Here is a 57,228-nt window from a genome sequence, read left to right on the forward strand (position 1 = left end):
CCCCCCACCGCGCACGCCGCGCGACTCTCCCACTACGAAAACCCCACCGGCGCCGGGGGATACGCGCCGCAGGCGGCCCGGGTCGGGGATGTCGCCGTGCAGCGGCGCGGCCCCCGGGCGGTCGAGGGTGGCCGCCGCGGCCTCCGAGCGTGCCAGGCCGACGACCTGATGACCGGCGGTGAGCAATTCCGAGACGACGGCCGAGCCGATCCCTCCGCTAGCGCCGGTGACGAAACGCGCACGTGCAGCTCCTTCATGTGATGAGACTTTTATCCCATCGTCCTACACCAGTGACGGGACCAAAGTCTCATCACTATCGTGGGCGTCATGGCCCGTTGGGAACCCGACGCGCGCGAACGCCTGGTCGCCGCGGCACTCGACCTGTTCAACGAACGGGGTTATGACGAGACGACCGTGACGCAGATCGCCGAGCGCGCCGGCCTGACCAAGAGCACCTTCTTCCGGCATTTCCCCGACAAACGCGACGTGCTCGCGGCCGGCCAGGACGCCATCGCGCAACTACTGTGGGAGGGCATCGCCGCGGCACCCGCCGACGCGACACCGCTCACCGCGGTGTACTACGGCCTGAAGGCGGCGGCGTTCACGTCGTTCAACCGCGAGCTCGCGCCCCGGCTCAAGGCCGCGATCGCCGCCAGCATCGAACTGCAAGAGCGCAACGCGCTCAAGCAAATCGGGCTCGCGCTGGCCATGGCGGAAGCACTGCAGGCCCGCAGAGTGCCCGAGCCGACGGCTGTGCTGGCCGCCGAACTCGGGGCGCTGGCGTTCAAGAAGGCCTACGCCCGCTGGGGCGAACCGGACGAAAGCGGGGACCTGGGCGCCATGGTGTGCCGGGAGTTGCGTGAAATACACGCCGCCGCAGCAGATCTCGGCTAGCGAGGCAGGCCCAGCAACCGCTCGGCCGCCACCGTGAGCAGAATCTGCTTCGTGCCGCCCGCGATCGTCAGGCAGCGGGTGCTGGGGAAATCGAACACCGCGCGGTTGTGGACCAGGCCGACACCCTCGGCGACATCCATGGTGAATTCGGCCAGCGCCTGCCGATAGCGGACACCGATCAGCTTGCGCGCGCTGGACTGCACGCCCGGGTCCTGGCCGCCCACCGCAAGCTGGGCTATGCGCTGGTCGAGCAGGGCACCGGTCTGAGCCAACACAATGAGGCGCGCCAGCCGGTCTTGTTCGGCAACGTCGAGATCCCGTGCAGCCAAAAACTTTAACAGGTTTTCCATCGGGTTGCCGAGCGCCGTCCCGTTGGACATCACAACCCGTTCGTTCGCCAGGGTGGTGCGGGCCAGCCGTGCACCCGTCGTTGACCGCGCCGACCACCATCTCGTCGGGCACGAAGACGTTGTCCAGGAACACCTCGTTGAACAGCGAGTCGCCAGTGATCTCCCGCAACGGCCGGATTTCGATGCCTGGCGAGGTCATGTCGATCAAAAACCTAGGTGATGCCCTTGTGTTTCGGGGCGTCGGGATCGGTGCGCCAGGCACACGCCCCAGCGCGCCTTGTGCGCCGCGGATGTCCACACCTTCTGCCCAGTCAGCAGCCAGCCACTATCGTCGTTGGAGCGCACCGCCTTGGCGCGCAGCGACGCTCAGATCGGAGCCCGCGCCCGGCTCGGAAAACAGTTGGCACCAAAGGAATTCGCCGCGCAGCGTGGCCGGCACAAAGCGCTGCACCTGCTCGGGCGTGCCGTGCTCTAGGATGGTCGGTGCCGCCCACCAACCGATCACCAGATCCGGCCGCTCGACGCCGGCCGCCGCCAGCTCCTGGTCGATCAGCAGCTGCTCGGCCGGCGAGGCGGCATGCCCGTAGGGCTTGGGCCGGTGCGGCGCCTGCAAGCCCATCTCGGCCAGCGCCACCTGGCGCTTTTCGCCGGGCAGCGCCGCGATCTCGGCGACCGTCGCGGCGATCTCGGCGCGCTGGTTCTCGACCCCGGAGAGATCGATGCTCAGGCGGCGACGCATCCCGTTCTGGGTCAGAGCGGTGATTCGGCACAGCCACCGCTCCGGGCCGCCGTGCGATCCGCCCAGGACGCGGCCGATGGCATGCGCCCGCCGCAGAGTAGATGCGCGTCGTGCTCCCAGGTGCAGCCGATGCCGCCGGGCACCTGAATGCAGTCCTTGACGTTGGCCTTGGCCGCCGAGATGCCGATGCTCGCGGCCAGGGCCGCGGCGATGGCGAACTGGTCGGCATCCCGGGCATCCGCCGCACGCGCCGCATCGGCGGCCGCCACCTCCGCCTGTTCGGCCCGGCACAGCATCTCCGCGCACAGGTGCTTGATGGCCTGGAAGCTGCTGATCGGCTTGCCGAACTGCTCGCGCATTGTAGCGTAGGCGACGGCGGTGTCAAGCGACCAGCGGATCAGGCCGGCCGCCTCCGCCGCCAGGTTCTCGATGCGCTCGCGGGATTCGACGATCGGGTGTGGCCGGCGCCGACGACAGCACCACCCGCGCCAGCGGCCGGGATAAGTCGGTGGCCCTTAGCGACTCCACCGCGACGCCGTCGATCAGCACCCACTGCTCGCCGGCGGGCAGCAACAGCACCCCGCCGGTGGCGGCACCGAGCACGAAATCGACGGTGCCCGACGCCGAGGCCGTCGACCGCACGTCGTCTTCCAGGGCAAGCCCGGCGAAGCGTGCCCTGGAAGCGAGCTCGGACAGCAGCCGGGGATCGGTGATAACGAGCGTTGCCAGCGCGGTGGTCGCGATCGGCCCGGGCACCAGCGCCCTGGCTGCCTTCTCGACCATCGCACAGGTCCTCGACGCTGCCACCAGCCCCGCCAGCATCCTCGGACACCGCCACCCCGAACAGTCCGAGGTTGGCCAGCCGGGCAAACACCGGCCGCCACGCGTCACTGTCGCCCTGTTCGATCGCGCGGATCGCCGCGGTCCCACCCGGACCCGATGTCGTGTTACGGGCGCCCAGTCCCGAACCAACTCGCGCGCCGCAAACTGTTCGTCGGTGACGGTCGCTACCACGTGAGGGCCCTCCGTGTGCTCGATTCAACGTGACCGTTAGGGGCACTACTGCAGAATAGAACGTGTTCTAATAGTGCTCAGCGAACGACCCTCAAGTCGAACGCCATCACAGCAGGACAGCTCGCTACCCCGACGAGGACGGAGGTGGGAAATTCACAAGCGGCTTGCGTATCGTTTGCGAACGAACCGCCCGGAAGAGGAGCAGGCCGTCAGATGTCGCCAACGAACGTCAACGAGGGCCACGTCTCTGACTCGCAGCCACGCGAGGTCATGAACGTGGCAGTTCTGGCCGAGTCCGAACTCGGCTCGGAGGCACAACGGGAGCGCCGCAAACGCATCCTGGACGCGACCATGGCCATCGCGTCGAAGGGTGGCTACGAGGCCGTCCAGATGCGGGCGGTGGCCGACCGGGCGGACGTGGCCGTCGGGACGCTGTACCGCTACTTCCCGTCGAAGGTGCACCTACTGGTTTCGGCCCTGGGTCGCGAGTTCAGCCGCATCGATGCGAAGACCGACCGGTCCTCGATGGCCGGCGGCACTCCGTTCCAGCGGCTGAATTTCATGGTCGGCAAACTCAACCGGGCGATGCAGCGCAACCCGCTGCTGACCGAGGCGATGACGCGCGCCTACGTCTTCGCCGACGCGTCGGCGGCCAGCGAGGTCGACCAGGTGGAGAAGCTCATCGACAGCATGTTCGCCCGCGCGATGAGCGACGGCGAACCGACCGAGGACCAGTACCACATCGCGCGGGTGATCTCCGACGTGTGGTTGTCCAACCTGCTGGCCTGGCTGACCCGGCGCGCCTCGGCGACCGACGTCAGCAAGCGGCTGGACCTGGCCGTGCGACTGCTGATCGGCGACACCGACTCCCCGTAGCCGCTACACTAGCGGGCCGGCGGTTCGGCCCCGGATCAGCTCGGTGTCGAGCAACTCGACCACCGGCAACCCCGACCGCGGCGGGTTGAGCAACAGCTCTCCGGCGCGGTGCCCCTTCTGCAGGCTGGGCTGCGCCACCGTGGTCAGCCCCCGGCTGATGGCGTCGGGCACCACGTCGAACCCGGTGACACTGATCTGCCCGGGCACGTAAATGCCGTGGGCGCGAAGGTAATCCATCGCCGACAGCGCCAAAACGCCTGCGGTGCACATCAACGCGGTGATCCGCGGATTGGCCTCCAACGCCACCTTGGCCTCCTCGCCGCCCGACGTCGGGAGGTGCTCGTAGCTCTCCACCACGGTCAGCGCGTCCGAGTTCAGCCCGGCAGCCTGCATGGCGTCCCAGACGCCGGCGATGCGGTCGCGCTGCACGCTGAAGGTCAACGACTGCGCTCGGCCATCAGCAAACCAACCGCGTCGGTCCGGCGGGTGCGCAACGATCGCGCCACCGGGTCGGGGCCGGCATAGCTGAGTCGTTTGGCCGTGGCCAGCACGCGTTCACGAAGATCGGGCGAGAGTTGATCCGGCCGGTTGAAGGCGTTCGAAATGGTGGTTCGCGACACCTTCAGCTCGGCCGCCAACGACGCCAACGTCGCACGCCGCCGTGATGTCGGGCTCACATTCGGTGACGCTACCGCTCATCACCTTCGCCGCGCCCGCGCCGCCACGATCTGCTAATTTCTGCTGCAAACCATTTTCAAATCGGATGCGTCTGCTGGCAGGGGGTAGCGAGCAGGATCCCGCACCCGTACGTGCTGATGGGACGGGGATGAGTCGAGTCGAAGGGCGACGCCGGCGGGTGCGCTCGAGACCTGCCCGCCGCGCTTTCGCGGCGGTGTGTATGGTGGGCGCGGCGACGACCACGGCCTGCGGGGCCGGCGGCTCGAGGCGGCTTCAGGACGCCGCCGTCGTGGCTTCCACCGACGTCTGGGGCAGCGTCGCCCACGCGGTCGCCGGCCGTCATGTCGGCATCAAGTCGATCCTGCACGGCGCCAACGTCGACCCCCACACATACCAGCCCACCGTGGCAGACGCCGCGGCCGTCACCGACGCCCGCTTGGTGATCTGCAACGGCGGCGGTTACGACCCCTGGCTCACCCAGGTGCTGGGCCAGCATCCGGACATCAAGTCGGTGACCGCCTACTCGTTCGCCCCCAAGCCGGCCGACGGATCACCGCCCAACGAACACGTCTTCTACGACCTCGACGTGGCCAAGTCCGTCGCCACCACCATCGCCGACAGGCTCGCGGCCGACGACGCGACCGACGCCGCCGACTACCGAGCCAACGCCGCCACATTCGGCCGCGACGCCGACGCCATCGCCGCGGCCGAACGCTCAACCGCCCGCACGTATCCCGACACCTCCGTCGTCGCCACTGAGCCGGCGGCCCACTACCTCGTCCAGGCCACCGGCCTGGTAAATCGCACTCCCCCCGCCTTCGCCAAGGCGAACGAGAACGGGAGCGATCCCGCCCCGGCCGACATGGCGTTCGTCCTCGATCTGGTCAACCGCCATCAAGTGGCGGCGGTGCTGCTCAACCCGCAAACGGAGACACCCGCAATCACCGGCCTGCAGAACGCGGCCCAACGCGCGGGCGTTCCGGTGGTCCTGGTGACCGAGAGCCTGCCCGACGGCACCGAGTATCTGAGTTGGCAGCGCGACACAGTCAACCAGTTGCAGGCCGCACTGCGGTCGGGGCGGACCGATGCCGGTCATTGACGAAGCGATCGGAACTGCCGACTCACGGCCGCCCGCGGTCGCGCTGTCCGGCGCCCGGCTGGCATTCGGTGATCGTGTCCTTTGGGACAACCTTGACCTGACGGTGTCGCCGGGTGAGTTCATCGCGGTCCTCGGTCCCAACGGCACCGGCAAAACCTCGCTGCTAAGGGTGCTCCTCGGACAGCTGCCGCTGACCGCGGGCGCCGTCCTGGTCGGCGGCAAGGAGGTCACCGCGGGCAGCGGAGACATAGGCTACGTCCCGCAACACCGCCCGATGGACCGGGACGTGATGCTGGTGGGGCACGACCTGGTCGGCCTTGGTGTCGACGGTCACCGTTGGGGCACCGCGCCGCTGCGGTTCGCCGAACGGGCCCGCCGCCGCGAGGTCGTCGACCGGGCGCTGGCACAGGTCAACGGCGAGGAGCTGGCCGGCGTTCGCGTCGGGCTGATGTCGGGCGGGGAGTTACAGCGCATGCGCATCGCGCAAGCCTTGGCCAGCGACCCGATGCTGCTGCTGTGCGACGAACCGCTGCTGACGCTGGACCCGGCCAACGCCAAGCTGGTCGCGGCGCTGATCGACCGCCGCCGTCGCGAGGCCGGGACCACGGTCATGGTGGTCACCCACGAGATCAACACGATCTTGCCCTACGTCGACCGGGTGCTCTATTTCGTCGACGGCAGGTTCCGTATCGGCACCGTCGAGCAGGTGATGAACACCGAGACGCTCTCGACGCTCTACCGGGCCGACATTCAGGTGGTGAAGATCAACGACCGGTACGTGGTGATCGGCGAAGACGGCGGGCACGCGCTATGACCGACCAGCTCTCCGGGGTGCTGGGCAACCTGTTTTCCTTCGACATCACCGCACGGCTGCTCGGCCACGACTTCGTTCAGCAGGCCGTGCTGGCGGCCGCGCTGCTGGGGCTGGTGGCCGGGCTGATCGGCCCGTTCATTGTGATGCGCCAGATGTCGTTCGCCGTGCACGGGTCCAGCGAACTGTCGCTGACCGGCGCCGCGTTCGCGTTGCTGGTCGGGTTACAGATCGGCCTGGGTGCGCTGATCGGCAGCGCCGTGGCGGCCGCGCTGTTCGGCCTGCTCGGCGTACGGAACCGGGAGCGCGATTCGGTGACCGGGGTGGTGCTGGCGTTCGGGCTGGGCCTGGCGGTGCTGTTCATCTACCTCTACCCGGGGCGCACGACGACGAGCTTCGCGCTGCTGACCGGACAGATCGTCGGGGTCGGCCACACCGGGCTGGCCATGCTGGCGGTGGTGTGCCTGCTGGTCATCGCCGTGCTGGCGGCATGCTACCGGCCGCTGCTGTTCGCCACCGCCGATCCGGACGTCGCGGCCGGGCGCGGCGTACCGGTCCGGGCGCTGGGCATCGTGTTCGCCGCGCTGGTCGGCGTGGTGGCCGCCCAGGCCGTGCAGATCGTCGGCGCGCTGCTGGTGATGTCGCTGCTGATCACACCGGCGGCCGCGGCCGCCCGAGTGGTAGCCTCGCCAACGGCGGCCATCGTGGCCTCGGTGATCTTCGCCGAGACGGCCGCCGTGGGAGGGATCGTGCTGTCGCTGGCGCCCGGCATCCCGGTGTCCGTCTTCGTTGCAACGATCTCGTTTCTGATCTATCTCCTGTGCTGGCTGCGGGGACGGCGCCAGGAGTCCGCCGCCTAAGCTTGGTCGCACGCAGTGGCCCTGCTGGTTGGGACGCGGGTGGGGGAGGGGGAGACAACGGTGCGCCGGCAGTTCGCGGTCGTGATGCTCACCGCGGCGGCCACCATGATCGGTGGTTGCAGCAGCGCCGTCGCCGGCCGCCCGACCCCGGCGGACAGATCTGAGGGCCCGACTCGCGAGCCGGTGGCGGTGTCGGCGCTGGAGGGGTTGTTGCTCGGGTTCGCCGAGATCGACAGCGCCGTGGGCGCCACCTCGATGAAGGTGTGGGTGACCAACAAGGGCATGTGGAACTGGAGTTCGGGCGTCAGCGACAAGAACTGTCTCGCGATCGACGGACCCGCGCAGGAGAAGGTCTACTCCGGCACCGGCTGGACCGCCGTGCGCGGCCGGTGGCTCGACGACAGCGTCGAGAACCGCCGTTTCTCCGACGTCGTGCCGGGCCAGCCGGACACGGTGTGGACGGTCGCCGGCGTCGCCGACGACAACGGCATGCTCAGCGCCTCCGAGGTCCAGGAGGGCGGCGACGGGTGGAGCTGTCAGCGGGCGCTGACCGTGCGCAACAACGTCGCCGTCGACGTCGTCACGTGCGCCTACAGCCAGGCCGGCACACCGGCAACCGACATCGCCGGCCGGATCGCCGAGGAAGGTGGCGCGGCAGTAAGCAATGCACAGTTACTTCCTGACCCACGACCTGCGGGCCGGTGATTCCCGCATCGCGCCGTCGATGTGTCAGGAGGAAGACACGCGATGAGGCTGCTCGCACGCGATGGCCGTCCAGGGGGCCGTCATGGTCGAGGCCCGGGTCTGCCTGCTCAACAAGGACACCCACGCGGCGGTCAACGACCTGCTCAATCAAATCGTCGCCAAGGTTCCCCAATAGCTAGGCGGATGCCCGCTATCGACCTCAACGCCGACTTGGGCGAGGGCTTCGGCGTCTGGCGGCTCGGCGACGACGACGCCATGCTGCAGATCGTCACCAGCGCCAACGTTGCCTGCGGTTTCCACGCCGGTGATCCGGCCGGCCTGCTGCGGGTCTGTCGCGGCGCCGCCGCGCGCGGAGTGCGGATCGGCGCGCAGGTGAGCTATCGCGACCTGGCCGGGTTCGACAGGCGCTTCATCGACGTCGACCCCGCGGACCTGACGGCCGACGTGATGTATCAGATCGGCGCGTTGCAGGCGCTCGTGCGCGCGGCCGGGTCGACCGTCAGCTACGTCAAACCCCATGGCGCGCTGTACAACACGATCGTGACCAACCGCGAGCAGGCCGCCGCGGTCGCCGAGGCGGTCCGATCGGTGGATGACACGCTGCCGGTGCTGGGCATGCCGGGTTCGGCGTTCCTCGCCGAGGCCGAGCAACGGAATCTGCCCACCGTCGCCGAGGCGTTCGCGGACCGCGCCTACAGGCCGGACGGACAGCTGGTCTCTCGTCGCGAACCGGGCGCGATACTGTATGACCTGGCGGCGGTCGCCGAGCGGGTGCTGACCATGGTGTCGGACGGGCGGGTCACCGCGATCGACGGCAGCCCGGTCGATGTCCGGGTGGAATCTGTTTGCGTGCACGGTGATTCGCCGGGTGCGGTGCAGATCGCCGCCGCGGTCGCCGACCGGCTGCGGGCCGCGGGCATCGACATCAGAGCGTTCTGCTGACGCGGCTGCGGCTCGGTCGGCCCGATATCGCGCGGTATTCCGGCCGATTCGACGTATCCGCCGCAGGTTCCGACGCCGGACCTCTCGGTGACTCGGCTGGGTGTGGCGACGCTGCTCATCGACGACGGGTCGTCCGCGCTGCTGACCGACGGCTACTTTTCCCGCCCCGGCCTGGCCCGGGTCGGGGCCGGCAAGGTCGCGCCGTCACCGGCCCGGGTGGACGGCTGCCTGGCCCGGGCCAAGGTGTCGCGGCTGGAGGCCGTCATCCTGGTGCATACCCACGTCGACCATGTGCTGGATTCCGCGCTGGTCGCCGACCACACCGGCGCACTCTTGGTCGGCGGCGCATCCGCGGCCAATGTCGGGCGTGGCTACGGCCTGCCCGAGGACCGGCTGGTGGTGGCGGCGTCGGGCAAGCCGATTCGGTTGGGCGCCTACGACGTAACCCTGGTGGAGTCACATCACTGTCCGCCGGACCACTTCCCGGGGGTGATCGCCGAACCACTGGTGCCGCCGGTGAAGGCGGGCGCCTATCGGTACGGAGAGGCGTGGTCGGCGCTGATCCACCACCTGCCGTCGGACAAGCGGTTGTTGGTCCAAGGCAGTGCCGGTTTCGTCGCCGGCGTGCTGGCCGGCCGGCGGGCCGACGCGGTTTATCTGTCGTCGGCCAGTTGGGCCTACAGCCGCAGGTCTTACCTGCTCGACTACTGGCAGAAACCGTGCAAGCGGTCGGCGCACGCCGGGTGATTGCCATCCACTGGGACTATTTCTTTCGCCCGATGTCAAATCCGTTGCGGTCCTTGCCCTATGCAGGCGACAACTTGGACGTGTCTATGAGTATCCTCGATGATCTGGCCGCACGCGACGGTGTCGCGCTGCACCTTCCGACGGTGTGGCAGTGCGAAAACACTTGGCAGTGAATCGGTCCAGACGTTGGCACTGACCGTCGCGCTGTTGTTGCTCGCTATGGTGATCGGGTTTGCGGTGGCGCGCCCGCGCGGGTGGCCGGAGGCGGTCGCGGCGGTGCCGGCCGCCGTCATCGTGATTGCCGTCGGCGCGGTCTCAGTCGATCAGGCGGCCCGGCAAATCACCGGTTTGTCGGGCGTGGTGGCGTTATTGGGCGCGGTGCTGGTGTTCGCCAAGCTGTGCGCCGACGAGGGCTTCTTCGAGGTCGCGGGTGCGGCGATCGCGCGGACCCCCGCGGCTCACACAGGCTGCTGCGCCACGTGTTCGTCATCGCCGCCTCCATCACCGCCGTCCTGAGCCTGGACGCCACCGTGGTGTTGCTGACACCGGTGGTGCTGGCGGCGGTGCGCGATCTCGCTATTGGACAGCCCGGCCGCCACGAGTTCGACGGCGTCGCGTTGGCGCCCGGACAGTTTCAGACCCGTCGGGGTTGACCGCACTGGTCGATCCGCCGGCCCGGCTGCTGCGTCCGGCGATGCTCCGCCGCGCGGCCGGTACCAGGCGCCAACGGAACCGCCGCATCGTCGATGTGCGCACGCCGCTGGGCCGGTTGGCCTACAGCAGGGTCCGCTAGGCGCGCCGATAGGCGGGCGGCAGAGGCATGCCGAGGTTGGCAAGCACGCCACGCAGGGTGGTCGGGTAGTCGGTGATGATGCCGTCGACGCCAACGCTGATCTGCTCGCGCATGGCCTCGGCGTCGTTGACTGTCCACGGAATTACATTGAGCCCCAACGCATGTGCGTGATCGACATACGATCTGCCGGTGACCAGTCGGTATTCGGGTGCAACGATGTTCTCGCCGGCCAACAGCGCCCCGACGACGGGATCGCCGACGGCCGCAGCGTCAATGCCGGCCAGCCACGGCGAGCCCGGCATCCAGGTCGTGTCGTCGTATAGGGCTACCAACGGGATGGCCGCCTCGGCCCGGTTGCACCAGGGGCAGGGTGCGCCAGTCGAAGCTCTCAATCTCGACGCGGTCGAGGGTGCCCGCCGCCCGCACCGCGGCCAGAATCACGTCGACGAATCGCTGCAGCCCGGCCGACGCACCCGGCTCGTTGGCCTCGACCTTGGTTTCGATGTTGTACTGCACACCGGTGCCGTTCGGGGTCCGATACGACTCGGCGAGGGCGAAGACTTCCGGCAGGGTTGCTATCTTGTTGCCGCGCACCACCGTTGTGCAGGGATATTCGGGCAGGGGGCGGCCGCAGTCCAGGGTGCGGATCTGCGTGAGGGTGAGGTCGTGCACCAGTTTTCCGACGTAGGGGTATTGCGGGTCGCCGCCGACAGCGTGTGCGGTGTCGGCGTCGATCGCCGCGTCGTGCCACACCAGGGGCTGGTCGTCCTTGGTGATGACGATGTCGAGTTCCAGTGTGCTGACCCCGAGTTCGAGCGAGGTCGCGAAGGCTCGCAGCGACTCCTCAGTCGTTTCCCCGCGTCCGCCGCGGTGCGCCTGCAGGTCGAACTCCGATGGTTGGGCGGCGGCAACGAGCAACCCCGGCAGCAGCACCAGTGCGAGCCAGGGTGGCGCCCAGGCGTGTGGACCGGCCGGGCAGGGTCGTCAGCTCCGGCGTTGGCGGGCTATTTCGGCGAGTACCACCCCGGCGGCCACCGAGGCGTTCAGAGACTCGGTCCGGCCGGCCATCGGGATCGACACCACCTCGTCGCAGGTCTGGCGCACCAGCCGGGACAAGCCCTTGCCCTCCGACCCGACGACCACGACGATCGGGTCGGTGCCGTCCAGGTCGTCGACCGTGGTGTCGCCGTCGGCGTCCAGCCCGATCACCCGGACCCCACGGTCGGCCCAATCCTTCAGCGTTCTGGTGAGATTGGTGGCACGTGCCACCGGAATCCGGACGGCGGCGCCAGCGCTGGTACGCCAAGCCACCGCGGTCACCGAGGCCGAACGGCGTTGCGGTATCAGGACACCGTGGCCGCCGAAGGCCGCGACCGAGCGGACGATCGCGCCCAGATTGCGGGGATCGGAGATGTTGTCCAGGGCCACCAGCAACGCCGGCGGCGATTGCAGCGCGGTCCCGAGCAGGTCGTCGGGGTGGGCGTAGTTGTACGGCGGAACCTGCAAGGCGATGCCCTGGTGCAGATGGTTGGTGGTCATCTTGTCCAGGTCCGTACGCGGCACCTCCAAGATGGCGATGCCCAAATCTGCTGCCCGAGAGACGGATTCGGTGACACGCTCATCAGCGTCGATGCCCAGTGCGACGTAGAGCGCGGTCGCGGGAACATCGGCGCGCAGGCACTCCAGCACCGGGTTGCGGCCGAGCACAGTTTCGGTCTCGTCGGTGCGCTTGGCCGGACGGCGAGGTTGGCTCTTGGCGGCACGCTTCGCCGCGGGATGGTTGGAACGCAGGTGCGCGGGCGGCGTGGGCCCCCGGCCCTCCAAGGCGCGGCGCCGCTGACCGCCCGACCCGACGGTCGGCCCCTTCTTACTGCTGGTCTTGCGCACCGCCCCCTGGCGCCGATAGTTACCGGCCATCTACTCGGCCACTACTTGTCGTCACTGGAGAGCAGCTCCCATTGCGGCCCGTCGGCGGTGTCGGTGACCTCGATGCCCGCTTGCTTCAGCCGGTCCCGAATCTCGTCTGCGAGTGCCCAATTGCGCTCCTCGCGGGCGCGTTGACGCCGCTCCAGCTCGGCCTGAACCAGCACGTCGACCGCCGCGAGGGCGGCCGACGTCTCGTCTCGGGTTTCCCAGCGCTCGTCGAGCGGATCACAGCCCAGGATGCCCATCATGACACGGATGGCACGGGCATAGTGCAAGGCGGTTTCGTGGTCACCGGCATCGAGGGCCCGGTTCCCCTCCGCGCGCGCGTGATGGATCTCGGACAGCGCGATCGGGACCGCGAGGTCGTCGTCGAGCGCGTTGGCGAAGCGCGTCGTCCACTGCCCCGGCACCACCCCGCCGACGCGGGCCCGCGCCCGGTGCAGGAATTCCTCAACTCCCACATAGGCTTTCACCGCGTCCTGCAGTGCGGTCTCGGAGAACTCGAGCATCGAACGGTAGTGCGCGCTGCTCAAGTAGTAGCGCAACTCGGGTGGGCGAACACGCTGCAGCATCGCCGGGATAGACAACACGTTGCCCAACGACTTGCTCATCTTCTCCCCACCCATCGTCACCCAGCCGTTGTGCAGCCAGTAGCGGGCGAACCGATCGCCGGCGGCACGACTCTGCGCGATCTCGTTCTCATGGTGCGGGAACACTAAATCCATTCCGCCACAATGGATATCGAATTCCGATCCGAGATATGTGCGCGTCATCGCCGAGCATTCCAGGTGCCAGCCCGGCCGGCCGCGACCCCAGGGTGTGGGCCAGGACGGTTCACCGGGCTTGGCGGCCTTCCACATGGTGAAGTCGCGCTGGTCGCGCTTACCGGTGGCCACACCTTCGCCCTGGTGAACGTCGTCGATCCGGTGGCCGGACAACTGCCCGTACTCGGGGAAGCTGAGCACGTCGAAGTAGACATCGCCGTTACTGGCGTACGCGTGACCATTTTCGATCAGGCGTTCCATTAACTCGACCATCTGGGTGACGTGCCCGGTCGCGCGGGGCTCCGCCGACGGCGGCAACACGTCCAGCGCGTCGTATGCCGCGGTGAAGGCGCGTTCGAAAGTCGCCGCCCACTCCCACCACGGCCGGCATGCGACGGCGGCCTTGGCGAGGATCTTGTCGTCGATGTCGGTGACGTTACGGACGAACGCGACGTCGTACCCGCGCGCTATCAGCCAGCGGCGCAGGATGTCGAACGCGACGCCGCTGCGGACGTGCCCGATGTGCGGCTGCCCCTGGACGGTGGCGCCACACAGGTAAACGGAGACGTGTCCCTCGCGCAGCGGAACGAAATCGCGCACGGCACCGGCTGCCGTGTCGTGGAGCCGCAGACGGGGGCGATCGGTCACGACGTGCCAGCTTACCTGGTACTTCGGCCGGGCCGGCCGTAGCTGGCAGCGCTATTCGTGGGCAACGATGAGCGCAGTGGCGATCGCGGCCAAACCTTCGCCCCGCCCGGTCAGACCCAGCCCGTCGGTGGTGGTCGCTGAGACCGATACCGGCGCCCGCAGCAGCTCCGACAAGACCCGCTGCGCCTCGGCGCGGCGCGACCCGATTTTCGGCCGGTTACCGATCACCTGGACGGCGGCGTTTCCGACCCGATAACCCTGCGCCTCGATCAAGTCGGCGACGTGGCGCAGCATCTGGGCGCCGCTGACGTCTCGCCAGCGCGGGTCGTCGACCCCGAACACGGCACCGATGTCGCCCAGCCCGGAGGCGGATAACACCGCGTCACACAGGGCATGCGCGGCAACGTCCCCGTCGGAGTGCCCGGCGCAGCCGTCGGCGCCGTCGAACAACAACCCCATCAGCCAGCAGGGCCGTCCGGGTTCGATCGGGTGCACGTCGGTGCCCAGACCGACGCGGGGCAGGGCGGTCACGGGCGCACGATCGCTTGGGCCAGCAGCAGATCCAGCTGGGTGGTGATCTTGAACGCCAGCGGGTCGCCGTCGACCACCCGGACCTGGCCGCCGATTTGCTCGACCAACGATGCGTCGTCGGTAGCGATGGCGTCAGCGGTGTCGGCGGCGCGTTGATAGGCGCGCAGCAGCACCTCGATCGCAAACCCCTGCGGGGTCTGCGCCGCGCGCAGCCCGGCGCGTTCCGGCGTCCCCAGCACCACGCCGTTGGCATCCACGGCCTTGATGGTGTCATGCAGCGGCAGCGCCGGCACCACGGCGCCGTGCCCGGCCCGCAACTCCTGGACAACCCGCGCGATCAGCGGCGGTGGGGTCAGCGCCCGGGACGCGTCGTGGACGAGGACAAACTCCGGGCTGCGGGCAACGGCGGACAGCGCGAGCCGGACCGACTCGGTGCGCCCGGCCCCGCCGGCGACGACGGTGATCTGCGCGCCGGGCTGGTCAGCGAGAAGGCGTTTGGCCTGGTCGATGCGGTCGGCGGGCACCGCTGCCACAACCTGGTCGACGAACCCCGACTGCAGCAAGCCGGCAACGGCCCGTTCGAGCAGCGTGTGCCCGTCGAGCTCACAGAATGCTTTTGGAATACCGGCGCGTAGCCGTTCCCCCGACCCCGCGGCGGGGACTACTGCGACAACTGTGCCCCCGGCCACCGGAGCTCACGCCTTCAGGAAGCGGCGGCTAGAACCTCGTCGAGGATGGTCTCCGCTTTGGCGTCGTCGGTGCTCTCCGCGAGCGCCAATTCGCCGACCAGAATCTGGCGAGCCTTCGCCAGCATGCGCTTTTCACCTGCGGACAGGCCGCGTTCCTGATCGCGACGCCACAGGTCACGGACAACTTCGGCGACCTTGTTGACGTCGCCGGAGGCAAGCTTTTCCAGGTTGGCCTTGTAGCGGCGCGACCAGTTGGTGGGCTCTTCCGTGTGGGGAGCGCGCAGTACCTGGAAGACCTTGTCCAGACCTTCTTGTCCGACGACGTCGCGGACACCGACGTACTCGGCGTTCTCCGCGGGAACTCGAACGGTCAGATCACCCTGCGCGACTTTCAAGACGAGATACTCTTTTTGCTCCCCTTTGATGGTCCGGGTTTCGATCGCCTCCACTAACGCAGCACCGTGGTGTGGGTAAACAACGGTGTCGCCGACCTTGAAGATCATCTGATTCGAGCCCCTTTCGTTACTTCATTCTAACACGCCGGTCCAAGTCGCGCGAAGCAACAGTGCAGGTCAAGGGGCACAACGCGCGCCGATTAGGGGTTGACAGAAGGACGAAGACGTGCAATACCACACACTATCAACGATCCGAATTGCCTGGCACGGACCCCCGCGATCGGCGCTGCGGTGCTGGTCTGTACACGGTGCTACCGCCGGAATGACCTTCCTACTACTGTGCATAGTTGCGCGGTTGACCCCGCTGTCGCGCCGTGCCCCGTCACTTCAGATCAGCCAGACCGAGCCCAGGAGGCACTGAGTGAACCGCTTCAAGACCGGCCGCGCGGTCCGCTTCCCCGCCCGAATCGTCCTTGCCGACCTGGCCGTGGTCGCCGCCGCCATGCTGACCGCGTGCGGTGCCGGGCAGATCTCGCAGATGGCCACCCAGGAGCCGGCTGTCAACGGCAACCGGGCCTCGGTCAACCACGTCGCGCTGCGCGACATCCGCATCCAGGCTGCGCAGACCGGCGATTTCCTGGAGCCGGGCAAGACGGTGGACCTGGTGCTGGTGGCGGTAAACCAGTCCCCTAACGTCGCGGACCGGCTGGTGAGCATCACCAGTGACATCGGGACGGTTACGGTGTCCGGCGACCCGCGCCTGCCCGCCAGCGGGATGCTGTTCATCGGCACGCCGGATAGCCAGAAGGTAGCTCCGGGGCCGATGAACCCCAACACCGCGGCGAAGGCGACCGTCAGGCTGGCGAAGCCTATCACCAACGGCCTCACCTATCCCTTCACCTTCACCCTCGAAAAGGCCGGGCAGACCAGCGTGCAGGTGCCGATTTCCGCCGGGCCGGCGGGACCGGCGGCCTAAACCGGCCGCCAGTCCCTTCCCAGGCCCGTTCCGGCCCTGTCACGCTGTGTCTGAAGGGGACTTGTCGCCCCCTGCCGATACCGTCATGACGTGGCAAACGCGCGCTCGCAATACCGCTGCTCGGAGTGCCGGCACCTCACCGCGAAATGGGTGGGCCGCTGCGGAGAGTGCGGCGCCTGGGGCACCGTCGAAGAGGTGCCCCTGCTCAGCCCGGTCGGCGGCCGCCGGCCCCTAGCCGCGTCGTCGCGGGCGGTTCCGATCAGCTCCGTGGAGGCGGGCGTCAGCCGGCACCGTGCGACCGGGATCGACGAGCTCGACCGGGTGCTCGGCGGTGGCGTGGTGCCCGGCTCGGTGACGCTGCTGGCCGGCGATCCAGGCGTCGGCAAGTCGACGTTGCTGCTCAAGGTCGCTCATATGTGGGCGCAGTCCGGCCTGCGCGTACTCTACATCTCCGGTGAGGAGTCGGTGGGCCAGATCAGGTTGCGCGCCGACCGGATCGGCTGCGGCTCGGGCGATGTGTACCTGGCGACCGAATCCGACATGCACACCGTGCTCGAGCACATCGCGACGGTCAAGCCGGCGCTTGTGATCATCGACTCGGTGCAGACCATGTCCACCACCGAGTCCGACGGCGTCGCCGGTGGGGTCACGCAGGTGCGCGCCGTCACCGCGGCGCTGACCGCCGCGGCCAAGACGAACGAGGTGGCACTGATCCTGATCGGCCATGTCACCAAGGACGGCGCCATCGCCGGACCCTGCTCGCTGGAACACCTCGTCGACGTCGTCCTGCATTTCGAAGGCGACCGTAACAGCTCGCTCCGCATGGTCCGCGGCCTGAAGAACCGGTTTGGCGGTGCCGACGATGTCGGCTGTTTCATGTTGCACGACAACGGAATTGAAGGCGTCGCGGACCCTTCGAACCTATTCCTCGATCAGCGGCCCAACCCCGTGCCCGGCACCGCGATCACGGTCGCGCTGGATGGCAAACGTCCGCTGATCGGCGAGGTGCAGGCGCTGCTGGCCACACCCAACGCCGGCTCACCGCGCCGCACCGTCAGCGGGATCGACCACTCCCGCGCCGCGATGATCACCGCGGTGCTGGAAAAACACGCCAGGCTGCCGCTGGCCGCCAACGACATCTACCTGTCCACCGTCGGCGGTATGCGGCTGACCGATCCGTCGTCGGACCTCGCAGTGGCCATCGCACTGGCCTCGGCGTTGGCCGACCTGCCGGTGCCCACCACCGCGGTGATGGTCGGCGAGGTCGGGCTGGCGGGCGATCTGCGCCGGGTCGGCGGGATGGATCGGCGGCTGGTCGAAGCCGCCCGGCAGGGATTCACCACCGCGCTGATACCGCCGAGATGCGACGCCGTGCCGCGCGGCATGCGCGCGCTGACCGCGCCGACCATCGGGGCCGCACTCGAGCACACGATCGAAATCGCCGGGCACCGCAGCATGCCGTCGAAGCTCGAACGGCGAAACCCTCCCACACTGCACGCGCTGACGTAGCAGAATTACACGGTGTGACCCGTCCGACGCTGCGTGAGACGATCGCCCGGCTGGGAGCCGCCTGGGGGGCCGGGCACCGGGGGCTCCGCGATGGCCTGGAGCGCATCCTGCGCGGCCGCACGGGCGCCCTGATCGTGTTGGAGAACGACGAGAGAGTCGAAGCCATCTGCGACGGCGGTTTCGCCCTGGATGTCCGGTACGCCCCGACCCGGCTGCGCGAACTGGCAAAGATGGACGGTGCCGTGGTGCTGTCCACGGACGGCAGCCGGATCGTGCGAGCCAACGTGCAACTGGTGCCCGATCCGTCGATTCCCACCGACGAGTCCGGCACCCGGCACCGCTCTGCCGAACGGGCCGCGATCCAGACCGGTTACCCGGTGATCTCGGTCAGCCACTCGATGAACATCGTTACCGTCTACGTGGGCGGCGAACCCCAAGTGCTGGCCGACACCGCGACCATCCTGTCGCGCGCCAACCAGGCCATCGCCACCCTGGAGCGCTACAAGACCCGCCTGTACGAGGTCAGCAGGCTGTTGTGTCGCGGGTCGAGATCGAAGACTTCGTCACGCTGCGCCACGTGATGACGGTAGTGCAGCGACTCGAGCTAGTCCGGCGGATCGGCCTGGTGATCAATTACGACGTCGTCGAACTGGGTACCGACGGGCGCCAGCTGTGGCTGCAGCTCGAGGAGCTGCTGGGCGGCAACACACCGATCGCGAGCTGATCGTGCGCGACTACCACGCCAGCCCCGAGCCGCTGTCCGACACGCAAATGACCGCCACCCTCAACGAGCTGGACTCGCTGTCGGACACGAGCTACTCGAAATCACGTCTCTAGCAAAAGTTTTCGGCTATCCCACTACAACCGAGGCGCGGGATTCAGCACTGAGCCCGCGGGGCTATCGCGCGATGGCTGGTATCCCGCTGCTGCAGTTCGCGCACGTGGGACCTGTTGGTGCGCAGCTTCGGCACGCTGCAGGGGCTGTTGGCCGCGAGCGCCAACGATCTGCAATCAGTTGATGACATCGGCTCGATGTGGGCCCGGCACGTGCGCGAGGGGTTGTCGCAGCTGGCCGAGTCCACGATCGCCGACCCGCTCAGCTGACTCCGCTCAGCCCGCGGGCGGGGGACCGGGCGCGCCGGGGGGCGCCTCGGGCTGCGGCACCGCGGGCTGGCCCGGTACCGGCCCCGGCGGGGGCAGCGGCTGGTTCAGGATGAACGGAACGGGGAGCGAACGCAAGTTGCCCAGCTGTACGACGAGATTGTAGGTGCCCGGCCCGATCGCCGGCCGGGGCAACGGGCAGTGCGGCGCCGACCCCATGCCGGTCCAGGTCACCGCCGTCGTGACCTGCCCGCCCGGGGCGAACGTCTTCACCAGGGTCTCGTTGGACGGCGCGCAGTCCAGGTTCGACCACAGTCGCTTGTTGTCGAGCGAATAGACGTAGGCGGCCAAGACGGCCGCCCCCACATCACGCTTGCAAGCGACCAGCCCGATGTTGGTCACGACCATCGTGAATTTCGGCTGGTCTCCGATGAAGTACTGCGGGGCGGTGGTCAGTCCCTTGACAGCCAGCGTGGAGTCGGGGCAATCGTCGCCCTCCTTGAGCACCGGCGGCGGCCGCACCGCGGCCGTGGGAGTCACCGACTCGGGGTTTTGTCCCTGCGGCGTGGACAGCTGGGTGGTGCCTTCCTGCCCGGGAGGGGGTGGCGCCTGCGGTGGGGCCGCGGCCGGATTGTTCTGCGCCGATCCCGGCTTGCTGACGCTGGCGGGCTTGGCGCCCGCGTTGTTACCCATGAACGCGATGATGGTGACGACCGCGATGCCGATCACGATGCCCGCGATCCCCAGGGCCAACCCCCTGCGCCGCCAATAAATCTCCGTGGGTAGCGGACCACGCGGTTCCAGATCCAGCACGATTCCACCGTAAGTCCAGGTCACGTCGATTTGTCCGATCCAGCCCGGCGTGTCGCGATGTTAGCCAGCCGACACCCGTGTTAGGGCGGCGCGCCACGGGACGACTTCCGCTGCTATTCGCCCTTGTAACCGTGCGCTACCCTTCGCCAATATCGCCGATGTGGTCGACCAGCGCCGCCCGCCCGTCGGCCAGGTGGTAGGTGACCCCTGTGAGCGCCACCGTGCCGGCCGCCACCCGCTCGGCGATGGCCGTGGATCGGGACGTGAGCTGCGCCAACGTCTCGCAAACATGCCGCGCCTCGAACTCGTCGACCCGGGTCAGCCCGTCGCGGCGACCGATCAGGATCGACGGCGCGACGCGCTCCACCACGTCACGCACAAAGCCGGCCGGTATCGCGCCGTCGTCGACCGCGCCGATCGCGGCCTTGACGGCGCCGCAGTTGTCGTGGCCGAGCACGACGATCAGCGGCACGTCGAGGACCGTCACCGCGTACTCGATCGAGCCCAGCACTGCGGTGTCGATGGCCTGGCCGGCGGTGCGCACCACGCACATGTCGCCCAGACCCTGGTCGAAGATCAGCTCGGCCGCCACCCGGCTGTCCGCACACCCGAAGATGACCGCGATCGGTTTCTGACCCGAAGCAAGGCTGGCGCGATGGTCGATACTCTGGCCGGGGTGCGCCGGCCGACCTTCGACGAACCGCTCGTTACCCTCTTTGAGTGCTTTCCACGCGGTTACCGGGTTGGTATTGGGCATAGCCAATATCATGCCGCAGGCACCGATGATTAGCAGGCGATACATATCGGTCACCAATCTTTTGGACTGGTACGACCGCTCGCGCCGCGATCTGCCCTGGCGGGAACCGGGCGTGGACGCGTGGCAGATCCTGGTCAGCGAATTCATGCTGCAGCAAACACCGGTGGCCCGGGTGCTGCCGATCTGGGCCGACTGGGTTCGGCGTTGGCCCACACCATCGGCGACGGCGACGGCCAGCACGGCTGACGTGCTGCGAGCGTGGGGCAAGCTCGGCTACCCGCGACGAGCCAAACGGCTGCACGAGTGCGCCGTCGTCATCGCCCGCGATCACGGCGACGTCGTGCCCGATGACGTCGACACCCTGTTGGGTCTTCCCGGTGTCGGCAGCTACACCGCCCGGGCCGTCGCGTGCTTTGCCTATCGGCAGCGGGTTCCGGTGGTGGACACCAACGTGCGCCGGGTGGTCGCCCGCGCCGTGCACGGCCTGGCCGACGCGGGCGCCCCGTCGGCAACGCGCGACCACGCCGACGTCGCGGCACTGCTGCCCAAAGACGATACAACACCATTGTTTTCGGTGGCGCTGATGGAACTGGGCGCCACGGTGTGCACCGCGCGGACGCCGCGCTGCGGGCTGTGCCCGCTCGACGAGTGCGCCTGGCGCCGTGCCGGCTATCCCCCCGCGCAAGGCCCGGCCCGCCGGGTTCAGAGTTACGCCGGTACCGATCGCCAGGTACGTGGCCGGTTACTGGATGTGTTGCGCGCCAACGATTCCCCGGTCACCCGAGCCGAACTGGACGTCGCCTGGCTGGCCGACACCGCGCAGCGGGATCGGGCGTTGTACTCGCTGCTCACCGACGGCCTGGTGACCCAGACCGGTGACGGCCGGTTTGGGCTAGCCGGCGAGGAATGACTCGACCGCTTGCCGGTACACCTGCGGCGCCTCGTCGTGAATCAGGTGGCCCGCCTCAGGAACTGCCAAATATTTTGTCGGCAAATATTTTTCGCTCATCTGAAGCATCTGGCCCGGCGGTGTGACCGAATTGCCGGCCTCCAGCAACAGCGCCGGCACCCGGACCGACGACCACTGCGACCAGTAATCCCGAGTGCCCCACTCGGCGGCGATCTCGATCCACCGCGAGGTGTGCCCGTGTAATCGCCAGCCGGTCTCGGTGCGGTCGAACGCTTCCAGGAAGTACCGGCCGGCGACCGGCCCGAACTCGTTGAATACCTGTTCGGCCGTGTCAAATTCGACCGGAAGCGCATGCAGCCACGGCTCCCACGGACCGGTGGTGCGACCGCGGAAATCCGGTGCCATGTCCTCGATTACCAATGCGGAAACCAATTCCGGCGCCTCGGCGGCCAGACACCAGGAATGCAGCGCACCCATCGAATGCCCCACCAACCTGACCGGCACCCCCAACGGGGCCGTCGCGTCGCCGAGATCGGCGACGAAACGCTCGGTGCTGATCGGGTGCGGATCGGCGACGTCGCGGCCACGGTGCCAGGGTGCGTCGTAGGTGTACACGGTGCCCAGCCGGGTCAGCCAGGGCAGCTGGCGCGACCACGTGGTGCCCCGGCCCATCAGCCCGTGCACCAGGATCAACGGCTCACCCTGCCCGCCGTGCGGAGTCAACAGGTCGGTGGGCATGGCACCATCTTGCGTGCCCCGCCCTCGAGCAGGACGAGGCAGGGTGCGGGGTAGCCTGGCGGGCATGCCGCCAGTGGTGAAGATCAACGCAGTCGAAGTTCCCGCCGACGCCGGCCCCGAGCTGGAGAAGCGGTTCGCCCTCCGAGCACACGCGGTGGACAACCAGCCCGGCTTCCTCGGCTTCCAGTTGCTGCGCCCGGTCAAGGGAGAGAACCGCTACTTCGTCGTGACACACTGGGAGTCCGATGAAGCGTTCCAGGCCTGGGCGAGTGGGCCCGCCGTCGAAGCTCATGCCGGTCAGCGTGCCAACCCGGTGGCGACCGGCGCGTCGCTGCTGGAGTTCGAAGTCGTCATGGACGTCGCCGGAGGCAAGTCGACTGCGTAAGCCCGATAAATTGGGTCCCGCGCAGCGAGTGCTGGCCGTCACTGCGGCAGCAGCACTAGTCGCGACCCTGGCGCCGGGCTGTTCGCCGTCGCCGCCGCCGCAGGCGAACGCGGCCAACGCCGGCCGGAGCATCGACACCCGCACACCTCCCGGGCTGCGGGCCCAGCAGACGATGGACATGCTGAACTCGGACTGGCCGATCGGCCCGGTCGGGGTTCGCACGCTGACCGCCCCGGGCCAGGTGGATGCGGTCGAGACCACGATGGAAGAGCTGTGGTGGGATCGTCCCTTCACCCTGGACGGCGTCGACATCAGCGCCAGTGTTGCCACGCTGCATCTCACCTCGTCGTACGGCGCACGGCAGGACATCCGGATGCACACCGACGACATGGGGCACGTCGATCGCTTCGACGTCGACACCGAGGCGCCGACGATCACCTCCTGGCATGACATCGACGCCACGCTGAGCAAGACCGGCGCTAAGTACTCGTATCAGGTCGCCAAGGTCAACGGGGGCCCGCCGGGGCACTGCGACCCCGTCACGGGCACCAACACCGGCGACTCCTTGCCGCTGGCATCAATTTTCAAGCTGTACGTGCTGCACGCCCTGGCCACAGCGGTGCAGCACCACACGGTGTCCTGGGACGATCAGCTGACCGTCACCGAGAAGAGCAAGGCGGTGGGCTCGTCTGGCCTGAGCCTCAACCCTGGGGATCGTGTTTCGGTGCACGACGCGGCCGCCAAGATGATCGCCAACAGCGACAACATGGCCACCGATCTGCTGATCGAGAAACTGGGCACGCACGCCATCGAGGAGGCCCTGGCCAGCGCCGGCCACCACGATCCGGCCAGCATGACGCCGTTCCCCACGATGTACGAGATCTTCTCCATCGGCTGGGGCCAGCCGGATCTGCGCGCCCAGTGGCAGCACGCCACGCCGCAGGTCCGCGCCCAGCTGTTGGCACAGGCAAATTCCAATCCCTACCAACCTGATCCGGCCCGCGCTCACGTCCCGGCTTCGACGTACGGCGCGGAATGGTATGGCAATGCGCAAGACATCTGTCGAATCCACGCGGCCCTGCAAGCCGATGCCGTGGGCGAGGCCGCGCCCGTTCGCCAGCTCCTGTCCGTCGTCTCGGGCATTCAGCTGAATCGCAACATCTGGCCGTATATCGGCGCGAAAGCCGGTGGCCTGCCGGGTGATCTGACCTTCAGCTGGTATGCTGTGGACAAGACCCACCAACCGTGGGTGGTCAGCTTCCAGCTGAACTGGCCGCGCGATCACGGACCGAAGGTGACCGGCTGGATGCTGCAGGTCGCCAAACAGACGTTCGCCCTGATCGCCCCGCGGTAGTCACCCGACCCGAAGCGTCCAACGGCCGTCGCGGTGATGCAGCTTCGTCACGCTGCCGGTGCAACATCGATGCGCCAGAACGACTTCGGCGGGATGTCGAGGGCCAGCAAGATCGCCGAGCGGATCACCGCCGGATGCGTCTCCGCCACGGTGCGCGGTACACCTTGCAGCGTTGACGTCAGCCAGCCGCCCACCCGTCCTGTGAGGTCGACGATGGATTCCCCGCCGTGCGGCGCTCGCTCCGGGCGGGTCAGCCACACCTCGAGGTCGGCCGCGTCGACGGCCGCCAATGCCCGGCCGCGCCAGTGTCCGCAGTCCAGGTCGGCCAACCGCGGCTCGGTCGCGGCGTGCAGACCCAACAGTGGTCTCGCGCGCGCGTTGCTCAGGGGCGGCGAGATAGCAGGCGTCCGGATCGGAGATGGCAAGGACGACAGGCCTCTTCGGCCTGCCGACGGCCGGTGTCGTTGAGGGGCTCGTCGACGGGAAACGCGCCGCAGCCGTCGTGTCGGTCATCGCGTGCGACACCAGGGTCAGCCGCACGACCCCCGTCACGCAGCGTTGCTCGATACCCGTCTGGCGCGGTCACCGAGCAGTCGACCCGCCAGCATCCCGAAGACCACCCCGATGGTCAGCCAGAGCAGCTGCGCGCCCAGTGACAGCAACCGGAATTCGTACAGAACGCCGGCGGGGAAGCCCGAGTAGATGATCGCACCCGCGCTGTCGCGCAACGGTTCCGGCGTCTCGTCCACCAATGGCAGCGCCACGGCCTTGAAGCCCTCACCCATCTGAGCGAACGCGTTACGCGAGCGAACGGTCAACCCGAAGACTTCTCCACAGACGCGTCGAATCTCCCAGCCCGGGAGGTCGTGGGTGGTCACGATCAGCACAGGCGGGCCCCTTAGCTCTCGGCCACAGCGAAACGGGCGGTTAATCCCGTCAGAGATTAACCGCCCGTTTGCTGACGTGCTACTGAGGATCGGGAGCCGCGTGGGCACCGGCCTTCGCCAGGTCCGGCTCGGCCTCTGGCTTGCGCACGCCGGTAAACTTGAACACCGCGTCCTTGCCGGCGCCTTCGCTGTCCCAGTTGTCGACGTCGACCCTGACCAGCTGTCCGGGGCCGACCTCCTCGAAGAGGATCTTCTCCGAGAGCTGGTCCTCGATCTCGCGCTGGATGGTGCGCCGCAGCGGGCGGGCACCAAGCACCGGGTCGAAGCCGCGCTTTGCCAGCAGCTCCTTGGCTTTGTCGGTCAGCTCCAGAGCCATGTCCTTGCTCTTGAGCTGGTTGGCGACCCGGCTGACCATCAGATCAACCATCCGGATGATCTCGTCGCGACTCAGCTGGTGGAAGACGATGATGTCGTCGATACGGTTCAGGAACTCCGGGCGGAAGTGTTTCTTCAGCTCGTCGTTGACCTTCTGTTTCATCCGCTCGTAGTCGTTCTCACCGCCACCCTGGGTGAACCCGAGGCCGACCGGCTTGGAGATGTCCGACGTGCCGAGGTTGGACGTGAAGATCAGCACGGTGTTCTTGAAGTCGACCGTGCGACCCTGCCCGTCGGTGAGCCGACCATCCTCGAGAACCTGCAGCAGGCTGTTGTAGATCTCCTGGTGCGCCTTCTCGATCTCGTCGAACAGCACCACCGAGAACGGCTTGCGCCGCACCTTCTCGGTCAACTGGCCGCCCTCCTCGTAGCCGACGTATCCTGGCGGGGCGCCGAACAGCCGCGACGCGGTGAACCGGTCGTGGAACTCGCCCATGTCGATCTGGATGAGAGCGTCGTCGTCGCCGAACAGGAAGTTGGCCAGCGCCTTGGACAGCTCCGTCTTCCCGACACCGGACGGACCGGCGAAGATGAACGAGCCGGACGGGCGCTTGGGGTCCTTCAACCCCGCACGGGTGCGGCGGATCGCCTTGCTGACGGCTTTGACGGCGTCCTCCTGGCCGATGATCCGCTTGTGCAGCTCCTCCTCCATGCACAGCAGTCGCGTGGTCTCGGCCTCGGTCAGTTTGAACACCGGGATGCCGGTCCAGTTACCCAGCACCTCGGCGATCTGCTCATCGTCGACCTCGGCGACCACATCTAGATCGCCTGAGCGCCACTGCTTTTCACGATCAGTGCGCTGTGCGACCAGTTGCTTCTCCCGGTCGCGCAGGCTGGCGGCCTTCTCGAAGTCCTGAGCGTCGATCGCCGATTCCTTCTCCCGGCGCGCGTCGGCGATCTTCTCGTCGAACTCGCGCAGGTCTGGCGGCGCGGTCATCCGGCGGATGCGCATCCGCGCGCCGGCCTCGTCGATCAGGTCGATCGCCTTGTCCGGCAGGAACCGGTCGTTGATGTAGCGGTCGGCCAGCGTCGCCGCCGCCACCATCGCGGAGTCGGTGATTGACACCCGGTGGTGCGCCTCGTAGCGGTCGCGCAGACCCTTGAGGATCTCGATGGTGTGCTCCACCGTCGGCTCGCCGACCTGCACCGGCTGGAAGCGGCGCTCCAGGGCGGCGTCCTTCTCGATGTACTTGCGGTACTCGTCTAGCGTCGTCGCACCGATGGTCTGCAGCTCACCGCGGGCCAGCTTCGGCTTCAGGATCGACGCGGCGTCGATCGCGCCCTCGGCGGCACCGGCACCCACCAGAGTGTGCAACTCGTCGATGAACAGGATGATGTCGCCGCGGGTGTTGATCTCCTTGAGCACCTTCTTCAGCCGCTCCTCGAAGTCACCGCGGTAGCGGCTGCCCGCGACCAGCGATCCCAGGTCTAGGGTGTAGAGCTGCTTGTCCTTGAGCGTCTCGGGCACCTCACCGTGCACGATGGCCTGCGCCAGACCCTCGACGACGGCGGTCTTGCCGACGCCGGGCTCGCCGATCAACACCGGGTTATTCTTGGTGCGCCGGCTCAACACCTGCATCACCCGCTCGATTTCCTTCTCGCGGCCGATGACTGGGTCCAGCTTGCCTTCCATCGCGGCGGCCGTCAGGTTGCGGCCGAACTGGTCGAGCACCAGCGAGGTGGACGGGCTGCCGGACTCGCCGCCACGACCGCCGGTGCCCGCCTCGGCGGCCTCCTTGCCCTGATAACCACTCAGCAGCTGGATCACCTGCTGCCGTACCCGGGTGAGTTCGGCGCCCAGCTTCACCAGCACCTGCGCGGCCACACCCTCACCCTCGCGGATCAGCCCCAGCAGGATGTGCTCGGTGCCGATGTAGTTGTGGCCGAGCTGCAGCGCCTCGCGCAGGCTCAGCTCGAGGACCTTTTTGGCGCGCGGCGTGAACGGGATGTGCCCGCACGGAGCCTGCTGCCCCTGGCCGATGATCTCCTCGACCTGGCTTCGGACGCCCTCGAGCGAGATCCCAAGCGACTCCAGCGACTTGGCGGCTACGCCCTCGCCTTCGTGAATCAGACCTAGCAGGATGTGCTCGGTGCCGATGTAGTTGTGGTTGAGCATCCTGGCCTCTTCTTGCGCCAAGACGACCACCCTGCGGGCACGGTCGGTAAATCTCTCGAACATCGGTGGTTACCTGCTCTCCCTCACCATCGGTACTCCAGTCATTGTCGACACAGGGGCCGACAGTACGTACCTGATGTCCACTGTAATGGTCGGCCCGTCAGGGTTCGAACGTTGCGGTGCCTTGCCGTTCAGGCTTGGCCGCCTCCCCGGTTGCCCCCAGTTGCCTCTGTGTCCCTCTCTGTCCGAAGGAAATCCCCCGCTAACAGAGTCCGTAACTGAAGCAACGACACAAACCACCAAATCGTTTCCCGCGCGAGACGGCGATCTTTTCGCCACCAGCGAAAAGAAACCGGCGCCCGGGTCTTGCGACCGGACGCCGGATACCGATTGTTTTAGGTGGCCGCGTGAAATGCGTCGATGACGTCCGCCGGGATGCGGCCGCGCGTCGACACGTTGTGCCCGTTACGGCGGGCCCACTCGCGGATCGCGGCGCTCTGCTCACGGTCGATCGCCCCACGGCCGCGGCCCGAGCTGGTACGCCCCCGACGGCGACCACCGACACGACGGCCCGCCGCCATCCACTGCTTCAGATCGTTGCGGAGTTTTGCGGCATTCTTGGAGGAAAGATCAATCTCATAGGTCACCCCGTCAAGCCCGAATTCGACGGTTTCGTCGGCGGCTCCTGCACCGTCGAAATCATCAACCAAGGTGACGGTGACTTTTTTCGCCATTAGCTTACCCTCGCGTTCTTCCTGAGCATCTGCTGGGCAGTTTGCACCCACTCCCCGACCACTAATCTGCCATATGGCCGCAGCATATTCAATCTGAGCGCAACGTGAGTTACATGTTTCATCTCGAGTGCGGCCGAACAATCGGGAACAAAACTGTCTCTCTAATTGACAGGCCGGTCAAAGTCATCAACAACCGGTCGATACCCATTCCCGTTCCGGTGCACGGTGGCATCCCATACTCGAGCGCTGTGAGAAAATCTTCGTCTAGCTGCATGGCCTCATCGTCACCCGCCGCGGCGGCCCGCGCCTGCTCGGCAAAACGCTCGCGCTGGACCACCGGATCGTTCAGTTCCGAGTACCCGGTCGCGAGTTCGACACCGCGTGCATAAAGGTCCCACTTTTCGGTGACACCCGGGATGCTGCGGTGCTGTCGAGTCAAAGGTGTTGTCTCGACAGGGAAATCCTTGACGAACGTCGGGGCGGTCAATGTATTGCCCACCGTGTGCTCCCAGAGTTCCTCGACGTACTTGCCGTGTCCGTAGCCGCGGTCGTCGGGAATCTCCGGGAAGTCCGGGCCGAGTTGAGCTGCGATGGCCTGCAGCCGCTCGAGCGTCGTCTGCGGTGTGATCTCTTCACCCAGCGCCGCTGACAACGACGGATACATTTGTATAGAAGCCCATTCTCCGTCGATGTCGTAGATGCTTCCATCTGGTAACGGTAGTTGCCGAGTACCGATCGCCTCGTCGGCGACCTCTTGAATAAGCTCTCGGGTGATCACCGCCGAATCGTCGTACGTTCCGTACGTCTGGTAGGTCTCCAACATCGAGAATTCCAAAGAATGTGTCGAATCGGATCCTTCGTTTCTGAACACCCGATTTAGCTCGAAGACCTTGTCGAATCCGCCGACGATGCATCGCTTCAGGAACAGTTCGGGCGCGATCCGCAGGTAGAGATCGATGTCGAAAGCATTGGAATGCGTTATGAACGGGCGTGCGGCAGCACCGCCGGCCGACGTCTGTAACATTGGCGTTTCGACTTCGAGAAACCCGCGCCGCTCCAACGCGTTGCGGATCGCGCGGATAACGGCGATTCGCTGGCGAGTCACCGAGCGCGCCTGCGTGCGCACGATGATGTCGACATAACGCTGCCGCACCCGGGATTCCTCGCTCATCTTCTTGTGCGCGACCGGCAGCGGCCGCAGCGCCTTGGCCGTGACGCGCCAGGAGTCGGCCAGCACGGACAATTCGCCGCGGCGTGAACTGATCACCGTTCCGTGCACATAAACGATGTCGCCCAGGTCGACGTCGGTCTTCCAGGCATCCAGCGACTCCTTGTCGACTTTGTCCAGGCTGATCATGGCCTGCAGGGTGGTGCCGTCGCCGTCCTGCAGTGTCGCGAAGCACAATTTGCCAGAATTGCGGGCGAAGATGACCCGTCCCGCCACGCCGACGACGTCGTCGGTAGCGGTGTCGACCTCGAGGTCGGCGTGGGCCTCGCGTACCTGCGCCAGCGTGTGGGTCCGCTCGATGGCCACAGGATAAGGGTCCACACCCTCGGCCAACAGCCGAGCACGTTTATCCCGGCGAATCCGGAACTGCTCGGGAAGGTCTTGATCGGCTGTACTCACGACGGTGCCAGCTTAAATGACCTCGCACGGCGGCCGCAGCACGCATCGAGTGCACCGGCGGCGTCACATGGGCAATGGCGGCGGCGACACGCCGCGCGGGGCCGCCCAGCCCGCACACCCACGTCAGCACGCCGCGCGGGAACGTCAGCGCGCGGTCTTCAGCCGGCCGCGCTGCGCGTCCCGATCGCGCTCGAAGACCAGCCGCAGCCCGTGCAACGTCAGGTGCTGGTCATAGTAGGTCTCAGTCTCCAGCTCCGACAGCAACGTCGGCGCGGTGTGCCCGGTTGGCCACTATCACGACGTCGTCCCTGGAAAAGCCATCCACGTCGGCGCGAACCTGGCCCACCAGACCGTCGACCAGGCCAGCGAATCCAAACACGGCGCCGGCCTGCATACACTCGACGGTGTTTTTGCCGACGACCGAGCGGGGCCGGGAGAGCTCGACCCGGCGCAGCGCGGCCGAGCGGGCCGCGGCGGCGTCCGAGGAGACCTGGATGCCGAGCGCGATCGCGCCACCGAGGAATTCACCCTTGGCCGACACGACGTCCACGCAGAATCGAGGAACCGAAGTCCACCACGATGCACGGCTTTCCAAACTTATGAAAAGCTGCCAGGCAGTTGATGATTCGGTCGGCACCGACCCCTTTCGGGTTGTCGACCAACAGCGGGATACCGGTTCGCACGCCGGGCTCGATCAACACGTGCGGCACCGACGGCCAGTACTGGTCGAGCATCACCCGCACCTCGTGCAGCACCGAAGGGACAGTCAACAACGCCGCTGCCCCGCTCAGCCGCTCGGAGTCATAGCCGATCAGGCTGTCGATGGTCAGCGCCAACTCGTCGGCGGTGATTTCCGATTCGGTGCGGATCCGCCACTGCTGCACGACCTTTGCGTGCTCCTTCGCACCGGAGATCAGCCCGACGACGGTGTGGGTGTTATGGACGTCGATCGCCAGCAGCACGGCTATCGCACACCGATGCGTGGGTCGAGTAGTTCGTCGACGCCGTCGGGCACGAACGCCGGATCGCTATCCCAGGTCGATCTGCTTGTTGTCGGCGTCCACGAACACGATGCGCGGCTGATACGCCCGCGCCTCGGCGTCCTCCATCGCGCCGTAGGCGATGAGGATCACCAGATCACCCGGATGTACGAGATGCGCGGCGGCGCCGTTGATCCCGATGATGCCGGTACCGCGCTCACCGGTGATCGCGTAGGTGACCAGCCGGGCACCGTTGTCGATGTCGACGATGGTCACCTGCTCACCCTCGAGCAGGTTCGCCGCGTCCATCAGGTCGGCGTCGATGGTCGCCGAGCCGACGTAGTGCAAATCGGCCTGGGTGACCGTGGCGCGGTGGATCTTCGACTTGAGCATCGTCCTTAACATCAGTTCCTCCAAGTTGTTTCATGGGTGTACACCCGAAAGGTGCCGGCGTGGCCTCGATGTCGATCGCAATGTTGTCCAGCAGCCTGGTGCTGCCCAGCCGGGCGGCGACGAGCAGCCGGCCGGGCCGGCCGACCTGCGGTGGGCCCAGGTCCGCATCGCGCAACTCCAGGTAGTCGACGGCGACAGCGGGTACCGCGTCGAGCACGGCGCGCGCGGCGTTCAGCGCGGCTTGCTGGCCGGCGCCCGCGGCGTGCGCGCCAGCCAGCAGCGCCGCCGACAGTGCCGTCGCCAATTCGCGCTGGGAGGTGTCCAGGTAGCGGTTACGCGACGACATCGCCAGCCCGTCAGATTCGCGGACCGTCGGCACCCCGACCACCTGCACGTCGATGTTCAGGTCGGCGGTCATCTGCCGGATCAGGACCAGCTGCTGATAATCCTTCTCGCCGAAGAAGATTCGATCGGGACGCACGATCTGCAGCAGCTTGCAGACGGCGGTGAGCACACCGGCGAAATGTGTTGGGCGGACCCTGCCTTCGAGTTCGGCGGCCAGCGGGCCGGGCTGTACCGTGCTGCGCAGGCCGTCGGGGTACATAGCCGCGGCGGTCGGTGCGAACACGATCTCCACGCCCTCTCCGCGCAGCAGCGCCAGGTCGTCGTCGAGCGTGCGCGGGTAGGCATCGAGGTCTTCCCCGGCGCCGAATTGCAAGGGGTTCACGAAGATCGACACCGCGACCACCGACCCGGGCACCCGCTTGGCGGCCCGCACCAGTGCCAGATGTCCCTCGTGCAGCGCTCCCATTGTCGGCACCAGCATCACCCGGCGCCCGGTGTGCCGCAGCGCGCGGCTCACGTCGGACATCTCGCGCGGCACCGCGTACACATTGAGTTCTCCCGGCTGGAATGCCGGTGGCCTGGCTGTCGTGAAGCTCATCGGGCCAGCACCTCCACGACCTCCTGCGGCGCATGCGCGCGGCGCGCTGTCCGCAGCGCGTTCTCCCGGTACGCCTGCGCCAGCTCCGGGTCGACCCCCGCCAGCGCCCGCAGGTGCCCGGCGACCGCGGCCACGTCACCGCGGGCGACCGGCCCGGTGAGGGCGGACTGGCCACGTTGCAGCGTGTTCTCCAGCGCCGCGCGGGCCAGCGGCCCGACGATGCGTTCCGCGACGCCGCCGGGTTGATCGTCGACCAGCTGCTGGCCGAGCAGTTCGGTGCCGCGGACCGCCGCCCGCAACGCCTCGAGGGCGTCGGCGAGCACGGTCACCAGGTGGTTACTCGCATGCGCCAGCGCCGCGTGGTAGAGGATGCGCGCCTCTTCGCGGACCCGGAACGGTTCGCCGCCCATCCCCAGCACCAGCGACTGCCCGATCGCATAGCCGACGTCGTCGGCCGCGGTGATGCCGAAGCAGCTGTCCGGCAGCCGGCTGATGTCCTCGTCGGAGCCGGTAAAGGTCATCGCCGGGTGGATGGCCAGCGGTAGGCAGCCGTGGTCGGTCAGCGGAGCGAGAATGCCGACTCCGTTGGCGCCCGAGGTGTGCATCACGATCGTGCCGGGGCGGACCGCCGAGGTCGACGCTAGCCCGGTCACCAGACCCGCGAGCTCGCTGTCGGGCACCGCCAGCAACAGCAGTTCGGCGGCCGCGGCAACGTCCTGCGGCGGGGCGACCGGGGTGTAGGGCAGCCGGCGTTCGGCTCGCTGCCGCGACACGCGGGAAATCGCGGCGCACGCCACCACGACGTGGTCAGCGCGCTCCAGCAACACGCCCAGAGCGGTGCCCACCCGACCGGCCGAAATGATGCCCACCTTGAGTCTGGCGGGGCGCAAGCCGTCCAACTGCCCCATCGCAGACGACCTCACATTATTCGTTCGTGCGTTCCGGTCCACTTTTGGCTGGCGTCGGGTACCGGACGGTCACTAAGACCGTAATCGATCGGGCACGTAGCCCCAATGTGAGGAAGCTCCCAGCTCAGTCTTCCCGACGGTGGCGCCGGCCGCCCCCGGACGGCTGCACCTGCAGCCGCGCCAACAGGTCAGCAACCGATTGGCCGCCGGTGCGCAGGCCGGTATCGGGGCTGCCGTGGTCGTCATCGGAGCCCTGGTGGCGTGGCGTGGACGGCCGCGCCAGCCGCGGCGGGGGCACCTCCTGGGGCGCCGGCCGAGGGAACGACGGCGCCGGTGGCTGGGGCGTGGGTGGGGGTAAGCCGCCGGCCCGGCCCGGGGCCTGGTCGGTGGCTCGATCTGAGGGCTGCTCGGAGCCCAAAAAATTGCGGACGCTGTAGTCGCGGTATTCCGCGGAGTGCCGCGAGCGGGCCCTGCGGCAGGGTTCCACGGCCGGCGGCGTCGGCGGCTCGGCGACACCACCGTCCAGCGAAACGCCCAGCACGTCGTCGGCGGAGCCATGGCGAGCGCGACGCCGCCGGCCGCCACTCGCGACGTCGGGCTGGCTAAGGGGCTGGCTCCGGGACTCGCTCACGGGCCCGCTACCGGCCCAGTTGCTCCCCGGCGTGCCGGAGGGCAGCCAGAGCCCGTCGGCGTTGACCGACTGCCAGTCGGTCAACGCCGATTCGGGCTGCGGCGCCGGTGGCGGCTGCCACTGCGGGGGCGCGAATCGCTCGGCTTCGGCGGGCGCGGCCATCGGCGGCGGCACGAAGGGCGGCGTCTCAGGATACTGGGCCTGCGGTTCGGCAACGTAGCGCGCGTCCTGCGCGCCGTCGTACGGGGAGTGGTCCCGGTCACGGAACCGGGGCGGCGGCGGACCCGCACTCGCGGCCGCAACCGGAAACTCCCCCACCTCGGGGACGTCGATGATCGCCGATTCGTCGGTCCGAGGCTTCGCGGCGTCCACCGGGCGGCCCTGCCGGACCGAGGTGACCCGGTCGCTGGTGACCCAATCGACCCCCGTGGCTTCGCCGTGGCGATCCCAGTCGCTGTATGCCTGGGTGGGCGGCGTCTCGGTGTCGACGTTCTCCAACGCGGGCCGCTGCTCGAGATCGGTGTCGAACAGAATCTCCAGACTAGTCCGCAACGCCGCCACTTCGGCGCGCAGAGCAGCCAGATCGTCGGCGGCCTGGGCGCGGATCTCGGAGGCAAGCTCGCGGCGCAACTGAGCCTCGACGGTCAGCTCGTATTCGCGCCGCGCCGAGATCTCCCGGTCCAACTGCAGGTCGTAGACCAGCTTGAGGTCGCGCACCCGTGACTGGTCGGCATCGCTTTGACGCCGGTACAGCACGGACACGAAGGCGCCGGCGACTGCGGCCCACAGCGCCAGGATCACAGCGAGCTTGAGGAGTTCCACGCGATTGGTGAAAACCAGTGCGGAACTGGCCCCCATCGCAAGGACCAGCAACGCCGTCAAGAGCACCCACCCCGGCCTGCGGCCGCCGCGCCGACCCCGGGCGCCGCGGGACAGAACGGTCATGGCCTGACTGTACCTGTGCGATGTCATTCCGCGTGTCGCGTCAGTCCGGCGATTCTCACCTGGGTTGAGCCGCCGTTTGCCCGTGGTGGGGACCGTCCGGGGCGCCAGGCAACCTAGACCCAGTCTAGCTTTCCGCTCCCCCGCCGCGTTCGGTCGGATCTTGCGGGGACTTGCAGCAATGCTGTAGCCACAGCGCGGCGACCAACAGCGCCAGCGAGCTGATCGCGGCCACCACCGTCCCCGTGGTGTCCTCCGCGGCGGCTCGCAACCAGGATCGACGCGGCAGGAAGAACACCAGCACCCCGGTCCACCAGCCCAGCACCAGCGCGCCCACCCAGGCCGAGGCCTTGGCGACCGTCACGCTGCGGGCCACCGCGAGTGGGTGTAGCCAACCGGGGCCGGCCCCGATTTCCCTGTCGCTGATCTTGGTCCGGACGTAGCGCGCCCACAGCACCTCGGCGATCGCGACGCCGAGCAGCGACAGGCCGGTCCACACGGTCACGGGCGGAAAAAAGCGGAACAACCCGTGGATCAGATAACTCAATACCGCAGCTCCGACCACCGCAACCGTGAGGTTCCGCTTCCTGGTCGGCCCCATTAGCTCGTCGACTCCGGGGATTCGGTGGGGCGGCGCAATATCCACCTGGTCAACCGGACTGCCTGCTGATCGGCGGGGTCGAGTTCGGCCAGCAGCTCGGCGACCGGGCGCGGCCCGCCGGCCAGGGTCAGCCGCGCATCTGGGTCGACGGCCAGCCAGGGCACCATTACGAAGGCGCGCAGGTGGGCCAGCGGGTGCGGCAGTGTCAGGTTGTTTTCCCGGCTGAGCACTTCGCCTGCCGCCGCATAACAAGCAATCAGGTCCACGTCCAGGGTGCGCGGCCCCCAGCGCTCACCGCGGATACGGCCTGCGGCCCGTTCGAAGCCCTGGGCCCGGCGCAACCAACCCTGACCGTCCAGGGTCGGGTCGTCGGCGATCAGCACCGCGTTGAGGAACGGCCCCTGTTCCACCCGTCCCCACGGCGCCGTCTCGTACACCGGGGACACCGCCACCAGCGCGTCACCGAGCGCGTCCACCACCGACTGCAGCCGCGCCAGCCGGTCTCCCAGGTTAGACCCTATGGACAGGACGACCCTGGTCATGTGCGCCGCTTTCCCCCGCGAGCGGGTGGGGGTACCGCACAGTTGTGGGTGCATGCACCCACCTCATCGCTTCGCGTTGCGTCGTCGCGGGCGCGCGTCATCACACCCAGCCCGCCAGGATCACCGAGCCGCGACCACCCCGCCGCAACCGCCGGATTACCACCGCGACATCGGCGAACTGCTGCGGGATCGAGGCCTGTGGCTTGTGCACCGAGACCTCGACGGCGTGCACCCGGTCGTCGGCCATCACATGCTCGGCGATCTCGGCGCCCACTGTCTCGATCAGGTTCCGGGGCGGCCCGGCGACGATGTCGGCGGCACGCTGCGCCAGGGCGGCGTAGTCGTGGGTGTCGGCCAGGTCGTCGCTGGCGGCGGCGTCGGCCAGGTCGATCCACACCACGATGTCGATGACGAATTCCTGACCGTTGCTCCGCTCGGCCGCGAAAACACCGTGGTGTCCGCGAATTGTCAAGCCACGCAATTCTATTCGGTCAGCCATCGCCTTCAGTCCGCTCCGTGTCGCGTCCAGGCACCGACGACCTTGAGAGCGTCGACCGAGGCCCGCACATCGTGCACTCGCACACCCCAGACTCCGTGCAGGGCAGCCAGCGCGGATATCACCGCCGTCGCCGTTTCGCGCCCGTCGGGCGGTCGCGGCGACCCATCCGGTCCGGCCAACAGCGTACCGAGGAACCGTTTCCGCGAAGCACCCAGCAGCACCGGGATCCCGGTCGCCACCAGTTCGGGCAGGCCGTGCAGCAGCGCCCAATTTTGCTGTCCCGTCTTCGCGAATCCCAGGCCCGGGTCGATGATCAGCTTCGCCAGGTCGACCCCGGCGGCCACCGCGTCATCGACACCGGCCAGCAGTTCGGCGCGCACGTCGGCCACCACGTCTCGGTAATGCGGGGCCCGGTGCGGGTGGTCGGCCGATACCGATCGCCAGTGCATCAGCACCCAGGGCACACCGGCCTCGGCCACCAGCGGGGCCATCGCGGGGTCGGCGCGCCTGCCGGAGACATCGTTGACGATCCGCGCCCCGTTTTCCAGCGCCACCCGTGCGACCTCGGCGTGCATAGTGTCGATGCTCACGGTGAGACCATGTGCGGCAAGCCCTTTGACAACGGGCGCGATGCGCGCACTCTCCACCCTGGGGTCGATTCGGATGGCACCCGGACGGGTCGACTCCCCGCCCACGTCGATGATGCCCGCGCCGTCGGCGGCCAATGCCAGGCCGTGCGCGACGGCGCTGTCGGCACAGAGGTAGCGCCCGCCGTCCGAGAATGAGTCGTCAGTGACGTTCACCACCCCGACCACCTGCACAGGCAGCGGACTCATCTACGCAGGATGAGGTCGAGTGCTTCGGCTCGAGAGGCGGCGTCGGTTTTGAACTGCCCGCGCACCACCGAGGTGGTTGTGGTGGCGCCGGGCTTGCAGACACCGCGCATCGCCATGCACAGATGCTCGGCCTCGACCACGACGATCACCCCGCGGGGGTCGAGCCGCTTCACCAAGGCGTCCGCGATCTGGCTGGTCAGCCGCTCCTGTACCTGCGGCCGTTTGGCGTAAAGGTCAACCAGCCGAGCGATTTTCGACAATCCAGTGACCCGGCCGTCCGGGCCCGGGATGTAGCCCACATGGGCCACGCCGTGGAACGAGACCAGGTGGTGTTCACACGTCGAGTACAGCGGGATCTCTTTGACGATGACCAGCTCGTCGTGGTCTTCGTCGAACATGGTGTTGAGCACCGCGTCGGGGTCGGTGTAGAGACCGGAGAACATCTCCCGACACGCGCGCGCCACCCGGGCTGGTGTGTCCCGCAGCCCGTCGCGATCCGGGTCTTCGCCAATCGCGTACAACAGCTCGCGGATGGCCGCCTCGGCGCGTGACTGATCGAACGCCCGTACAAGATGCGGCGCGGTGCGCGTATCCGGCCCCAGACTCGGCAAAGCCATCGAATCCTCCGTTCGTCAGCCGCGGGCCGGCGGGTTGGACCGACTGACGTCGTCATCCGGCTGATCGGGTGGCCTTCCCGGATCTTGGCTGGGCTGACCGGGTGGGGGGTAGGGCGGATACGCTGGCTGGTCCTGGGCATGACCCCGGCCCGGCTGGCTCGGATAACTCGGTGCCGGTTGCGGCCAATGAGGTTGCGGTGCAGGCGGATACCAGTGCCCCTGGGGCTGCTGCGGCGGCGGCCAACCCGGCGCATACCAGCCGGCCGGGGCACCATAGTCGGGCTGAGGGGGCCGCTGCGGCCCGGGCGGCCGCCGGCCGCCGTGAGAACCGTTGGTGCCGTGAGCTTTTCGGTCAGACTCTGCCCGCGCCGCCTCGGCGGCCTGGCTGGCTGCCGCGATGGCCGCCTTGAACGCCGGTTCGGGGACCGGCTGCGGCCACGGCTCGCCACGCTCGATGGCGAGCTCACCCGGCGTCTTGATCGGCGGCTTGTCCGACGGAATCCGGCCACCGAAATCGTCGAACATGGTGAGCCGGGGCCGCTTTTCGACGTCCGCGAAGATCTTCTCCAGCTCCGGGCGGTGCAAGGTTTCCTTTTCCAGCAGCTCGCCGGCCAGCGTGTCGAGAACGTCGCGGTATTCGGTGAGGATCTCCCAGGCCTCGGTGTGCGCCGCCTCGATGAATTTGCGGATCTCGTCGTCGATGTCGCGCGCGACCTCGTGCGAGTAGTCTGCCTGAGTGCCCATGGTGCGCCCCAGGAAGGGGTCGCCGTGCTCCGACCCGTATTTGACGGCACCGAGTTTGGAACTCATGCCGAATTCGGTGACCATCGCTCGCGCGGTCTTGGTGGCCTGTTCGATGTCGGACACCGCGCCGGTGGTCGGCTCACGAAACACCAGTTCCTCGGCCGCGCGTCCACCCATCGCGAACACCAGCTGCGCGATCATCTCCGAGCGGGTGCGCAGGCCCTTGTCCTCCTCGGGCACCGCGACAGCGTGGCCGCCGGTGCGGCCACGCGCCAAGATCGTCACCTTGTACACTGGGTCGATGTCGGGCATCGCCCACGCCGCCAGGGTGTGCCCGCCTTCGTGGTAGGCGGTGATCTTCTTCTCCTGCTCGCTGATGATCCGGCCCTTGCGACGTGGACCGCCGATCACCCGGTCCACCGCCTCCTCGAGGGCGGGCCCGGTGATCACGGTGCCGTTCTCGCGGGTGGTCAGCAGGGCCGCCTCGTTGATGACGTTGGCTAGGTCGGCCCCGGTCATGCCGACGGTCCGCTTGGCCAGACCGTCGAGGTCGGCATCGGGCGCGATCGGCTTGCCCTTCGAGTGCACGGCCAGCACGGAGCGGCGGCCGGCCAGGTCGAGGTTGGACACCGGGATCTGCCGGTCGAAGCGGCCGGGCCGTAAGAGGGCGGGGTCCAGAATGTCGGGCCGGTTGGTCGCGGCGATCAGGATGACGCCGGCCCGGTCCCCGAAGCCGTCCATCTCGACCAGCAACTGGTTGAGCGTCTGTTCGCGCTCGTCGTGACCGCCACCCAGGCCGGCGCCGCGCTGGCGGCCGACGGCGTCGATCTCGTCGACGAAAATGATGCACGGGCTGTTCTGTTTTGCCTGCTCAAAAAGGTCACGCACGCGGGAAGCGCCGACGCCGACGAACATCTCGACGAAGTCGGAGCCGGAGATCGTGAAGAACGGCACCCCGGCCTCCCCCGCCACCGCGCGCGCCAGCAGAGTCTTTCCGGTCCCGGGCGGGCCGTAGAGCAGCACGCCCTTGGGGATTTTGGCGCCCAGCGCCTGATAGCGCGCCGGGTTCTGCAGAAAGTCCTTGATCTCGTAGAGCTCCTCGACCGCCTCGTCGACGCCGGCAACGTCGGCGAAGGTGGTCTTGGGCATGTCCTTGGAGAGTTGCTTGGCGCGCGACTTGCCGAACCCGAAGCCCATCCGGGCGCCGCCCTGCACGCGGGAGAACATGACGAACAGGCCCACCAGCAACAGCAGCGGCAGTACGTACACGAGCAGCTCACCAAGGATGCTGCCCTCGTTGACGACCGTGCTGACCTTAGCGTTCTTCGCGTTCAACGCGTTGAACAGGTCGACGGCGTAGCCGCTGGGGTATTTGGTGATGACCTTGTCGGAGTTGTTGGTGTCGCTGTTGCCCTTCTTCAGGGTCAACCGCAGTTGTTGCTCACGGTCATCAATCTGCGCGCTCTTGACGTTGTCCCCGTTGATCTGGGACATCGCCACCGAGGTGTCAACGGACTTGTAGCCGCGGGTGTCGTCGCTGAAATAGAAGAACGACCAGCCGAGCAGCACTACAACAGCGATCGCCGTGACTGTGCGGATCACGTTTTTCCGGTTCATCAATCATCGGCCGTTTCGGCCAGGTCCTTCCGATACACGCAGCTGGAAAGTTCAGGCTACCGCTAGCTCCGGTAATGCTGGAGCGCAGCGGTCACGACTGTGCGACCCGGACAACGAGCGGCGGGTTCCCGAGCCGACATCCCCCGCAATCCGGAGCACGGCAAATCGAGTTCGCGCGCCCGCGGTGCTAGGCGTAATGGCGGACTTCGATCACATTGCTATCGGGGTCGCAGAAGTAGAACACCTGCGGGGCCCAGCCCCGGGCGCCGTAGCTGCAGGTCAGGCGGGCGCTGGTGTCCACCCCCGCGTCGCGCAGGCGCCGGTCCAGCGCATCGTATTCGGTGTTCGACAGCGCCAGGCACACATGATTGACTGGATGACCGGCGCTGCCCGGGACCTTCGTCAGCAGCTCGCTGGCGGCGGCGTCGGCCAGCGGCACCAGGTCGATAATCGAGTCCTCGCACACCCGCACGCTCGGAAACGGCGCCTCGCCGGCCTCGAACTCGTCGAACCGCACCGGCGCCAGGCCGACCACCTGCGTATAGAAATCCATCGCCGTCCGCGAATTCTTCGTCCACAACACGATGTGGTCCAGCCGCCTCATGCCGATTTACTCGCTTTCGCTCTTGGGCGTTGCGCGGCGCCCACCCGCGACGACCTGTGACGCCCATTTTCGACGCTCCCGAGCACTTCTCAGGCCATTCGGGTTGTACTTTGGTGTGTTGGTGCCCACATCAACCGAACGGTTAGTAGATACCAATGGGGTGCGGCTGCGGGTCGTCGAGGCCGGCGAGCGCGGAGCGCAGGTGGTCGTCTTGGCGCACGGGTTTCCCGAGTTGTCCTACTCGTGGCGCCACCAGATCCCGGTGCTCGCGCGGGCTGGCTATCACGTGCTGGCACCCGATCAGCGCGGTTGCGGCGGGTCGTCGCGCCTGGAGCCGATCGATGCCTACAACATTCGGGAGCTGACCGCCGACATCGTCGGGTTGCTCGATGACGTCGGCGCCGAGCGAGCCGTCTGGATCGGCCACGATTGGGGTGCCCCGGTCGTCTGGCATGCGCCGCTGTTGCACCCGGACCGCGTCGCGGCCGTCGCCGCACTCAGCGTACCGGCCACGCCCAGATCACAGGCGCCACCGACGCAGCTGTGGCGCAAGATGTTCGGCGAAAACTTCTTCTACATCCTGTATTTCCAGGAGTCCAGCGTCGCCGACGCCGAGCTCAACGCCGAACAGTCCGCTTCATCCGCCGCATCATGGGCAGCCTACGGACCGATGGTGACAAGTCCACGGGGATGCGGATGGTGGCACCCGGCCCGGAAGGTTTCATCGATCGCCTCCCCGAATCCGATGCACTGCCGGACTGGATCAGCCAAGACGAACTCGACCACTACATCGCCAAGTTCTCCCGCACCGGATTCACCGGTGGCCTGAACTGGTACCGCAATTTCGACCGCAACTGGGAAATCACCGCCGACATCGCCGATGCGAAGACCTTGGTGCCGTGCTTGTTCATCGGCGGCACCGCCGATCCCGTGCTGGCCTTCACCCGTGCCGACCGTGCCATCGAGATCGTCTCCGATCCACACCGTCAGGTGATGATCGAGGTCGCGGGACACTGGCTGCAACAAGAACGGCCGGACCAGGTCAACTCGATACTGCTGGAATTCCTCAACGGATTGGAGCTGCGATGACCTCCCCCTTCGTTTCGGCGTCTTCATCACGACGTTTCATTTAATCGGCCAATCTCCCACGGTGGCATTGGAATACGACATGGAACGCGTCGTCGCCCTGGACCGCCTGGGCTACGACGAAGCCTGATTCGGCGAACATCATTCCGGCGGCTACGAGTTGACCGCCTGCCCGGAAGTGTTCATCACGGCCGCGGCCGAACGGACCAAGCATATCCGGCTGGGCATCGGAGTGGTCTCACTGCCCTACCATCACCCGCTGATGGTGGCCGACCGCTGGGTGCTGCTGGACCATCTGACCCGCGGCCAGGTCATGTTCGGCACCGGCCCGGGGGCGTTGCCGTCGGATGCCTACATGATGGGCATCGACCCGGTCGATCAACGGCACATGATCACATGATGCAGGAATCGCCGGAGGCGATCCTGGCCTTGTTCCGCGCCGGACCCAACGAGGGCATCGACCGTCACACCGACCGGTTCACCCTGCGTGGCGCGCAGCTGAACATCCGGCCCTACACCTGGCCCTATCCGGGTCTCGACGGCGGCAATGATTTCGCCGTCCGGTCCGCGACTGGGCCGGTGCGATGGGCACGTCCCTGCTGTCACTGTCGATGTCGGTGCCCGGTGGTTACGCCGCCCTGGAGACCGCCTGGGAGATCGTGCGCGAACAAACGCCAAAGCCGGCCGCGACGAACCGGACCACACCGACTGGCGGGTGCTGTCCATCATGCACATTGCCGACACCCGCGAGCAGGCGATCCAGGATTGCACATATGCTGCAGGATTTCGCCAACTACTTCGGCGCGGTGGGGTTCGTCCCGCTGGCCAACACCGTGGAGGGCGCACAGTCACCATATGAGTTCGTCGAAGACTATGCGGCCAAAGGGAATTGCTGTATAGGCACGCCCGACGACGCGATCGCGCACATCGAGGATCTGCTGGAACGGTCGGGCGGGTTCGGGAACTGCTGATGCTCGGTCATGACTGGGCCAAAGACTGCCGTGACCAACTGATCGTCCGTGCCGGCGAGGCCGCTATGAAGGCCATGACCGAGCACGTCGGCGAGCAGGAAGACGCGCTGCGGTGATGCGTGCCGCCGTGCTGCGGGACGGCCGCATGATCCTGCGCGACGATGTCCCCGACCCGGTACCGCTGGCGCAGCGGCGTTTGGAGCAGATCGAACACGGTGCTCATCTGGTCCACGCGTAGATTATCTCGGGTTCGGGTTCCCAGACGCGGGCCAGCTCGACACCGGGCAGTTGGGCGAGCGCACGATATTCGCTGGCCATCGCAACCCAGTCGGCGGTCTTGGCGATCACCGCGGGCTTGCATGCGATGGCGTCGCGGACCACCGCGAACGAGTTGCGATCGGAGACCAGAAGTGTGTAGAACCCGTCGAACGCGGCGCACAGCGCGTTCGGGATGTCCATGCCGTCGGCGAGCGCTGCTTGGCGACATCGGGGCCAACCGCGTAGGGGTGGCCAGCCCGAAAGGTTCACCGCAGACTCGGTCGCCATGCGGGGTGTGGCCGGCGCCCTGAACCCAGCACACCCTACTGCTCGTAAATCCGCGGGTCCAGCGTGCCGATGTAGGACAGGTCGCGGTAGCGCTCGTCGTAGTCCAGGCCGAAGCCCACAACGAATTCGTTGGGAATGTCGAAGCCCACGTAGGCGATCTCGACGCTGGCGCGCTGCGCGTCGGGCTTGCGCAGCAACGTGCACACCCGCAGTGAGCGGGGACGCCGAGTCTTCAGGTTCCGCAGCAGCCAGGACAGGGTCAGCCCGGAATCCACGATGTCCTCGACGATCAGCACATCGCGATCGTTGATGTCGCGGTCCAGGTCTTTGAGAATGCGCACCACACCCGACGACGTCGAGGATCCGTAGGAGCTGACGGCCATGAACTCGAACTGCGTCGGCAGCGGGATCGCCCGCGCCAGATCGGTGACGAACAGGACCGCGCCCTTGAGCACGGTGATCAACAGCAAATCGTGGTCGCTGCGGGTGGCCGCGTCGCCGTAGTCGTTGCCGATCTGCTCGCCGAGCTCGCCGATGCGCGCCTGAATCTGCTCCGTGGTGAGCAGGACGGACTTGATATCCCCCGGGTACAGCTCCACGGGCTGCTCGGGCGTTATCGCCGGGGAGGTCTGGGCCACGCCCCACAGCGTGCCACGTCAGCCGCTGAACAACCAACGGCGCCGCCGGTTTTAGGGGTATTCACACAGGCTCGCGCCGCAAGATCAGCATGCCGTCGCGCCGACCCGCGATCAGCCGCTCGAGCGGCGCGTCGGAACCGACCGCCACGCCGCCCTGCCCGCGCCACGCGGTGATCAGCCGGTTGACCCCGCGGATCTGCTTGTCGGTCAGCCCGGTCGAGCCGCCGGCTAGCAGCCAGCCCCGGATGACCCGCCGCCGCACCGGGTCGGCCAGGGTGGCCAGCGACGCCGCCCGCAGCCCGGCACCCTCTATGACACCGGGCAGCGCCTCGGCGGCGAGCTCGTCGAGGAAGCCGGTGTCCTCCCGCAGCGCCGTCGCCGTTCGGGCCAGCGCCTCGGCCACACCGCCGCCCAGCACCTCTTCGAGCAGCGGTAACACCTCGAGCCGCAGCCGGGTTCGGGTGAAGCGGCGATCGGAGTTGTGCGGGTCCTGCCAGGCTTCTAGGCCCAGCTCCCGGCAGGCGGCGTGGGTGGTGGCGCGCCGGACCCCGAGCAGCGGCCGACACCACGGTGGATCGTGCGGGCACATCCCGGCGATGGAGCGGGCACCGGAACCGCGGCCCAGCCCCAGCAGCACCGTCTCGGCCTGGTCGTCGAGGGTGTGAGCCAGCAGAACCGGCCCGCACCGGGCGCCGCGCAACGCGGCGTAGCGGGCGGTTCGGGCCGCGGCCTCGGGGCCGCCGGCGGGCCCGGTTGGACCCACCTGAACGGTGATCACTTGTGCGGCAACGCATCCCAACGCGATGGCTTGGTCGCGCGCGGTGTAGGCGACGGTCGCCGACTCGGGCTGCAGGCCGTGGTCCACGATCAGCGCGGTGGTCGGCCGTAGCTTGGCCGCGACGGCGGTGAGGGCAAGCGAATCCGGTCCGCCCGACAGCGCCATCGACCACTGGTCCCCGGCGACCGGATAGGTGTCGACGAACGCCTCGACAGCGGCGCGCAGCTGCCCTAGAGGACCCTGTCGATCCATCGCTGCGGCTCTTCGATCTCGGCGGGCAGCGGCAACGGCTCGGGGCCCGACCAGACGGCGTTGAACCGCTGCATGCCGACCCGGACCACGACCTGGTCGACGAAGGCCTTACCGCGGGTGTACTGGCTGAGCTTGGCATCCAGGCCCAGCAGGGCGCGCACCAGCCACTGCAACGGCGGTTGCCTGCGCTGACGCCTGTCGTCGAAGCGGTCACGGATGGTGGCGACCGACGGCACCGCCTTAGTTCTGACCGCATCCATCACGTGCTCGGCGTGGGCCTCCAGCAGGGTGCCCAGCACCAGCAGCTGATCTAATGCCCGGCGCTGCGGCTCGGACTGGACAGCGCGTACCAGCCCGACGATGCCGGACGGGGCCTCGTCGGCCTCGGACCCGCCCCGCCCGGGATTGCGCACGTAGTCGGCCAGCCGGCTCGCCACCGCGCCGAGATTGTCGCCGGCGTCGCAGGTCAGCAACGCCGGCGCGTCCGACATGTAGTCGAGCAGCCGCGGGTTGGCGGTGAACTGCACGCGGTGGGTCACCTCGTGCAGGCAGACCCACAGCCGGAAAGCGGCCGGGGCCACCCGCAGCTGCCGCTCAACCGCGATGACGTTGGGATACACCAACAGCAGACAGCCCTGCCTGTCGTCGGCGAACGGGTCGTACTGGCCGAGAATGCCGGACGCCGCGAAGGCCAGCACGGCACCGGTTTGCGCGCCGTCGAGCCAGCCGGTGAACAGGCTCCGTGGCCTTTCGGTGCCGTTGGTCATCAACCGCATCGAGTTCGCCGCGGCCCGAACCCCGTCTCCGCGGTCGACGACGCGCGCGTCCGGTACCTCGCCGCCGGTGGCCAGCCCGGTGACGTCGCGCACCAGCGGTTCGGCTTTGGTCGACGAACGGGCCAGCTCGCCGATCACCTGACGGCGGGTGTAGTCGCTGGCCGGCGGACCGGGCCGGGCCAGCCGGACACCGACGGTGGCGGCGAAGCCCCAATCGACGGCGGCACCCAGGGTCAGCTCGGACGACGACGTCATGTGCACCCGCACGTCCACAGCTGGGTGGCCAGGGCGTCCATCGCGTTGCGTCCGTTGGGACCCGCGGCGTTGGAGAGGAACGCGAAGGTGAGCACCCGCCCGCTGCGGTCGGTGACCACCCCGACCAGCGAGTTGATCGCGGTGAGCGAACCGGTTTTGGCACGTAACCAGCCGGCCGGTCCCTGATTGGTGGCCTGGTCCAGGAAGCGTTCGGCCAGCGTCCCGCTGCCGCCGGCGATCGGCAGCAGGTCCAACAGCGCGCGCAATGACGGCTGGTCCGGGCCGGCAGCCGCCTGTATCGTGCCGTCCAGGGTCCGGGCGGTCAGGCGGTCGTCGACGGAAAGTCCGCTGGAGTCCAGTAGCGTAGCGCCGGCGGTGTCGACGTGGGCGGTGTTCAACCGGTTGGTGACCGCGTCAACCGCGCCCGCGAAGCTGCGCGGCCGGTTGATCGCCGTCGCCACCTCACGCCCGATGGATTCGGCCAGCACATTGTCGGAGTGGTCCATCATCTCGCCGAGCCGCTGCACCAGCGGCGCGGACTGCACCACCGCCAGCTGGCGCGCCCCGGACGGCGCCGTGCCGATGGCCACCGCGGCCGGATCCAGGCCCAGCGCCTTGGCCAGCTCACGCCCGGCGTCCAACGCCGGTGTCTTGGACCGCCGCGAGTTGACCGTGCTGGGCTGAATGCGCCCGCAGTCGATCATCACCGGCTCGATCGGCGCGATGTCCCCGTTGTCGATGTCGGTCGGGTCCCAGCCCGATGCCATCGTCGGGCCGGTAAACGCCGAGATGTCCACCTGCACGGCCGTCGGCGTCATGCCGCTGCGATGAATCTGCTCGACCAGATCACCGATCCGGGGCGCGCCGCGATACCAGGTGGGCACGTCGGGCGGTGCCGCGGACAGCGTCGGGTCGCCCGCGCCGACCAGCACGACGGGTCCCTGCGCGTTCGTGCTGCCGGCCACCACGCGGGTGCTGATCCGGGCCTGGCGATCCAGCGTCAGCAGGGCTGCGGCCGCGGTCAGCACCTTGTTGGTCGACGCCGGCACCAGCGGCATGTCGTCGGCCAGCTGCCAAAGTTGTTTGCCGGTGAGGGCGTCGGTGATCCGACCGCCGAACCGGCCCAGGTTGGGATCGGCAACCACCGGCGCCAACACGGCCGCCAGCCCGCCGGGCGACGGCGTCTCAGCGTTGTCGGCGACCGGCACGACGCCCGGCTTCAGGATCGGCGGCCGGGGCGGCGGTACCGGAGCGTGGGTGGCGCTACTGCCGTGCCCACCCGTGGTGAAGAAAGTTGCGGCGACCACCACGGCGGCGACGAACGCCAGCACGGCCAACCCGATCAAGACCTGGGTGGATTTCCGCCAGCGAGTACGACCCATCACCCTCCTGACTGTTTGGTCCTATTCTGCCGAATCTGCCTGATGACGCTCGACTAGGGTGATCCGCGACGAACCAGACCGACCCGGGTCCAACCCCGACCGACTTTCTTTTAAGGAGCCGAGACAGTGCAATTCGACGTGGTCATCGAGATCCCGAAAGGCCAACGGAACAAGTACGAAGTCGATCATGAGACCGGGCGGGTGAAGCTGGACCGCTACCTCTACACCTCGATGGCCTACCCCACCGACTACGGCTTCATCGAGAACAGCCTCGGTGAAGACGGCGACCCGCTGGACGTGCTGCTACTGTTGCCGGAGTCGGTGTTCCCGGGTGTGCTCGTCGAGGCGCGGCCGGTGGGCATGTTCAAAATGGTCGACGAGGCCGGTAGCGACGACAAGGTGCTGTGTGTGCCGGCCGGCGATCACCGGTGGGACTACATCCAGGACATCGGCGACGTGCCAGCGTACGAGTTGGACGTCATCAAGCATTTCTTCTCGCAATACAAGGCGCTCGAGCCGGGCAAGTACGTCAAGGCGGCGAACTGGGCAGGCCGGACCGAGGCCGAGGCGGAGGTGGAACGCTCCTTCGCGCGGTTCAAAGAGGTCGGGCACTAACCGCCCGCGCTCTTTGAACCACGCACCGAACCGACCGCGGCTCGCGCGGGTCAGCCGATTTTAGCGGTGCACCGGCTGCGCAGCACGCTCCAGCCCAGCGCCGCACTGACGAAAACGACGCCCATCGAGGCGGTGACGACTTGGTGGATCCGGTACCGCTCGTCGATGGACAGCAGCATGATCACCGACAACGCGCCGATCGCCCAGTGCGCGGTGTTCCAGGTACACGAAGCGGTCCAGCGTCTGCTGCTGGACTAGAGTAGATGGTGATCGAGCGAACGAACATCGAACCGATCAGCCCGAGAACCAGGGCAATAGATGATCGGGTCCGACGTAATCGCGAACGCACCGGTGACCCCGTCGAACGAGAAGGCCGCGTCGAGCACCTCCAGGTAAACGAACAGCGTCAACCCGGCGCGGCCCGTCGCCAAAACCAGTGCGTCCGAAAGGTTTCAGTGTCGGCGGGGTCAACGTGGATGCCCGCGGACCGGAACGCGTGGCTCAGGCTGTTGACAATCAGGTAGCTCACCAGGCCCAGCAGCCCGGCCGTCAACACCGTCGTGCAACTCGTCGCCGGAGCGGGTCAACTGCGCGCCGACCAGGACCAGCGCGACCGTGGCGACCACCACCGACACCTGGTCGAGACGTCCGACCCACGCGAGCGGGACCTCAATCCACTCGATGTCTCGGTCCTTGAAGATGAAATCCAGAAACAGCATCAGCACGAACAGGCCGCCGAATGCGGCGACCTGCGGGTGCGCGGCCGTGACCAGCTTCTCGTAGCTCGGCGACCCGTAGGAGAATTCCAGGGCGCCGTACGAGGGAGGAGCGGACGCCAGCTGCAGCGCGCGGACCGGGTCGACTCCCGCGGTCGCCCACACGATGAGCAAGGGAAACAGCAGCCGCATGCCGAAGACGGCGACCAGGATCCCGATGGTCAAAAACATCTGCCGCCAGAACGGGCTCATCCGCTTGAGCACAGCCGCGTTGATCACCGCGTTGTCGAAGGACAGCGACACCTGCACGCCGAGGGCGATCAACAGGTACAAGGCGTCGAACCCGCCGTGGACGAACCCCAGTACCAGGGCCGCCACGGTGACTATCAGCGAAATCCCTAAAAGATGCGAGCGGCGGCGCTGGATCCTTCCTGACAGCCGCCCACACTATGGCGAAGCTGGTCGTGACCGCCAGCCCTACCGTCGCGCACTTATTATTTTTATTTTCAGATTGTGGCGATGACGGCGGTGGGTGAGGATGATCGGCCGAAAGCGCCGCCTCGATGACCGAAGTCGGCGGCGCGGCGGCGCCCCTGGGTGCTGCCCCGGCCGGGGGACCGTCCCAGGGACCGATCGCGCGCGGCAGCGTGGCCCGGGTCGGTATCGCGACCGCGCTCACCGCGGCCTGCGGCTACGCCGTGATCTACTTGGCGGCTCGGGACCTGGCGCCGAGTGGCTTCTCGGTGTTCGGTGTGTTCTGGGGCGCGTTCAGCCTGGCCACCGGTGCCGCGTTCGGTCTGCTGCAGGAGACCACCCGGGAGGTCCGCGCCAACCGCTCCCCGGAGGCGGCGCCGTTTACCGGCGAACCGCGCAACCATCCGCTGCGGGTGGCGGCGCTGGTCGGCGTCGCCGCGGCCGTCGTGATCACGGGCACCTCGCCGCTGTGGAGCGGGCGGGTTTTCATCGAACAGCGGTGGCTGTCGGTGGCCCTGCTGGCGGTCGGGCTGGCCGGTTTTTGTGTGCACGCCACCCTGCTGGGCATGCTGGCCGGCACCGATCGGTGGACGCAGTACGGCGCGTTGATGGTGACCGACGCGGTCATGCGGGTGGCGATCGCGACCACGACGTTCGTCCTCGCCTGGGGCTTGACCGGGTACCTATGGGCCACCGTGGCCGGCGTGGTGGCCTGGCTGATCATCCTGCTGGCCGCGCCCGGTGCCCGCGCCGCGGCCCGGATGCTCACGCCGGGCGACACCGTGACATTCCTGCGGGGCACCGCGCATTCGATCACCGCGGCCGGGGCCAGCGCGATCCTGGTGATGGGATTCCCCGTGCTGCTCAAGTTGACGTCGAATGAGCTTGGGGCACAAGGCGGTGTGATCATCCTGGCGGTGACGCTGACCCGGGCGCCGCTGCTGGTGCCGTTGACGGCCATGCAGGGCAACCTGATCGCGCATTTCGTCGACGAAGGTCGCAACCGGCTGCGGGCGCTGTTGGCGCCGACGGTGCTCATAGGTGGCACCGGCGCGGTGGGAGTGGTGGCCGCCGGGCTGGTCGGACCGTGGCTGCTGCGGGTCGCCTTCGGCTCTCAATACGACGTCAGCAGCGAGCTGCTGGCATGGCTGACCGGAGCGGCGGTGACGATCGCGATGCTGACCCTCGCCGGCGCCGCGGCGGTCGCGGCCGCGCTGCACCGGGCGTACGCGCTCGGCTGGGTGGGCGCGACCGTCGTGTCGGGGCTGTTGCTGCTGCTGCCGCTGCCGCTGCAGACCCGCACCGTGGTCGCGCTGTGCTGTGGTCCGCTGGTCGGAATCGCAGTACACCTGATCGCGCTGGCGCGTGCCGAGCGCCTAACCGGCTGATCCTGGCTAACCTGGTGAACATCGAAACGCATTACCCCGGCGTATGGATCGTCATTCCCGCCTTCAACGAAGCCACGGTCATCGGCGAGGTGATCGCCGATGTGCGGTCGGTGTTCGACAACGTCGTGTGCGTCGACGACGGCAGCACCGACGAGACCGGCGAATTGGCCCGCCGGGCCGGAGCCCATCTGGTGTGTCACCCGGTCAACCTCGGCCAGGGAGCGGCCATTCAAACCGGGGTCGAGTACGCCCGCAACCAGCCCGGCGCGCAGCTCTTCGCGACGTTCGACGCCGACGGGCAACACCGCGTCAAGGATGTGGCGACCATGATCGACCGGCTCGCCACCGAGGACGTCGACATCATCATCGGGACGAGGTTCGGCGGCCAGGACACCAGCCGCCCGCCGTTGCTCAAGCGGCTCGTGCTGCAGACCGCCGCGCGGCTGAGCCAGCGCGGACGCCGGCTGGGCCTGACCGACACCAACAACGGGCTGCGGGTGTTCAACAAGAGGGTGGCCGACGGGCTGGACATCACCATGAGCGGCATGAGCCACGCCAACGAGATCATCATGCTCATCGCCGAAAACCGTTGGCGGGTCGCCGAACAACCCGTCGAAGTGCTGTACACCAAATACTCACGGTCCAAAGGCCAGCCGTTGCTCAACGGCGTCAACATCATTTTCGACGGCTTCTTGCGCGGCAGGCTCCCGAGATGAGAAGGACTCGACGATGAACTGGATCCAGGTACTGCTGATCGGCTCGATCGTGGCGCTGCTGGTGTATCTGCTGCGGTCCCGCCGAAGCTCACGGTCCAAGGCGTGGGTCAAGGTCGGCTACGTCTTGTTCGTGTGCGCCGGCATCTACGCCGTGCTGCGCCCGGACGACACCACCGTGATCGCGAACTGGTTCGGCGTGCGCCGCGGCACCGACCTGATGCTTTACGCGCTGGTGATGGCGTTCAGTTTCACCACGCTGAGCACCTACATGCGGTTCAAGGACCTGGAGTTGCGCTACGCGCGGCTGGCCCGGGCGGTGGCGCTGGAAGGCTCGCAGCTTCCCAACCCGCGCTAGCCAACCTGCGCCTTGCAAAAGTATTCGACGGTGCGGCGCACGCCCTCTTCCAGCTGAACACGCGGAAGCCAGCCCAAAACCTTTGCGGCGGAACTGATGTCGAGACAGGAGCGCCTCAGGTCGCCGAGCCGATCCGGATGGAATTCCGGGTCGTCCGACCCGCCGACGGCCTTGACCACCGCCGTGTGCAGCTGGCGGTCGGAGGTTTCGATCCCGGTGCCGACGTTGAAACGCTGCCCGCCGCCCACCTCCCCGGCGGCCCTGACGAACGCGTCCACCACGTCGTCGACGAACACGTAGTCGCGGGTCTTGCTGCCGTCGCCAAACACCTTGGTGGGCTTCCCCGACAGCAGCGCCTGCGCGAAGATGGCCACCACGCCGGCCTCGCCGTGCGGATCCTGCCGGGGGCCGTAGACGTTGGCCGGCGCGATGTGCGAGCACTCCAGACCGTACAGGTTCCGGAAGGTGTTCAAGTAGATCTCGCCGGCGACCTTGCCCGCGGCGTACGGCGACGCAGGATCGGTGGGGACGGTCTCGGGCGTGGGGTACCGCGCCGGGGTGCCGTAGATCGACCCCCCGGACGAGGTGTGCACGATTTTGCGGACGCCCGCGCGGCGCGCGGCTTCGGCCAGCCGGATCGTGCCGATCACGTTGACCGACGCGTCGAACTGCGGATCCGCCACCGAACGCCGGACGTCGATCTGGGCCGCAAGGTGGAACACCACCTCGGGCCGATACTCCTCGAGGATCGCAACCAGGTCCGCGGTGACGATATCGGCCTCGACGAAGTCGTGGGCGATATCGTCGGCCAGATGCTCGAGGTTCGTCGCCTTGCCCGTCGCGAAGTTGTCCAGGCTGACGACCGAATGACCGTCCGTTAGCAGGCGGTCGACCAGCGTGGACCCGATGAATCCGGCTGCTCCGGTAACCAGTGCGCGCACCGGGCCCACCATACCGACCGGTAAGAAATAACCATGCCCACCGTCTGGACCCGGATCCCACCGGTCGCCCTCGCGGCGGCCGCGCTGATCGCGGTGCAGCTGTTGATTCGGGCGGTGCTGGCGTTCGGCGGCTACTTCTACTGGGACGACCTGATCCTGATCGGCAAGGCCGGATCCGAGGGTTTGCTGGCGCTGTCGTATCTGTTCGACGATCACGACGGCCACGTGATGCCGGCGGCCTTCCTGCTCGCCTGCGTGCTGAGCCGGCTGGCCCCGCTGGACTGGACCGGACCCGCGATCAGCCTGGTGGTGCTGCAGCTGCTCGCGTCGGCGGCGCTGCTGCGCGCGTTGTACGTGATCCTCGGCTGGCGGCGGGTGCTGCTGATCCCGTTGACGTTCGCACTGTTCACCCCGTTGGGGGTGCCCGGGTTCGCCTGGTGGGCGGCGGCGCTGAACTCTCTGCCGATGCAGGCGGCGCTGGCCTGGGTGTGCGCCGACGCGGTGCTGCTGGCGTGGACCGGCAACCAACGCTACGCACTCACCGGCACGCTGGTCTACTTGGGCGGGTTGCTGTTCTTCGAAAAGGCGGCGGTGATCCCGTTCGTCGCGTTCGCGGTGGTGGCGTTGCTTTTCCACGTGGGCGGCGAACGCTCGGCGTTGCCGGCGGCCTGGCGTGGCGGCGTGCGGTTGTGGACCGCATCGCTGATATTGACGCTTCTCTGGGTGGCGCTGTACCTGGCCGTGGTCAACCAGCGACGGTGGAGTTCCGATCTGGCGATGACGGCGGATCTGCTGGCCCGCTCCATCACCCACGGCATCGTGCCGGGACTGGTGGGTGGGCCGTGGCATTGGGACCGCTGGGCCCCGGCCTCGCCGTGGGCCACTCCCCCGCCGGCGGTGATGGTGCTGGGCTGGCTGGCGCTCGCCGGCGTGCTGGTGCTCTCCCTGGTCCGCAAACAGCGGGTCGGCGCGGTCTGGCTGACGGCCGCCGGTTATGCGGTGGCCTGTCAGGTGCCGATCTATTTGATGCGCTCGTCGAAGCTGACCGCGCTGGAACTCGCCCAAACCCTGCGCTACCTGCCGGATCTCGTCGTCGTGCTGGCGCTATTGGCGGCCGTGGGCCTGGGTGCGCCCAACAGGCCGGCGGCCGCGCCTTGGCTGGACGCCTCGGGGAGGCGCGCGGCGGTCACGGCCGGGCCTGCCGCGTTGTTCGTGGCCAGCAGCCTGTACTCGACCGCGACGTTCCTGACGAGTTGGCGAGACAATCCTACCCAGGCGTATCTGCGCAATGCGCAAGCGAGTTTGACTGCCGCGCATAAAGATTCGACCGCACCACTGCTGGATCAAGAGGTCGATCCGCTGATCCTGCAGCGTGTGGTCTACCCGGAGAATCTGGCCAGCCACATGTTCGCCCTGCTTTCGGATCGACCGGAGTTCGCAACGGCGACAACACAATTGCGTATGTTAGACAGTTCCGGCCGGCTGATCCCGGCCCGGGTCACCTGGGTTAGGACCATCAAACCGGGCCCGATGCCACAGTGCGGGTATTTCGCCCAGCCCGACCGACCGGCCCGCATGGTGCTAGACGGGCCGCTGCTGCCGGCCGACTGGACGGTCGAACTGAATTACCTGGCCAACAGCGAGGGTTCGATGACGGTGTTGCTGCCGGAGGGCCCGGCCGTCAAGGTCCCGGTGCATCCCGGGCTCAACCGCGTCTTCGCCCGGCTGCCGGGGGCCGGCGACGCGATCACTGTCCGGGCCGACACCACAGCGCTGGCACTGTGCATTGCGTCCGGCCCCGTCGGGTTCCTGGCTCCGGCCTAGCTCGGCCCACCCTCGACGGTATCCGACGACTGGTCGTCCTCGTCGGTGTTCTCGGTGGCCTGCGGGGGCTGTTCGTCGCCTTCGGTCGGCGGCTGTTCGGCAGTGGTCATCGATGTCGCCTACCCCGGCCCGCAGAACAGGAAACCGCACCGCGGGCAGCCGCGTGATCAGAAAGCGTCCGGCCCGCGTACCGGGACCGGGGCACGCTTGGGCTCGTGCTCGACCTTGCGGTACGCCCACCACGGCGCGATCATGGTCGCGGTCGCCATCGCAAGAGCCGACAGCACGAGCGCGTCGCCGAAGGCGAACATCAAGAAGATGCCCGCGGCGATCCAGATTGCCTCGCCGATCGGGTAGTGGATTCGCGTGTTCATGTAAGCCTCACTCGGTGTCGAGTCACCTTGCCGATGATGCCGACTGCAACGCGAGAGGGCCGAAACACTGCCCGAAAGCGGGCCAACGGTGACCGAACTCACCGAGAGTTCGCAGGAAACATTGGAGCCGCCTGGGGGGATCGAACCCCCGACCTATTCATTACGAGTGAATCGCTCTACCGACTGAGCTAAGGCGGCATACCCTCGCGCCGGGCGGCACGAGTCTACGGCAGCCGCGCGCGCACCCAACTTCACCGGCTGCCCGGCGTCAATCCCGCAGTTCCTGCCCGATGGCGGCCACCATCGCGTCGACGGCGAACTTGGGCTTGACGTTGACCGCCAACGCCTCGCGGCACTCCAGCACCGCTTCGATGCACCGCAACAGCCGCTCCGGCGCGGCGTGCGCGGCCAGCGCGGCCGCCCGCTCGGCCATGTCCGGATGGTTGGCCCGCACCCCGCCGGCATGCGCCGACACCACCAAGGCGTCCCGGAAATACGTCGCCAGGTCGATCAGCGCCCGGTCCAGCGCATCGCGGGACGCGCGGGTCTGTCGGGACTTCTGCCGTCGCTCCAAATCCTTGATCGCGCCCGTGGCACCGCGCATCGCACCCGCGGTGCCCTTGCCGGTGCCCCTGGCCCCCAACGCCGTCCGCAGTTCTTCGGTCTCGGCCTCGGCCCGGTCGACGGTCAAAACGACGGCCTCGGTTTCGGCCGCGGCCACCAACTCCTCGGCGGCGGCGTAGGCCCGCAACGGGGTCGCCGCGTCGCGCACCAGTCCCAGCGCCCGCTCGCGCCGCTCCCGGGCCTCCGCATCGGTCGCCAGCCGCCGCGCCCGCCCGACATGGCCGCCGCTGACCGACGCCGCCCAGGCGGCCGTGTCGGCGGGTAGGCCGTCACTGTCGATCAGCACCCGCGCGATCGACTCGGCCGACGGCGTCACCAGTGCGACGTGCCGGCACCGAGACCGCAGCGTGACCGCGATGTCCTCGGGGTCCACCGACGGAGCGCACAACAAGAACACCGTCGACGGCGGCGGCTCCTCGACCACCTTCAGCAACGCGTTGGCGGCGTTCTCGGTTAGCCGGTCGGCATCTTCGATAACCACGATCTGCCAATGCCCGGTGGTCGGTCGGCGCGACGCGATCTGCACGATGCCGCGCATCTCGTCCACGCCGATGGACAGTCCCTCCGGGATCACCCGGCGCACGTCGGCGTGGGTGCCGGCCATCGTCGTCGAGCACGCCCGACACCGGCCGCACCCGGGCCCGCCGTCTTCGGCGGCAGCGGTGCATTCCAGCGCCGCGGCAAAGCACAGCGCCGCGATCGAGCGGCCCGACCCGGGGGGACCGGTGATGAGCCACGCGTGTGTCATAGTCCCGCGATCCGCGTCACTGTGAGACGTATCACGGCGGGCCGCATTCGCCGCCGCGAGCAGCTCCGCTTCCACAGCTTCCTGGCCTACCAGCCGCGTAAACAAACCGGACATCATCCGCAACACTAGTGAGACGGACCGACGGCGATCGTGCGGATACCGGATCGCGACATTTCCGTGATCTTTCTCGATGTTTCGTTAGCATCGGGTGACTTGCCCACGCAATTTTGGGTTACCGACAAGTCGCCACCGACCGATACGGTGGGTTGGTGGCAACGTCGGGTGCACTACAGGGGCGAATCAGCGCATTCATCCGCTGGGTGGTGCGCACGCCGTGGCCGCTGTTCTCGCTGAGCATGCTGCAGGCCGACGTCATCGGCGCGCTCTTCGTGCTCGGCTTCCTGCGCTACGGTCTCCCCCCCGAGGACCGTATTCGACTGCAGGATCTGCCGACTCTCAACTTGGCGATCTTCGCGAGCACTCTGGTCGTGTTGTTCCTTGTCGGTGTCGTGGTCAACCTCAAGCTGCTGATGCCGGTCTTCCGCTGGCAGCGCCGCGACAACATGCTCGCGGAGACCGATCCGACGGCCACCGAGCTGGCCCGCAGCCGCGCCCTGCGCATGCCTTACTACCGCACCCTGAGCACCGTCGTGTACTGGTGCATCGGCGGCGTGGTGTTCGTCATCGCCAGCTGGTCGGTGGCCAAGTTCGCGGCGCCCGTCGTCGCGGTGGCCACCGCGCTGGGAGCGGCGGCCACCGCGATCATCGGCTACCTGCAATCCGAACGGGTGTTGCGGCCGGTGGCGGTGGCGGCCCTGCGCAGCGGCGTGCCGGAGAACGTCAAGGCGCCGGGCGTCATCCTGCGCCAGATTCTGACCTGGATGCTTTCCACCGCGGTGCCGCTGCTGGCCATCGTGCTCGCGGTGGTGGCCGACAAGGTTTCGCTGCTGCACGCGCCGCCGAAGAGTCTGTTCAACCCGATCCTGCTGCTGGCCATGACCGCACTAGGTGTGGGGCTGATCAGCACCCTGCTGGTGGCCATGTCGATCGCCGACCCGCTGCGGCAGCTGCGCTGGGCGCTGTCGGAGGTCCAGCGCGGCAACTACAAA

The 57,228-nt window shown here is 67.8% G+C and carries 47 protein-coding genes, 1 tRNA gene and 16 pseudogenes (1 of these 64 only partly in view); 25 read left to right on the forward strand and 39 right to left on the reverse strand.

What is annotated here, in order from left to right:
- On the reverse strand, nt 1-273 hold a 273-nt coding region (locus FQ389_RS07310), incomplete at its 3' end, for an SDR family NAD(P)-dependent oxidoreductase (RefSeq protein ID WP_144206583.1).
- Nucleotides 274-327: 54 nt separating this feature from the next.
- Between FQ389_RS07310 and FQ389_RS07315 the strand changes: the two genes are divergently transcribed.
- Nucleotides 328-894 carry a TetR/AcrR family transcriptional regulator gene (locus FQ389_RS07315; protein WP_144206585.1) on the forward strand — a complete coding sequence of 189 codons (567 nt, stop codon included), beginning with the start codon at nt 328-330 and terminating at the stop codon, nt 892-894.
- Here the strand turns inward: FQ389_RS07315 and FQ389_RS07320 are convergent.
- Nucleotides 891-2,997, reverse strand: a pseudogene (locus FQ389_RS07320) (acyl-CoA dehydrogenase family protein). The gene FQ389_RS07315 and the pseudogene FQ389_RS07320 sit on opposite strands and share 4 nt — an antisense overlap.
- 276 nt (nt 2,998-3,273) lie before the next feature.
- On the opposite strand from FQ389_RS07320, the gene kstR reads away from it, so the two are divergent.
- A complete protein-coding gene (gene kstR / locus FQ389_RS07325; RefSeq protein ID WP_186296311.1) occupies nt 3,274-3,873 on the forward strand; it encodes a cholesterol catabolism transcriptional regulator KstR in 600 nt (199 codons plus the stop codon).
- Nucleotides 3,874-3,876: 3 nt separating this feature from the next.
- Here kstR and FQ389_RS07330 read toward each other — a convergent pair.
- A pseudogene (locus FQ389_RS07330) lies at nt 3,877-4,550 on the reverse strand (LacI family DNA-binding transcriptional regulator).
- Nucleotides 4,551-4,699: 149 nt separating this feature from the next.
- On the opposite strand from FQ389_RS07330, the gene FQ389_RS07335 reads away from it, so the two are divergent.
- From FQ389_RS07335 to FQ389_RS17825, 8 genes and pseudogenes are all read left to right on the forward strand, one after another.
- Nucleotides 4,700-5,650, forward strand: a complete 951-nt coding sequence (locus FQ389_RS07335; RefSeq protein WP_144206502.1) for a metal ABC transporter solute-binding protein, Zn/Mn family — start codon at nt 4,700-4,702, stop codon at nt 5,648-5,650.
- The gene (locus FQ389_RS07340) at nt 5,637-6,464 is read left to right on the forward strand and encodes a metal ABC transporter ATP-binding protein (RefSeq protein ID WP_144206503.1); all 828 of its coding nucleotides are present in this window, start codon (nt 5,637-5,639) and stop codon (nt 6,462-6,464) included. Before FQ389_RS07335 ends, FQ389_RS07340 begins: the two co-directional genes overlap by 14 nt.
- Complete coding sequence (locus tag FQ389_RS07345) at nt 6,461-7,321, forward strand: metal ABC transporter permease (RefSeq protein WP_144206505.1); 861 nt, start codon at nt 6,461-6,463, stop codon at nt 7,319-7,321. The genes FQ389_RS07340 and FQ389_RS07345 overlap by 4 nt, the downstream gene beginning before the upstream one ends.
- Nucleotides 7,322-7,336: 15 nt before the next feature.
- Nucleotides 7,337-8,026, forward strand: coding sequence for a sensor domain-containing protein (locus tag FQ389_RS07350; RefSeq protein ID WP_260860582.1), 690 nt, complete (start codon nt 7,337-7,339; stop codon nt 8,024-8,026).
- 183 nt (nt 8,027-8,209) lie between these two features.
- Nucleotides 8,210-8,968, forward strand: a complete 759-nt coding sequence (locus FQ389_RS07355) for a LamB/YcsF family protein (protein WP_144206507.1) — start codon at nt 8,210-8,212, stop codon at nt 8,966-8,968.
- A pseudogene (locus FQ389_RS07360) lies at nt 8,962-9,888 on the forward strand (MBL fold metallo-hydrolase). Before FQ389_RS07355 ends, FQ389_RS07360 begins: the two are co-directional and overlap by 7 nt.
- A 13-nt stretch (nt 9,889-9,901) precedes the next feature.
- Nucleotides 9,902-10,290: pseudogene (locus tag FQ389_RS07365) on the forward strand (SLC13 family permease); the annotation flags it as partial.
- A gap of 74 nt (nt 10,291-10,364) precedes the next feature.
- Nucleotides 10,365-10,508 carry a hypothetical protein gene (locus tag FQ389_RS17825; RefSeq protein WP_186296312.1) on the forward strand — a complete coding sequence of 48 codons (144 nt, stop codon included), beginning with the start codon at nt 10,365-10,367 and terminating at the stop codon, nt 10,506-10,508.
- On the opposite strand, the pseudogene FQ389_RS07375 reads toward FQ389_RS17825, so the two are convergent.
- The 6 genes and pseudogenes from FQ389_RS07375 to carD all read right to left on the reverse strand — a co-directional run bounded on the left by FQ389_RS07375 (nt 10,505) and on the right by carD (nt 15,569).
- Nucleotides 10,505-11,444, reverse strand: a pseudogene (locus FQ389_RS07375) (glycerophosphodiester phosphodiesterase family protein). The gene FQ389_RS17825 and the pseudogene FQ389_RS07375 sit on opposite strands and share 4 nt — an antisense overlap.
- 48 nt (nt 11,445-11,492) lie before the next feature.
- Nucleotides 11,493-12,425, reverse strand: a complete 933-nt coding sequence (gene rlmB / locus FQ389_RS07380; protein WP_144206509.1) for a 23S rRNA (guanosine(2251)-2'-O)-methyltransferase RlmB — start codon at nt 12,423-12,425, stop codon at nt 11,493-11,495.
- Nucleotides 12,426-12,436: 11 nt separating this feature from the next.
- Nucleotides 12,437-13,846, reverse strand: coding sequence for a cysteine--tRNA ligase (gene cysS / locus FQ389_RS07385; protein WP_144206511.1), 1,410 nt, complete (start codon nt 13,844-13,846; stop codon nt 12,437-12,439).
- 51 nt (nt 13,847-13,897) lie between these two features.
- Complete coding sequence (gene ispF, locus FQ389_RS07390; RefSeq protein WP_144206513.1) at nt 13,898-14,377, reverse strand: 2-C-methyl-D-erythritol 2,4-cyclodiphosphate synthase; 480 nt, start codon at nt 14,375-14,377, stop codon at nt 13,898-13,900.
- Nucleotides 14,374-15,066, reverse strand: a complete 693-nt coding sequence (ispD, locus tag FQ389_RS07395; protein ID WP_144206515.1) for a 2-C-methyl-D-erythritol 4-phosphate cytidylyltransferase — start codon at nt 15,064-15,066, stop codon at nt 14,374-14,376. Before ispD ends, ispF begins: the two co-directional genes overlap by 4 nt.
- A gap of 14 nt (nt 15,067-15,080) precedes the next feature.
- Nucleotides 15,081-15,569 carry an RNA polymerase-binding transcription factor CarD gene (carD, locus tag FQ389_RS07400; RefSeq protein ID WP_003419482.1) on the reverse strand — a complete coding sequence of 163 codons (489 nt, stop codon included), beginning with the start codon at nt 15,567-15,569 and terminating at the stop codon, nt 15,081-15,083.
- Between the two features lie 313 nt (nt 15,570-15,882).
- On the opposite strand from carD, the gene FQ389_RS07405 reads away from it, so the two are divergent.
- The 3 genes and pseudogenes from FQ389_RS07405 (at nt 15,883) to disA (ending at nt 19,050) form a co-directional block, all read left to right on the forward strand.
- Entirely contained in the window at nt 15,883-16,437 is a 555-nt protein-coding gene (locus FQ389_RS07405; protein WP_144206517.1) for a hypothetical protein, read from the forward strand.
- A 90-nt stretch (nt 16,438-16,527) separates the two neighbouring features.
- Nucleotides 16,528-17,946, forward strand: coding sequence for a DNA repair protein RadA (gene radA / locus FQ389_RS07410; RefSeq protein ID WP_144206519.1), 1,419 nt, complete (start codon nt 16,528-16,530; stop codon nt 17,944-17,946).
- A 14-nt stretch (nt 17,947-17,960) separates the two neighbouring features.
- A pseudogene (gene disA / locus FQ389_RS19420) lies at nt 17,961-19,050 on the forward strand (DNA integrity scanning diadenylate cyclase DisA).
- Nucleotides 19,051-19,056: 6 nt separating this feature from the next.
- Here the strand turns inward: disA and FQ389_RS07420 are convergent.
- Both FQ389_RS07420 and FQ389_RS07425 read right to left on the reverse strand, forming a co-directional pair.
- Complete coding sequence (locus FQ389_RS07420; protein ID WP_144206521.1) at nt 19,057-19,860, reverse strand: hypothetical protein; 804 nt, start codon at nt 19,858-19,860, stop codon at nt 19,057-19,059.
- Nucleotides 19,861-19,996: 136 nt separating this feature from the next.
- Nucleotides 19,997-20,617, reverse strand: a complete 621-nt coding sequence (locus FQ389_RS07425; RefSeq protein WP_144206523.1) for a carbonic anhydrase — start codon at nt 20,615-20,617, stop codon at nt 19,997-19,999.
- 10 nt (nt 20,618-20,627) lie between these two features.
- On the opposite strand from FQ389_RS07425, the gene FQ389_RS07430 reads away from it, so the two are divergent.
- On the forward strand, nt 20,628-21,527 hold the full coding sequence (locus FQ389_RS07430; RefSeq protein ID WP_407662802.1) for an HhH-GPD family protein: 900 nt from the start codon (nt 20,628-20,630) through the stop codon (nt 21,525-21,527).
- On the opposite strand, the gene FQ389_RS07435 is transcribed toward FQ389_RS07430, so the two are convergent.
- Nucleotides 21,510-22,265: an alpha/beta fold hydrolase gene (locus tag FQ389_RS07435; protein WP_144206525.1), complete on the reverse strand. Its 756-nt coding sequence runs from the start codon at nt 22,263-22,265 to the stop codon at nt 21,510-21,512. The two genes, FQ389_RS07430 and FQ389_RS07435, sit on opposite strands and share 18 nt — an antisense overlap.
- A 64-nt stretch (nt 22,266-22,329) precedes the next feature.
- Between FQ389_RS07435 and mhuD the strand changes: the two genes are divergently transcribed.
- On the forward strand, nt 22,330-22,650 hold the full coding sequence (mhuD, locus tag FQ389_RS07440; protein ID WP_144206527.1) for a mycobilin-forming heme oxygenase MhuD: 321 nt from the start codon (nt 22,330-22,332) through the stop codon (nt 22,648-22,650).
- Entirely contained in the window at nt 22,643-24,004 is a 1,362-nt protein-coding gene (locus FQ389_RS07445) for a class A beta-lactamase-related serine hydrolase (protein WP_260860586.1), read from the forward strand. The genes mhuD and FQ389_RS07445 overlap by 8 nt, the downstream gene beginning before the upstream one ends.
- Here the strand turns inward: FQ389_RS07445 and FQ389_RS07450 are convergent.
- From FQ389_RS07450 to FQ389_RS07530, 17 genes and pseudogenes are all read right to left on the reverse strand, one after another.
- A pseudogene (locus FQ389_RS07450) lies at nt 24,005-24,556 on the reverse strand (histidine phosphatase family protein).
- Nucleotides 24,553-24,891, reverse strand: coding sequence for a CbtA family protein (locus FQ389_RS07455; protein ID WP_144206531.1), 339 nt, complete (start codon nt 24,889-24,891; stop codon nt 24,553-24,555). Before FQ389_RS07455 ends, FQ389_RS07450 begins: the two are co-directional and overlap by 4 nt.
- Before the next feature lie 79 nt (nt 24,892-24,970).
- Nucleotides 24,971-27,505, reverse strand: a complete 2,535-nt coding sequence (clpC1, locus tag FQ389_RS07460; RefSeq protein ID WP_144206533.1) for an ATP-dependent protease ATP-binding subunit ClpC — start codon at nt 27,503-27,505, stop codon at nt 24,971-24,973.
- 332 nt (nt 27,506-27,837) lie between these two features.
- Nucleotides 27,838-28,176, reverse strand: a complete 339-nt coding sequence (gene lsr2, locus FQ389_RS07465) for a histone-like nucleoid-structuring protein Lsr2 (protein ID WP_144206591.1) — start codon at nt 28,174-28,176, stop codon at nt 27,838-27,840.
- Between the two features lie 118 nt (nt 28,177-28,294).
- Nucleotides 28,295-29,803, reverse strand: coding sequence for a lysine--tRNA ligase (lysS, locus tag FQ389_RS07470; RefSeq protein ID WP_144206535.1), 1,509 nt, complete (start codon nt 29,801-29,803; stop codon nt 28,295-28,297).
- 144 nt (nt 29,804-29,947) lie between these two features.
- Nucleotides 29,948-30,765: pseudogene (locus FQ389_RS07475) on the reverse strand (type III pantothenate kinase).
- Between the two features lie 2 nt (nt 30,766-30,767).
- Nucleotides 30,768-31,188, reverse strand: a pseudogene (gene panD / locus FQ389_RS07480) (aspartate 1-decarboxylase).
- Nucleotides 31,188-32,119: pseudogene (gene panC, locus FQ389_RS07485) on the reverse strand (pantoate--beta-alanine ligase). Before panC ends, panD begins: the two co-directional pseudogenes overlap by 1 nt.
- Nucleotides 32,116-33,027 carry a Rossmann-like and DUF2520 domain-containing protein gene (locus FQ389_RS07490; protein WP_144206539.1) on the reverse strand — a complete coding sequence of 304 codons (912 nt, stop codon included), beginning with the start codon at nt 33,025-33,027 and terminating at the stop codon, nt 32,116-32,118. Before FQ389_RS07490 ends, panC begins: the two are co-directional and overlap by 4 nt.
- Before the next feature lie 124 nt (nt 33,028-33,151).
- Nucleotides 33,152-34,603, reverse strand: a complete 1,452-nt coding sequence (locus tag FQ389_RS07495; protein WP_144206541.1) for a DUF6779 domain-containing protein — start codon at nt 34,601-34,603, stop codon at nt 33,152-33,154.
- A 124-nt stretch (nt 34,604-34,727) separates the two neighbouring features.
- Nucleotides 34,728-35,201 (reverse strand): DUF3180 domain-containing protein, encoded by a 474-nt coding sequence (locus FQ389_RS07500; RefSeq protein ID WP_144206593.1) that lies wholly within the window; start codon nt 35,199-35,201, stop codon nt 34,728-34,730.
- On the reverse strand, nt 35,201-35,743 hold the full coding sequence (gene folK / locus FQ389_RS07505; RefSeq protein WP_144206543.1) for a 2-amino-4-hydroxy-6-hydroxymethyldihydropteridine diphosphokinase: 543 nt from the start codon (nt 35,741-35,743) through the stop codon (nt 35,201-35,203). Before folK ends, FQ389_RS07500 begins: the two co-directional genes overlap by 1 nt.
- A 100-nt stretch (nt 35,744-35,843) precedes the next feature.
- Entirely contained in the window at nt 35,844-36,242 is a 399-nt protein-coding gene (gene folB, locus FQ389_RS07510; protein ID WP_144206545.1) for a dihydroneopterin aldolase, read from the reverse strand.
- A pseudogene (gene folP, locus FQ389_RS07515) lies at nt 36,235-37,078 on the reverse strand (dihydropteroate synthase). The gene folB and the pseudogene folP overlap by 8 nt, the downstream one beginning before the upstream one ends.
- Nucleotides 37,075-37,695 (reverse strand): GTP cyclohydrolase I FolE, encoded by a 621-nt coding sequence (folE, locus tag FQ389_RS07520; protein ID WP_144206549.1) that lies wholly within the window; start codon nt 37,693-37,695, stop codon nt 37,075-37,077. Before folE ends, folP begins: the two are co-directional and overlap by 4 nt.
- 15 nt (nt 37,696-37,710) lie before the next feature.
- Nucleotides 37,711-40,056 carry an ATP-dependent zinc metalloprotease FtsH gene (gene ftsH, locus FQ389_RS07525; RefSeq protein WP_144206551.1) on the reverse strand — a complete coding sequence of 782 codons (2,346 nt, stop codon included), beginning with the start codon at nt 40,054-40,056 and terminating at the stop codon, nt 37,711-37,713.
- 187 nt (nt 40,057-40,243) lie between these two features.
- Nucleotides 40,244-40,660, reverse strand: coding sequence for a VOC family protein (locus tag FQ389_RS07530; RefSeq protein WP_144206553.1), 417 nt, complete (start codon nt 40,658-40,660; stop codon nt 40,244-40,246).
- A 121-nt stretch (nt 40,661-40,781) separates the two neighbouring features.
- On the opposite strand from FQ389_RS07530, the pseudogene FQ389_RS21565 reads away from it, so the two are divergent.
- From FQ389_RS21565 to FQ389_RS19435, 3 genes and pseudogenes are all read left to right on the forward strand, one after another.
- A pseudogene (locus tag FQ389_RS21565) lies at nt 40,782-41,749 on the forward strand (alpha/beta fold hydrolase).
- A gap of 25 nt (nt 41,750-41,774) precedes the next feature.
- Nucleotides 41,775-42,833: pseudogene (locus FQ389_RS07540) on the forward strand (LLM class flavin-dependent oxidoreductase).
- A complete protein-coding gene (locus FQ389_RS19435) occupies nt 42,830-42,955 on the forward strand; it encodes a hypothetical protein (protein WP_260860584.1) in 126 nt (41 codons plus the stop codon). Before FQ389_RS07540 ends, FQ389_RS19435 begins: the two are co-directional and overlap by 4 nt.
- On the opposite strand, the pseudogene FQ389_RS07545 reads toward FQ389_RS19435, so the two are convergent.
- The 5 genes and pseudogenes from FQ389_RS07545 to dacB form a co-directional block, all read right to left on the reverse strand.
- Nucleotides 42,937-43,285 (reverse strand): annotated as a pseudogene (locus FQ389_RS07545) (glutamine amidotransferase); the annotation flags it as partial. The gene FQ389_RS19435 and the pseudogene FQ389_RS07545 sit on opposite strands and share 19 nt — an antisense overlap.
- 13 nt (nt 43,286-43,298) lie before the next feature.
- Nucleotides 43,299-43,938: pseudogene (hpt, locus tag FQ389_RS07550) on the reverse strand (hypoxanthine phosphoribosyltransferase).
- Between the two features lie 24 nt (nt 43,939-43,962).
- The gene (gene tilS / locus FQ389_RS07555; RefSeq protein ID WP_144206557.1) at nt 43,963-44,931 is read right to left on the reverse strand and encodes a tRNA lysidine(34) synthetase TilS; all 969 of its coding nucleotides are present in this window, start codon (nt 44,929-44,931) and stop codon (nt 43,963-43,965) included.
- Entirely contained in the window at nt 44,910-45,962 is a 1,053-nt protein-coding gene (locus FQ389_RS07560; RefSeq protein WP_144206559.1) for a zinc-dependent metalloprotease, read from the reverse strand. Before FQ389_RS07560 ends, tilS begins: the two co-directional genes overlap by 22 nt.
- Entirely contained in the window at nt 45,959-47,344 is a 1,386-nt protein-coding gene (dacB, locus tag FQ389_RS07565; RefSeq protein ID WP_144206595.1) for a D-alanyl-D-alanine carboxypeptidase/D-alanyl-D-alanine endopeptidase, read from the reverse strand. Before dacB ends, FQ389_RS07560 begins: the two co-directional genes overlap by 4 nt.
- 126 nt (nt 47,345-47,470) lie before the next feature.
- Between dacB and FQ389_RS07570 the strand changes: the two genes are divergently transcribed.
- Complete coding sequence (locus tag FQ389_RS07570) at nt 47,471-47,959, forward strand: inorganic diphosphatase (RefSeq protein WP_144206561.1); 489 nt, start codon at nt 47,471-47,473, stop codon at nt 47,957-47,959.
- A 50-nt stretch (nt 47,960-48,009) separates the two neighbouring features.
- Here FQ389_RS07570 and FQ389_RS07575 read toward each other — a convergent pair.
- Nucleotides 48,010-48,927: pseudogene (locus tag FQ389_RS07575) on the reverse strand (DUF475 domain-containing protein).
- Between the two features lie 311 nt (nt 48,928-49,238).
- On the opposite strand from FQ389_RS07575, the gene FQ389_RS07580 reads away from it, so the two are divergent.
- From FQ389_RS07580 to FQ389_RS07590, 3 genes are read left to right on the forward strand one after another with little or no spacing between them, the layout of a single operon-like run.
- Nucleotides 49,239-50,537, forward strand: a complete 1,299-nt coding sequence (locus tag FQ389_RS07580) for a hypothetical protein (RefSeq protein ID WP_144206563.1) — start codon at nt 49,239-49,241, stop codon at nt 50,535-50,537.
- Nucleotides 50,538-50,551: 14 nt separating this feature from the next.
- A complete protein-coding gene (locus FQ389_RS07585; RefSeq protein WP_407662803.1) occupies nt 50,552-51,253 on the forward strand; it encodes a glycosyltransferase family 2 protein in 702 nt (233 codons plus the stop codon).
- Between the two features lie 13 nt (nt 51,254-51,266).
- Entirely contained in the window at nt 51,267-51,608 is a 342-nt protein-coding gene (locus FQ389_RS07590) for a DUF2304 domain-containing protein (protein WP_144206564.1), read from the forward strand.
- Here FQ389_RS07590 and FQ389_RS07595 read toward each other — a convergent pair.
- Nucleotides 51,605-52,549 (reverse strand): NAD-dependent epimerase/dehydratase family protein, encoded by a 945-nt coding sequence (locus tag FQ389_RS07595; protein WP_144206567.1) that lies wholly within the window; start codon nt 52,547-52,549, stop codon nt 51,605-51,607. The two genes, FQ389_RS07590 and FQ389_RS07595, sit on opposite strands and share 4 nt — an antisense overlap.
- Before the next feature lie 33 nt (nt 52,550-52,582).
- Here FQ389_RS07595 and FQ389_RS07600 point away from each other — a divergent pair, with 33 nt between their 5' ends.
- Entirely contained in the window at nt 52,583-54,373 is a 1,791-nt protein-coding gene (locus FQ389_RS07600) for a hypothetical protein (protein ID WP_144206569.1), read from the forward strand.
- A gap of 167 nt (nt 54,374-54,540) precedes the next feature.
- Here FQ389_RS07600 and FQ389_RS07605 read toward each other — a convergent pair whose 3' ends face one another.
- From FQ389_RS07605 to FQ389_RS07615, 3 genes are all read right to left on the reverse strand, one after another.
- Nucleotides 54,541-54,747 carry a hypothetical protein gene (locus FQ389_RS07605; protein ID WP_144206571.1) on the reverse strand — a complete coding sequence of 69 codons (207 nt, stop codon included), beginning with the start codon at nt 54,745-54,747 and terminating at the stop codon, nt 54,541-54,543.
- A 122-nt stretch (nt 54,748-54,869) separates the two neighbouring features.
- A tRNA-Thr gene (locus FQ389_RS07610) sits at nt 54,870-54,945 on the reverse strand.
- Between the two features lie 70 nt (nt 54,946-55,015).
- Nucleotides 55,016-56,233 carry a DNA polymerase III subunit delta' gene (locus tag FQ389_RS07615; RefSeq protein ID WP_144206573.1) on the reverse strand — a complete coding sequence of 406 codons (1,218 nt, stop codon included), beginning with the start codon at nt 56,231-56,233 and terminating at the stop codon, nt 55,016-55,018.
- Between the two features lie 110 nt (nt 56,234-56,343).
- Between FQ389_RS07615 and FQ389_RS07620 the strand changes: the two genes are divergently transcribed.
- A protein-coding gene (locus FQ389_RS07620; RefSeq protein ID WP_144206575.1) for an adenylate/guanylate cyclase domain-containing protein crosses the window boundary here: on the forward strand, nt 56,344-57,228 show its 5' portion. It continues 780 nt past the right edge of the window; 885 of the gene's 1,665 nt are visible here — the first part of the coding sequence; its start codon is at nt 56,344-56,346; its stop codon lies off the right edge, out of view.

This window comes from Mycobacterium tilburgii (assembly GCF_902168065.1).
Lineage (GTDB): Bacteria > Actinomycetota > Actinomycetes > Mycobacteriales > Mycobacteriaceae > Mycobacterium > Mycobacterium tilburgii.

Excerpts from the sequence above, each read along its gene's own strand:
- FQ389_RS07315 (WP_144206585.1), top strand. The coding sequence starts at position 328 with ATGGCCCGTTGGGAACCCGACGCGCGCGAACGCCTGGTCGCCGCGGCA.
- FQ389_RS07335 (WP_144206502.1), top strand. The coding sequence starts at position 4,700 with ATGAGTCGAGTCGAAGGGCGACGCCGGCGGGTGCGCTCGAGACCTGCC.
- FQ389_RS07340 (WP_144206503.1), top strand. The coding sequence starts at position 5,637 with ATGCCGGTCATTGACGAAGCGATCGGAACTGCCGACTCACGGCCGCCC.
- FQ389_RS07345 (WP_144206505.1), top strand. The coding sequence starts at position 6,461 with ATGACCGACCAGCTCTCCGGGGTGCTGGGCAACCTGTTTTCCTTCGAC.
- FQ389_RS07355 (WP_144206507.1), top strand. The coding sequence starts at position 8,210 with ATGCCCGCTATCGACCTCAACGCCGACTTGGGCGAGGGCTTCGGCGTC.
- rlmB (WP_144206509.1), bottom strand. The coding sequence starts at position 12,425 with ATGGCCGGTAACTATCGGCGCCAGGGGGCGGTGCGCAAGACCAGCAGT.
- carD (WP_003419482.1), bottom strand. The coding sequence starts at position 15,569 with ATGATCTTCAAGGTCGGCGACACCGTTGTTTACCCACACCACGGTGCT.
- FQ389_RS07425 (WP_144206523.1), bottom strand. The coding sequence starts at position 20,617 with ATGCCCAATACCAACCCGGTAACCGCGTGGAAAGCACTCAAAGAGGGT.
- FQ389_RS07430 (WP_407662802.1), top strand. The coding sequence starts at position 20,628 with ATGCCGCAGGCACCGATGATTAGCAGGCGATACATATCGGTCACCAAT.
- FQ389_RS07435 (WP_144206525.1), bottom strand. The coding sequence starts at position 22,265 with ATGCCCACCGACCTGTTGACTCCGCACGGCGGGCAGGGTGAGCCGTTG.
- mhuD (WP_144206527.1), top strand. The coding sequence starts at position 22,330 with ATGCCGCCAGTGGTGAAGATCAACGCAGTCGAAGTTCCCGCCGACGCC.
- clpC1 (WP_144206533.1), bottom strand. The coding sequence starts at position 27,505 with ATGTTCGAGAGATTTACCGACCGTGCCCGCAGGGTGGTCGTCTTGGCG.
- lsr2 (WP_144206591.1), bottom strand. The coding sequence starts at position 28,176 with ATGGCGAAAAAAGTCACCGTCACCTTGGTTGATGATTTCGACGGTGCA.
- FQ389_RS07490 (WP_144206539.1), bottom strand. The coding sequence starts at position 33,027 with ATGGGGCAGTTGGACGGCTTGCGCCCCGCCAGACTCAAGGTGGGCATC.
- FQ389_RS07495 (WP_144206541.1), bottom strand. The coding sequence starts at position 34,603 with ATGACCGTTCTGTCCCGCGGCGCCCGGGGTCGGCGCGGCGGCCGCAGG.
- FQ389_RS07500 (WP_144206593.1), bottom strand. The coding sequence starts at position 35,201 with ATGGGGCCGACCAGGAAGCGGAACCTCACGGTTGCGGTGGTCGGAGCT.
- folK (WP_144206543.1), bottom strand. The coding sequence starts at position 35,743 with ATGACCAGGGTCGTCCTGTCCATAGGGTCTAACCTGGGAGACCGGCTG.
- folB (WP_144206545.1), bottom strand. The coding sequence starts at position 36,242 with ATGGCTGACCGAATAGAATTGCGTGGCTTGACAATTCGCGGACACCAC.
- folE (WP_144206549.1), bottom strand. The coding sequence starts at position 37,695 with ATGGCTTTGCCGAGTCTGGGGCCGGATACGCGCACCGCGCCGCATCTT.
- ftsH (WP_144206551.1), bottom strand. The coding sequence starts at position 40,056 with ATGAACCGGAAAAACGTGATCCGCACAGTCACGGCGATCGCTGTTGTA.
- FQ389_RS07530 (WP_144206553.1), bottom strand. The coding sequence starts at position 40,660 with ATGAGGCGGCTGGACCACATCGTGTTGTGGACGAAGAATTCGCGGACG.
- tilS (WP_144206557.1), bottom strand. The coding sequence starts at position 44,931 with ATGGATCGACAGGGTCCTCTAGGGCAGCTGCGCGCCGCTGTCGAGGCG.
- FQ389_RS07560 (WP_144206559.1), bottom strand. The coding sequence starts at position 45,962 with ATGACGTCGTCGTCCGAGCTGACCCTGGGTGCCGCCGTCGATTGGGGC.
- dacB (WP_144206595.1), bottom strand. The coding sequence starts at position 47,344 with ATGGGTCGTACTCGCTGGCGGAAATCCACCCAGGTCTTGATCGGGTTG.
- FQ389_RS07580 (WP_144206563.1), top strand. The coding sequence starts at position 49,239 with ATGACCGAAGTCGGCGGCGCGGCGGCGCCCCTGGGTGCTGCCCCGGCC.
- FQ389_RS07590 (WP_144206564.1), top strand. The coding sequence starts at position 51,267 with ATGAACTGGATCCAGGTACTGCTGATCGGCTCGATCGTGGCGCTGCTG.
- FQ389_RS07600 (WP_144206569.1), top strand. The coding sequence starts at position 52,583 with ATGCCCACCGTCTGGACCCGGATCCCACCGGTCGCCCTCGCGGCGGCC.
- FQ389_RS07605 (WP_144206571.1), bottom strand. The coding sequence starts at position 54,747 with ATGAACACGCGAATCCACTACCCGATCGGCGAGGCAATCTGGATCGCC.
- FQ389_RS07615 (WP_144206573.1), bottom strand. The coding sequence starts at position 56,233 with ATGTCCGGTTTGTTTACGCGGCTGGTAGGCCAGGAAGCTGTGGAAGCG.